At 29.9% G+C, this 57,671-nt stretch carries 50 protein-coding genes (2 of these 50 cut by a window edge); 20 read left to right on the top strand and 30 right to left on the bottom strand.

Translation table 11 applies throughout. From position 1 onward, the window contains the following. From H0I27_RS16260 to H0I27_RS16230, 7 genes are all read left to right on the top strand, one after another. On the top strand, positions 1-1,087 hold the 3' portion of the coding sequence (locus tag H0I27_RS16260) for a molybdopterin molybdotransferase MoeA (RefSeq protein ID WP_218731689.1). 158 nt of this gene lie to the left of the window's left edge; only the last 1,087 of its 1,245 coding nucleotides appear in the window; the start codon falls outside the window, past its left edge; it ends in the stop codon at positions 1,085-1,087. Positions 1,088-1,091: 4 nt separating this feature from the next. Continuing rightward, positions 1,092-1,610 carry a hypothetical protein gene (locus H0I27_RS16255; RefSeq protein WP_218731688.1) on the top strand — a complete coding sequence of 173 codons (519 nt, stop codon included), beginning with the start codon at positions 1,092-1,094 and terminating at the stop codon, positions 1,608-1,610. Positions 1,611-1,619: 9 nt separating this feature from the next. Continuing rightward, the gene (gene moaC / locus H0I27_RS16250) at positions 1,620-2,096 is read left to right on the top strand and encodes a cyclic pyranopterin monophosphate synthase MoaC (protein ID WP_218731687.1); all 477 of its coding nucleotides are present in this window, start codon (positions 1,620-1,622) and stop codon (positions 2,094-2,096) included. 137 nt (positions 2,097-2,233) lie between these two features. Next, the gene (locus H0I27_RS16245; RefSeq protein ID WP_218731686.1) at positions 2,234-3,337 is read left to right on the top strand and encodes an NTP transferase domain-containing protein; all 1,104 of its coding nucleotides are present in this window, start codon (positions 2,234-2,236) and stop codon (positions 3,335-3,337) included. Positions 3,338-3,380: 43 nt separating this feature from the next. Continuing rightward, positions 3,381-3,845, top strand: coding sequence for a hypothetical protein (locus H0I27_RS16240; protein ID WP_218731685.1), 465 nt, complete (start codon positions 3,381-3,383; stop codon positions 3,843-3,845). Positions 3,846-3,895: 50 nt separating this feature from the next. Continuing rightward, a complete protein-coding gene (locus tag H0I27_RS16235) occupies positions 3,896-5,305 on the top strand; it encodes a PAS domain-containing sensor histidine kinase (RefSeq protein ID WP_218733939.1) in 1,410 nt (469 codons plus the stop codon). A gap of 49 nt (positions 5,306-5,354) precedes the next feature. Next, on the top strand, positions 5,355-6,131 hold the full coding sequence (locus H0I27_RS16230; protein ID WP_218731684.1) for an enoyl-CoA hydratase/isomerase family protein: 777 nt from the start codon (positions 5,355-5,357) through the stop codon (positions 6,129-6,131). 91 nt (positions 6,132-6,222) lie between these two features. On the opposite strand, the gene H0I27_RS16225 is transcribed toward H0I27_RS16230, so the two are convergent. From H0I27_RS16225 to H0I27_RS16170, 12 genes are all read right to left on the bottom strand, one after another. After that, positions 6,223-7,668: a T9SS type A sorting domain-containing protein gene (locus tag H0I27_RS16225; protein WP_218731683.1), complete on the bottom strand. Its 1,446-nt coding sequence runs from the start codon at positions 7,666-7,668 to the stop codon at positions 6,223-6,225. Between the two features lie 28 nt (positions 7,669-7,696). Next, positions 7,697-8,842, bottom strand: a complete 1,146-nt coding sequence (locus tag H0I27_RS16220; protein WP_218731682.1) for a cytochrome-c peroxidase — start codon at positions 8,840-8,842, stop codon at positions 7,697-7,699. 5 nt (positions 8,843-8,847) lie between these two features. Beyond that, positions 8,848-10,323, bottom strand: a complete 1,476-nt coding sequence (locus H0I27_RS16215) for a hypothetical protein (protein WP_218731681.1) — start codon at positions 10,321-10,323, stop codon at positions 8,848-8,850. After that, positions 10,310-11,791, bottom strand: a complete 1,482-nt coding sequence (locus tag H0I27_RS16210; RefSeq protein WP_254712697.1) for a RagB/SusD family nutrient uptake outer membrane protein — start codon at positions 11,789-11,791, stop codon at positions 10,310-10,312. The genes H0I27_RS16215 and H0I27_RS16210 overlap by 14 nt, the downstream gene beginning before the upstream one ends. A gap of 4 nt (positions 11,792-11,795) precedes the next feature. Next, a complete protein-coding gene (locus H0I27_RS16205) occupies positions 11,796-15,140 on the bottom strand; it encodes a SusC/RagA family TonB-linked outer membrane protein (protein WP_218731679.1) in 3,345 nt (1,114 codons plus the stop codon). A gap of 1 nt (position 15,141) precedes the next feature. Then, on the bottom strand, positions 15,142-16,254 hold the full coding sequence (locus H0I27_RS16200; RefSeq protein WP_218731678.1) for a FecR family protein: 1,113 nt from the start codon (positions 16,252-16,254) through the stop codon (positions 15,142-15,144). 187 nt (positions 16,255-16,441) lie between these two features. After that, positions 16,442-17,050, bottom strand: a complete 609-nt coding sequence (locus tag H0I27_RS16195; protein ID WP_218731677.1) for an RNA polymerase sigma-70 factor — start codon at positions 17,048-17,050, stop codon at positions 16,442-16,444. A 292-nt stretch (positions 17,051-17,342) separates the two neighbouring features. After that, entirely contained in the window at positions 17,343-17,927 is a 585-nt protein-coding gene (locus tag H0I27_RS16190) for a hypothetical protein (RefSeq protein ID WP_218731676.1), read from the bottom strand. Between the two features lie 256 nt (positions 17,928-18,183). Then, positions 18,184-18,768: a hypothetical protein gene (locus tag H0I27_RS16185; protein WP_218731675.1), complete on the bottom strand. Its 585-nt coding sequence runs from the start codon at positions 18,766-18,768 to the stop codon at positions 18,184-18,186. A 255-nt stretch (positions 18,769-19,023) separates the two neighbouring features. After that, a complete protein-coding gene (locus H0I27_RS16180; RefSeq protein WP_218731674.1) occupies positions 19,024-19,602 on the bottom strand; it encodes a hypothetical protein in 579 nt (192 codons plus the stop codon). A gap of 269 nt (positions 19,603-19,871) precedes the next feature. Next, positions 19,872-20,450 carry a hypothetical protein gene (locus H0I27_RS16175; protein WP_218731673.1) on the bottom strand — a complete coding sequence of 193 codons (579 nt, stop codon included), beginning with the start codon at positions 20,448-20,450 and terminating at the stop codon, positions 19,872-19,874. Between the two features lie 267 nt (positions 20,451-20,717). After that, positions 20,718-21,284 carry a hypothetical protein gene (locus H0I27_RS16170; protein WP_218731672.1) on the bottom strand — a complete coding sequence of 189 codons (567 nt, stop codon included), beginning with the start codon at positions 21,282-21,284 and terminating at the stop codon, positions 20,718-20,720. Positions 21,285-21,492: 208 nt separating this feature from the next. Between H0I27_RS16170 and H0I27_RS16165 the strand changes: the two genes are divergently transcribed. Then, the gene (locus H0I27_RS16165; protein WP_165731806.1) at positions 21,493-22,365 is read left to right on the top strand and encodes an AraC family transcriptional regulator; all 873 of its coding nucleotides are present in this window, start codon (positions 21,493-21,495) and stop codon (positions 22,363-22,365) included. Between the two features lie 10 nt (positions 22,366-22,375). Here H0I27_RS16165 and H0I27_RS16160 read toward each other — a convergent pair whose 3' ends face one another. From H0I27_RS16160 to H0I27_RS16135, 6 genes are all read right to left on the bottom strand, one after another. After that, the gene (locus H0I27_RS16160; protein WP_218731671.1) at positions 22,376-23,035 is read right to left on the bottom strand and encodes an HD domain-containing protein; all 660 of its coding nucleotides are present in this window, start codon (positions 23,033-23,035) and stop codon (positions 22,376-22,378) included. A gap of 72 nt (positions 23,036-23,107) precedes the next feature. Then, the gene (locus H0I27_RS16155) at positions 23,108-23,950 is read right to left on the bottom strand and encodes a universal stress protein (protein WP_218731670.1); all 843 of its coding nucleotides are present in this window, start codon (positions 23,948-23,950) and stop codon (positions 23,108-23,110) included. A gap of 11 nt (positions 23,951-23,961) precedes the next feature. Continuing rightward, on the bottom strand, positions 23,962-25,050 hold the full coding sequence (locus H0I27_RS16150; RefSeq protein ID WP_218731669.1) for a hypothetical protein: 1,089 nt from the start codon (positions 25,048-25,050) through the stop codon (positions 23,962-23,964). Between the two features lie 85 nt (positions 25,051-25,135). Continuing rightward, on the bottom strand, positions 25,136-26,092 hold the full coding sequence (locus tag H0I27_RS16145; RefSeq protein WP_218731668.1) for a hypothetical protein: 957 nt from the start codon (positions 26,090-26,092) through the stop codon (positions 25,136-25,138). 102 nt (positions 26,093-26,194) lie between these two features. After that, positions 26,195-26,434, bottom strand: coding sequence for a hypothetical protein (locus tag H0I27_RS16140; RefSeq protein ID WP_218731667.1), 240 nt, complete (start codon positions 26,432-26,434; stop codon positions 26,195-26,197). A gap of 77 nt (positions 26,435-26,511) precedes the next feature. Continuing rightward, on the bottom strand, positions 26,512-26,922 hold the full coding sequence (locus tag H0I27_RS16135) for a BrxA/BrxB family bacilliredoxin (protein WP_165731812.1): 411 nt from the start codon (positions 26,920-26,922) through the stop codon (positions 26,512-26,514). Between the two features lie 354 nt (positions 26,923-27,276). Between H0I27_RS16135 and H0I27_RS16130 the strand changes: the two genes are divergently transcribed. The 6 genes from H0I27_RS16130 to H0I27_RS16105 all read left to right on the top strand — a co-directional run bounded on the left by H0I27_RS16130 (position 27,277) and on the right by H0I27_RS16105 (position 34,034). Further along, positions 27,277-28,041 (top strand): TerB family tellurite resistance protein, encoded by a 765-nt coding sequence (locus H0I27_RS16130; protein WP_218731666.1) that lies wholly within the window; start codon positions 27,277-27,279, stop codon positions 28,039-28,041. Positions 28,042-28,224: 183 nt separating this feature from the next. Beyond that, positions 28,225-31,632, top strand: coding sequence for an isoleucine--tRNA ligase (ileS, locus tag H0I27_RS16125; protein ID WP_218731665.1), 3,408 nt, complete (start codon positions 28,225-28,227; stop codon positions 31,630-31,632). Between the two features lie 5 nt (positions 31,633-31,637). Continuing rightward, entirely contained in the window at positions 31,638-32,015 is a 378-nt protein-coding gene (locus H0I27_RS16120; protein ID WP_165731815.1) for a TraR/DksA C4-type zinc finger protein, read from the top strand. Positions 32,016-32,160: 145 nt separating this feature from the next. Then, positions 32,161-32,739 carry a hypothetical protein gene (locus H0I27_RS16115; protein WP_218731664.1) on the top strand — a complete coding sequence of 193 codons (579 nt, stop codon included), beginning with the start codon at positions 32,161-32,163 and terminating at the stop codon, positions 32,737-32,739. A 43-nt stretch (positions 32,740-32,782) separates the two neighbouring features. Beyond that, positions 32,783-33,403, top strand: coding sequence for a lipoprotein signal peptidase (locus H0I27_RS16110; protein ID WP_218731663.1), 621 nt, complete (start codon positions 32,783-32,785; stop codon positions 33,401-33,403). A 31-nt stretch (positions 33,404-33,434) separates the two neighbouring features. After that, positions 33,435-34,034 (top strand): DUF4230 domain-containing protein, encoded by a 600-nt coding sequence (locus H0I27_RS16105; RefSeq protein ID WP_218731662.1) that lies wholly within the window; start codon positions 33,435-33,437, stop codon positions 34,032-34,034. A gap of 153 nt (positions 34,035-34,187) precedes the next feature. On the opposite strand, the gene H0I27_RS16100 is transcribed toward H0I27_RS16105, so the two are convergent. The 4 genes from H0I27_RS16100 to H0I27_RS16085 form a co-directional block, all read right to left on the bottom strand. Then, complete coding sequence (locus H0I27_RS16100) at positions 34,188-34,868, bottom strand: response regulator transcription factor (protein ID WP_218733938.1); 681 nt, start codon at positions 34,866-34,868, stop codon at positions 34,188-34,190. 10 nt (positions 34,869-34,878) lie between these two features. Next, positions 34,879-35,670 (bottom strand): sensor histidine kinase, encoded by a 792-nt coding sequence (locus H0I27_RS16095; RefSeq protein WP_218731661.1) that lies wholly within the window; start codon positions 35,668-35,670, stop codon positions 34,879-34,881. Between the two features lie 96 nt (positions 35,671-35,766). After that, a complete protein-coding gene (locus H0I27_RS16090; protein ID WP_218731660.1) occupies positions 35,767-36,435 on the bottom strand; it encodes a hypothetical protein in 669 nt (222 codons plus the stop codon). A 10-nt stretch (positions 36,436-36,445) separates the two neighbouring features. After that, entirely contained in the window at positions 36,446-36,808 is a 363-nt protein-coding gene (locus H0I27_RS16085; RefSeq protein ID WP_218731659.1) for a hypothetical protein, read from the bottom strand. Between the two features lie 169 nt (positions 36,809-36,977). Between H0I27_RS16085 and uvrC the strand changes: the two genes are divergently transcribed. Together uvrC and H0I27_RS16075 are read left to right on the top strand one after the other, a co-directional pair. Then, positions 36,978-38,774, top strand: coding sequence for an excinuclease ABC subunit UvrC (gene uvrC / locus H0I27_RS16080; RefSeq protein WP_218731658.1), 1,797 nt, complete (start codon positions 36,978-36,980; stop codon positions 38,772-38,774). Beyond that, positions 38,771-40,972, top strand: a complete 2,202-nt coding sequence (locus H0I27_RS16075; protein WP_218731657.1) for a patatin-like phospholipase family protein — start codon at positions 38,771-38,773, stop codon at positions 40,970-40,972. The genes uvrC and H0I27_RS16075 overlap by 4 nt, the downstream gene beginning before the upstream one ends. A gap of 366 nt (positions 40,973-41,338) precedes the next feature. On the opposite strand, the gene H0I27_RS16070 is transcribed toward H0I27_RS16075, so the two are convergent. Next, entirely contained in the window at positions 41,339-43,594 is a 2,256-nt protein-coding gene (locus H0I27_RS16070; RefSeq protein WP_218731656.1) for an inorganic phosphate transporter, read from the bottom strand. Positions 43,595-43,676: 82 nt separating this feature from the next. Then, the gene (locus tag H0I27_RS16065) at positions 43,677-44,885 is read right to left on the bottom strand and encodes a porin (protein WP_218731655.1); all 1,209 of its coding nucleotides are present in this window, start codon (positions 44,883-44,885) and stop codon (positions 43,677-43,679) included. 337 nt (positions 44,886-45,222) lie between these two features. Here H0I27_RS16065 and H0I27_RS16060 point away from each other — a divergent pair, with 337 nt between their 5' ends. Further along, the gene (locus H0I27_RS16060) at positions 45,223-47,928 is read left to right on the top strand and encodes a TonB-dependent receptor (RefSeq protein ID WP_218731654.1); all 2,706 of its coding nucleotides are present in this window, start codon (positions 45,223-45,225) and stop codon (positions 47,926-47,928) included. 120 nt (positions 47,929-48,048) lie between these two features. Further along, on the top strand, positions 48,049-49,218 hold the full coding sequence (locus H0I27_RS16055) for a hypothetical protein (RefSeq protein ID WP_218731653.1): 1,170 nt from the start codon (positions 48,049-48,051) through the stop codon (positions 49,216-49,218). A gap of 297 nt (positions 49,219-49,515) precedes the next feature. Here the strand turns inward: H0I27_RS16055 and H0I27_RS16050 are convergent, their stop codons facing one another. The 6 genes from H0I27_RS16050 to H0I27_RS16025 form a co-directional block, all read right to left on the bottom strand. Next, positions 49,516-50,019, bottom strand: a complete 504-nt coding sequence (locus H0I27_RS16050; RefSeq protein ID WP_165731828.1) for a DUF3575 domain-containing protein — start codon at positions 50,017-50,019, stop codon at positions 49,516-49,518. 63 nt (positions 50,020-50,082) lie between these two features. Continuing rightward, positions 50,083-50,646, bottom strand: coding sequence for a DUF3575 domain-containing protein (locus H0I27_RS16045; protein ID WP_218731652.1), 564 nt, complete (start codon positions 50,644-50,646; stop codon positions 50,083-50,085). A 52-nt stretch (positions 50,647-50,698) separates the two neighbouring features. Further along, the gene (locus tag H0I27_RS16040; RefSeq protein WP_218731651.1) at positions 50,699-54,076 is read right to left on the bottom strand and encodes a hypothetical protein; all 3,378 of its coding nucleotides are present in this window, start codon (positions 54,074-54,076) and stop codon (positions 50,699-50,701) included. Positions 54,077-54,132: 56 nt separating this feature from the next. Beyond that, positions 54,133-54,627, bottom strand: coding sequence for a methylated-DNA--[protein]-cysteine S-methyltransferase (locus H0I27_RS16035; protein WP_218731650.1), 495 nt, complete (start codon positions 54,625-54,627; stop codon positions 54,133-54,135). After that, complete coding sequence (locus H0I27_RS16030; RefSeq protein WP_218731649.1) at positions 54,624-55,334, bottom strand: hypothetical protein; 711 nt, start codon at positions 55,332-55,334, stop codon at positions 54,624-54,626. Before H0I27_RS16030 ends, H0I27_RS16035 begins: the two co-directional genes overlap by 4 nt. Further along, entirely contained in the window at positions 55,335-56,099 is a 765-nt protein-coding gene (locus tag H0I27_RS16025; protein ID WP_218731648.1) for a TatD family hydrolase, read from the bottom strand. It lies immediately after the preceding gene. A gap of 100 nt (positions 56,100-56,199) precedes the next feature. On the opposite strand from H0I27_RS16025, the gene H0I27_RS16020 reads away from it, so the two are divergent. Both H0I27_RS16020 and H0I27_RS16015 read left to right on the top strand, forming a co-directional pair. Then, positions 56,200-57,558, top strand: coding sequence for a DEAD/DEAH box helicase (locus H0I27_RS16020; RefSeq protein WP_218731647.1), 1,359 nt, complete (start codon positions 56,200-56,202; stop codon positions 57,556-57,558). After that, a protein-coding gene (locus H0I27_RS16015) for a Na(+)-translocating NADH-quinone reductase subunit F (protein WP_218731646.1) crosses the window boundary here: on the top strand, positions 57,558-57,671 show its beginning. The gene runs 252 nt beyond the window's last position; the window shows 114 of its 366 coding nt (coding positions 1-114); it begins with the start codon at positions 57,558-57,560; the stop codon falls past the right edge of the window. Before H0I27_RS16020 ends, H0I27_RS16015 begins: the two co-directional genes overlap by 1 nt.

The following is a 57,671-nucleotide window of genomic DNA, read 5'->3' as shown; positions in this document are numbered from 1 at the left end:
AATTGCAATTGATTATCCTGCATTTAAAAATGGACAAAGAGATTTTAAAATAGAAGGAATTCAAGCTGCGGGAAGTGAACAGATCTCGCTTAAAAATCCTGAAAACTGTATTGAAGTTATGACTGGAGCTGTTTTGCCTAACAATGCAAACACAGTTATTAGATATGAAGATGTAACGATAATAGATGAAATTGCAACCATAAATATTGATGTAATTAACGATGCTCAAAATGTTCATCCGAGAGGAAAAGATGGACAAAAAGGAGATGTATTAATTGAAGAAAATAAAATAATTTCTGCTGCAGAAATTGGTGTTTTAGCAACGGTTGGTAAATCAACAGTAAAAGTTGCAATACAACCTAAAGTAATGATTGTTTCTACGGGTGATGAATTGGTTGGTGTAGCTGAAATTCCGTTAGAACATCAAATTAGAAGGAGCAACGTATTTACGTTAGTGTCTTTGTTAGAACGTTTAAGTATTCCATCGGAAACAGCACATATTACGGATGATAAGCCAATTTTAAAATCGAAAATAGAAAGCTACTTGCAAGAATATGATGTGTTACTTTTTAGTGGCGCCGTAAGTAAAGGGAAGTATGATTTTTTACCAGAAGTTTTTGATGAATTAGGGGTAGAGAAATTGTTTCATAAAGTTACACAAAGACCTGGGAAGCCATTCTGGTTTGGAAGAAGATCTTTTCTTAAAGAAAATGATTTAAATTCTGATAATCATACAAATGATAAATACAAAAAGAACACAATTGTGTTCGGATTTCCTGGGAATCCAATTTCTACTTTTGTAAATTGCTTAGCCTATTTTTACCCTTGGTATTATAAATCTGTAGGCATAAAATTGGAAGAAGAAACGGCAATTTTAAATGCTGATGTTTCATTTAAACCTAACTTAACGTACTTTTTACAAGTAAAATTAAGTTCAAGGTTTGGACATTTAATTGCAACTCCAATTACAGGAAATGGTTCTGGAGATTTAGCTAGTTTGGTAAAAACAGATGCTTTTATTCAGTTATCAAGTGATAAAATAGAATTTAAAAAAGGAGAAGTTTTTCCGATAATTAGATATCGATAGTAAAATGAAATTTAAAGAGAAAAAGAGGAGTTTATTGAATTCATTATATGAAAGAAAATTTGATGGCAAAGATTATAATGCTTTTGAATTACTTAAAGAATTTGAAATCAGTAAAGAAGAAGCTTTTGAACTTGCCGAATCTTTGAAAAAAGATGACTTTGTTAAAGCTATTGCTACTAAAGATGGTGTTTATTTGAAAATTAATTCACGTGGTATAGAATTTATTGAAGAAAGTTTATCAGATGATAATGAATTTTTTACAAGTGAAGAGAAAATAGACATTACTAAAAGATTAGATGGGTTATCTGTCCAGCTTGATAGGTTAGAAAAGGGTCAAGAAATTATTTATGACGATTTATCTGATGAAATATCTGAACTCAAACCATTGCTTTCTATTTTAAATAAAAAGAATTGGAAACAAATCTTAAAAGGAAAACTTGTTGATATTGGATTGGGAAATTTAACAGAAGAGGTGGGTGAAATTCTAATTGATGTTTTTAAAGATAAAAAATTTTTACAATAAATTAATAATATGTCAGACTTTAGTCATTTAAACGAAAAAAATAACCCTAAAATGGTAAATGTTTCTGATAAGAAAATTACCAAAAGAACGGCAATTGCAAAAGCAACCATGTTTTTAGGAGAAGAAGTAATTGCTCACTTTACAAATGATGAGTTATTTACTAAAAAAGGACCTGTTTTTCAAACGGCAATTATTGCTGGAATTCAAGGTGTAAAAAAGACATCAGAATTAATACCAATGTGTCATCCGTTGTTGATTAACGGTGTAGATGTTGATATCAATATTATAGATTCAGAAAATATAGAAGTTTTTTGTGAAGTTACTATTACAGGGAAAACAGGAGTAGAAATGGAGGCTTTAACAGGCGCAAATATTACTTGTTTAACCATTTATGATATGTGTAAAAGTATTAGTCAAGAAATGGTGATTAAAGAAGTGAAGCTGTTGAAAAAAACCGGAGGAAAATCTGATATTAATAATAAATAACTTTCTATCATTCCGATCTTAGGAGAAATCACATAAAGTTACAAAATTTTGGAATTCTACATGATGAGATTTCTCAATCGCTTAAAAAAAAGCACGTTTCGAAATGACAATTGTTTTAGAAACAATAGAATAATAATATGAAAAAACACAGTAAACATACCAATTTAGAAAGAAGAGATAACGATAATTTTGCTCCGAATGAAATTGCAATTTTGGGCACAAATTGTGGGGTTATTTCAGATTTAGTTCATAAAGTCTCTCAAAATTTATCAGATTATAAATTGGCTTATTTTGATGCTTCTCATGCTAAGGAAGTCGTGAAAAATAACTTGTCAGAATATGTGTTTCATCACGAAGGAAATTTGCAAATAACCACATCTGGGAATATCAATAAATTTCAGCAGCGATTAGATTTTGCTAAGTTTGATTATGTTTTTATCAACGGAAATCATTATCAAGGAGCAAAACAAATTTTAATTTTAGATGAAGCAAAAGAAGCTTCTGTTTTAAAAAGATTAGATCAGTTAGATCGTATTCAGTTTATAGTTAAGTTGAGATCAGAAACTGAATATTTTAACTTTTTAGAAGAGAAATATCCGCAGATAAAAAATATCACTTGTTATACTATTCATGAAATCGATGCGATTTCTAATCATATTCATAATTTAATTCTAGAAAAAATTGCTCCTGTAAAAGGTTTGGTTTTGGTTGGTGGTAAAAGTACAAGAATGGGAACGGATAAATCTGAACTCGATTATTTTGGAAAACCACAGAAAAAAGTGGTAAAAGAATTGTTAGAAAATAATAAGTTAGAAACCTTTTATTCTGTTCAGAATTCATCAGAAAAAAAAGATGAAATTTCAGATAAATTTATCAATTTAGGTCCTTTTGGAGGGATTTGTTCTGCGTTTCAAAAAGACCCAAATGCAGCTTGGTTTGTGTTGGCAACAGATGTTCCTTTTGTAAATGAAGAAATTATTCAGTTAGTTTTAAAATACAGAAATCCGAGTAAGGCAGCAACGGCAATTAAGGGGAAAGGTAAAGATTTTCCGGAACCTTTAATTACTATTTATGAGCCGAAAGCATACGCTATTTTATTACAATATTTAGCGCAAGGATATTCTTGTCCGCGTAAAATGTTAATTAATTCTGATGTAGAAATTGTTGAAATTGATGATGATTATATTAGAAATATAAATACTCCAGAAGAGTTTAATGAAGCTAAAAAAGAGCTAAATTAGTTGTAAATTAGAATGTTTAAATTTATGTAATCTCACTTTTATTATGAAAACAAAATCTTATTTTTTTATTCTTCTTTTCGGAATACTTTTTGCTAGTTGTAAACCGGAACTTTCTACAAAAGAATTTATGGTAGATAATTGGGAAACTACTTACCTAAAAATAGAAATGTATACGGTTAATAATACAGATTCTTTGCAAGTTTACGAAGACAAATTTGATGATAATCCAGAATTAGTAGCACAATCTCAATATAATAATGATGGTACCTTTTCTGCTTGGTTTAAAAACACAAAAGGAGAGCAAATATCTAAAGCTATTGGAGAATGGGATGTAGTTGGAGATTCTTTAAAAGTAGCTTTTAACTATGGAGGAAAAGATAAGAAAGTAAGCTACTTTATTGAAAGAACTACAGAAGGTTTTATAGGGACAAGTAAGTATGATTGGGATGAGGATGGAAACTTTGATGACCTGTTAACCATGAAGACAAAGAGAATTAAATTAGATTAGATTTGGTGAGTTTTAAAAAAATATCCTTAAGAATACGTATCTTTTTATCAATGATTTTATTGGTGTTATTGGCATCTGTATTAATCTTGGTGGTTACTATTTATCAATATGATGAACAGACAAAAGACTACAATATTCAGCGTTTTGAACGTAAAGAAGCTACTACCAAAGAAATTATAGAATTAGAGCTTAAAAACAAAACAACCTACCCGGTAAATACTGAAAATTTAGCTAAAATATTTCAAGAACGTATTTTTGAAATATCATCTATTAATAAGTTAAATATCTCGTTTTACGACTTAAAGGGGAATTTACTAAAATCTTCTACGGCAAATGCTTTTGAAAAGGTAGATATAAAACCGCTTCCGATAAATGTTTTAAAAGAATTATCGCAAAATTCTAATCATAAAATATTAAAAACAAGTGTAGAAAATGGAACAGGTTATCAATCTTCGTACTCGTTTATACATGATCCGAAATTTAAAAGAATTGGTATTATTGAGCTACAGTTTACACAAGATAATTCTGAGATAGAACACGAATTGAGAGAGTTTATGTTGCGATTGGGTGTGGTTTATATATTAATGTTTCTAATTGCAATTGCAATAGCATATTTCTTATCAAGTTATATTACAAGGTCTATTAAATCGATTTCTGATAAAATGCAGCAGACACGTCTTAATAAACGGAATGAAAAGATTATTTTAGATAAGGCAAGTTCAGAAATAGAAATTTTGGTGGAAGCATACAATCATATGATTGATGAATTGGGAGAAAGTGCTGCTAAATTAGCTAAAAGTGAGCGAGAACAGGCGTGGCGTGAAATGGCAAAACAAGTAGCGCACGAAATTAAAAATCCTTTAACTCCAATGCGTTTAACAGTGCAAAGTTTTGAGAGAAGGTTTGATCCTACAGACGAAAAAGCAAAAGAGAAGTTAAAAGAATTTAGCCAGACTTTAATTCAGCAGATAGATGTTATGAGTTCTATAGCATCTGCTTTTTCCGATTTTGCTAAAATGCCAACTCAAAAGAAAGAACAATTAGATGTAATTAGTGTTGTAAAGTTTGCTCTAGATATTTTTTCGGAGCGTTATATTAAATACTATCCGCAAGAAAAAGAACTGCATGCTAATTTAGATAAAACTCAATTAATTAGAGTGATTACAAACTTAGTTAAAAATGCAATTCAGGCGGTAAATGTTGAGGAAAACCCTTTAATTGAAGTAAAAGTTTTTTCTGAAGATATAAATATAAAAATTACAGTTTCTGATAATGGAAAGGGAATCTCTGACGACCTAAAAGACTTAATTTTTGAACCTAAATTTACTACAAAATCAAGTGGAATGGGGTTAGGTTTAGGTATGATAAGAAATATTATTGAAGCTTATAAAGGAACTATTTCTTTTACTTCTAAAGAAGGATTAGGTACTGTGTTTACTGTGGTATTACCAAAAAGTTAATATAATCATTGCCTTGAATGTGAAGGATAGGTAACTAAATTTATAAAAAATGAAATTCGAGAATATTTTAATTGAGAAAAAAGATAGTTTGGCTAAAATTACTATCAACAGACCCAAAAAATTAAATGCTCTTAATAAGGCTACAATTATAGAACTGAATGAAGCTTTTGAAGAATTAGAAGATGATGCTAATATTAGGGTAATTATTTTAACGGGTAGCGGAGAGAAAGCTTTTGTTGCAGGAGCAGATATCTCTGAATTTGCAGATTTTTCTGTAGATGAAGGAACCAAATTATCTAAATTAGGGCACGATACTTTATTCGATTATGTAGAAAATTTGTCTACACCTGTTATTGCAGCCGTAAATGGTTTTGCTTTAGGTGGTGGATTAGAGTTGGCAATGTCTTGTCATTTTAGAATAGCATCTGATAATGCAAAAATGGGCTTACCAGAAGTTTCTTTAGGGGTTATTCCAGGTTATGGAGGTACACAACGTTTGCCGCAATTGGTTGGTAAAGGAAAGGCGATGGAAATGATTATGACAGCTGGTATGATATCTGCTGAAGAGGCAAAAGAATATGGCTTGGTAAACCACGTTACTCCTCCAGAGGAGTTATTGTCATTAGCCGAGAAAATAGCAAGTAAGATTATAAGAAATTCTTCGGAAGCAATAAGCGCTGCTATTAGAGCAGTTAATGCAGGTTTTGAAGATGGTGTTAATGGTTTTGATGTTGAAGTAGATGAATTTGGAGAATGTTTTGGAACAGATGATTTTATAGAAGGTACTGATGCATTTTTAAATAAAAGAAAACCAAATTTTAAGTAGCGGTTAAAATAAAATAGTAACTCCAATTTTGGTCAAATAAAAACCTCATAATCGCAAGACTATGAGGCTTTTTTTCTAGTTGTAAATTGATTTATTTTACAATTATTTTTTTAGAGATGGTGTTTAAGTTTGTTTGTACTTGTAATATGTATAAACCACTGTTTAAGTCTAAGTCAATTTTTTCAGAAGAAATAATACCTCCACTTACGCTTTTTCCTGAAATGTCATAAATAACATATGCAGATTTTAAAAGACTTTGTGGTACCATAATATATTCTGATGCTGGGTTAGGAAATACTTTAATTATTTCTGCAGTTACACTCTCTGTAGCTAACGTAGTAGGGTTTAAGCTGTAAAGTTCGTTCCCAGTATCTCCATTGTCACCTTCAAAATATAAGATATCGTTTAATACAGTAATTTCATCAATATCTTTAATAGTATTGTCTAGTTGTTCAATAGAAGTTCCATTCGTTCTAAATAAATATTGGTTGGTACTTGTAGCATCTTCACCACTGTAATATAAATACCCATTATAAGCAGCATAATTGGAAGGATCATGGTTTTTACCAGAAATATTACTGATGTTTTTTATAGTATTTGTTGTTGGGTTTAAAACATAAAGTTGATCATCATTAGTACCATCATCACCAGCAAAAAATAATTGATCATTCCATGCAAATAGATCTGCTATTCCTGCTAAGTTTGTAGCAGCTGCTACAGTTATTGTACCAGTTTCTGTACCGTCTGTTTGCCAAAGAGCATTGTCTGCTTCAAAATATAAAATGTCATTAACTATTGTAAAATTACTAATACTAGAATCTCCAGTTCCTGCATCTATATCTTTAACTAATGTAAAGGTATCTGTAGTTGGTGAATATTTATAAAGTTCGTTACCATAAGATGCATCTTGTGTAGAATAATTCATATAGATATAAAGCGCATCTTTATAAGCAACCATTTCAGCAAAAATAGATTCGAAACCATCTCCTACATCAGCAACTTGTACAGCGTCGTTTTCTCCATCCCATTGCACTAATTTATTTGCTGTTTCTGCACTTGTATTACCTGGTTGTCCTCCAACAGTAAAATAAGCCATTCCGTTTAGTTCTGTAAAACGTTGAGGTGCTTCTCCTGTAATAGTTGGCATAATATCTGCTTTTGTTGTACCAGCTTCTGTTCCGTCTGATGTCCAAAGTTCAGCACTACCGTCATTTGCTGTAAAGTAAAGTTTATTATTAAAGATGAAGTAAGCAAATGGATTTCCACTATCAGAACCTGGTTTAATATCTTTTAGAAAATTTGTACCGTCTGTTGTACCATCTGTTATCCAAAGTTCTTTTCCTAAATCTTCTCCACCGGGAGTATTAGAACCGTTAGAATCATCTGCAGAAAAAAATATTTTTCCATCTAAAACAGTAAGATATGCAGGATTAGAGCTAGAAGCTCCGTTATTATTAATTTCTTTTACAAGTGTAATTTGTGCGTTTAACGCAATTGCGCTGATAAGAGCAGTAAATAAGAGTAATTGTTTTTTCATAATTGTGAGTGTTTAAAATTGATTAATATTACTTAGGAAGGTTAGGTATTAAAGTTCTCCCTCTGCTAGAAGACAAGGTTTCCATGAAGGCAATTAAGGCTTCAATTTCATTTTTTTCTAGATTTAATTTTTTTAAGATAGGTGAGTTTGTAGGTATTAAAGAGTCTCGCCCTTTACCTAAGTATTTTTTCTGAACAACCGCAGGGTTTCCAAGGTTGTAAAATTGAACAACATCTAATAAACTAGGGAAGTGTCCATTATGCATCCAAGGACCAGTTCTGGCAACTTCTCTTAATGTTGGAGTTCTAATTTTTCCAATATCATCCATGTTTTTGGTAACGTTGTAGCGACCAAAATCTTCATCTTTGGTGCCAAACAAGGTTTGTCCGTCGTTGTGAAATTGGTTGTCTGAAAAATAAGGGGTGTTATGGCAATTGATACATCTTGCTTTTGTGCGGAATAAGTGTAAGCCTAAAACTTCTTGATTGTTAAGTTTGGTAGAATCTCCTTCAACAAACTTATCGAACTTTGTTTTGTAGCTGTTTACGGTGCGTTCAAAGGTTGCTATGGCATACTGAATACGTTGTAATGAAATGGTATCATTACCAAAAGCGGCTTTAAATAAAGGTTTGTATCCTTCTATTTTTGCTATTTTATCTACAGCAATATTCAGTTTTTCATTCATCTCTAAAGGATCTCCAATAGGAAATCTAGCCTGATCTTCTAAGCTAGAAGCACGACCATCCCAAAACAAACTGTGTGCAAAACCAACATTTAAAATAGTCATAGAGTTTCTTGCTCCTGTCTGGCGATCGTGACCAAAAGAACGGGTAGAATTATCAGTCCAAGCTAATTCTGGATTATGGCAAGAAGCACACGCTATTTGTCCGCTAACGGATAATCTTGGATCGAAAAAGAGTGTTTTTCCTAGCTTTGATTTCTCTTTACTAAAAGGGTTGTATTCTGGATGTTGCAACTTTGGTAAAGCTCCAATATCTTTAAAAGCTTTTTTGTCTACGGTACTATCTAAATTTGGAGTAGGCCATTTAGTATTGTCTCCATTGGAATAAATAGCTTTTAGGTTAGCAATATTGGTGTACTCTTCTTTATGTTCTGTTTTACAAGAACATATAATAATGCAAATAAATAGGGTTAAAATAAGGTTGTTTTTCATGGTTATTATAGTGTGTATTCAGTAACGCAATTGTTAGTAGTTAAATCTTCAGGAACCGTATAATTGGCTGTATTATATAAACGATATTCAGAAGTAATGGTACCTCCAAAAACTTCCTCATTTGTAAGGTTTAGTTTAAATTTTAGTTCAAAAATTCCATCACCAATTTCTTGGTAAGTACCTTCTCCAGAAATGGCAAAAGCATAGCTATTGCCATTTGTACCAGAGATTGTTAAAAATTGAGGGATTATTAAAATGGAGCCGTTAGTTGTACTTGTTCCGTTTTCTGGAAAAAATTCTATTGCCGGTGTTACGTTAAAACCAGGAGAGTTTACACGATCTGTACCTTCATTTGTAAAATATCTTTTTAGATTAAAAGAGTTTGTTGTAGTGCTTGAAATAGGACTGTCGAAACCTATTTGAAAGGCATGATGATAAATATCATCCGAAGTATCTGTAGTTCCTTTATCATCATAAAGTACCGCATTTGGGTTGGTTGCATCTACAACAATTGGGTAGGTAAATGCAAATGTAGATTGCCAAACACAAATACCATCTTCATTAAAATCGCTCCAATGTTCTAGGTAAGTTCTGTAAAAACTGTCTGATAAATTATAAAAATTTGCGGCAATATTTACGGAGTTGTCTCTAGCGGTTTTAATTGGTTTTACAATTTGTAAATTTTTGTTTCCGGTTGCATTGTAATTATCTGTATCATTTAATGTGATGATTGTTTGGTAAAGAACATCATCATTATTAATAGCTTCATTTAACGTTAAACGATACGTAATTGATGTTTTATTTTCGCCTAAATTTAAAGTAGTTAAAGTGTAATCAAATCCGTCTAAAAAACTAAAAATATCTAAATTTTCTATTTCTGAAGGAATATATCCGTTAGGGAAATTTACGGCAAAGTCAATTTGTTCACCTGGTGTACCTGTAATTTCAATTCTGTTCTCTAGAAATGTATAGGTGGTTGTAATAGGTTCTAAGTTAATAGTGAATTCCGTATTAGTTTCATTTGAATTTAAGTTGCCTAAATTTATAGAAGAATCTGATACCGATTCTAGATTTAGAACAATGCTTTCGTTACTAGACCAACGTTTGCCGAAGTTAATATAAATAGTATCGGTTAATTGATTGTTTTGAAATGAAACTTGATTTAATGGGCTTATGGTAAATAGATCTTCATTAGAGGAAGATGTAACGCTGTAATTTACGGTTACCTCATTTTCTAATGTGTAAGATGTTAAGGTTACAGGTACTTTTAAGGTGTTAATGCTTGTGTTTATATAATTAATACTTGGTATAATGGCGCTACTTACTTGTGGGTATTCGAGTGGTTCATTATTGCTGTTGGTTAAAAAATTAAACCGAACAAAACTTGGAACGTCATTAACTGTATTGTCATCATTTTTAGAGCATGAAAACAGTATCGCAAAAACAGTTGCTATGGCTAATATGGTTTTAGTATGTTTCATTTTGCTGTAAATTAGAGTTAAGTTCAATGTTACTATTTGGTATTGGAAGTATATATTTTCCTGAAGGATAATTTAAGTTACAAGTTTGCGATACGCAGTCTGCACCTCGTATTATATTTTGTTGAAATCTTGCTAAGTCGAATAAGTATTGAGTTTCAAAGCACATTTCTTTTCGGCGTTCTTGTAGAAGAATACCCTGTAAATCTGTCGTCTCTGTAAGTAGCGTGGCATTTGCTCTGCTTCGTAATATATTAATGTCGTCTTTACAAGCTTCTAGATTTTCAAGTCCTAATGAGGCTTCGGCTCTTATTAAATACATTTCACTTAATCTGATAGCTATAAAGCCTGGGTTATCTTGAAATTTTTTAGTAAAATAATATGGGCGGTCTTCTAGTTCACCACCAATTAAGGTTGGTAAATTAGCTTCAAGAAATAGCTGTCTACGTAAATCATTAGGTTCAAAAAGGTTTAATAAATCTTCCGAGGCTACATAATCCCCATAATCTGCTGTTGAGGTAAAACCATAGGAACTCGACAGTGAGCCTCCTACCGTACCACCATTGTCTCTCGGAATTGAAAACTCTAATAATACTTCAGAAATAGGTAAATCTGGTTTTTCCCATTCTGTTATATAATCATCCGAAGGTGTTAGTGTTTTTCCTGAATTGAAAATCACTTCATTTGCCAAATCGTAAGCATTTTGCCAATCGTATTGAGAAACGTAAACTCGAGCAAGTAAAGCTTGAGTACTTACTTTATTGAAATAAGAATATGTTGGTCCATCTAAAAGTAAAGTGTTGGAGTAGTTGTTTATTGCTGAAGTTAAATCGGCAATAATTAAAGTATAGGTTGTTGCTAATGTTTCTCTAGATGGGTAGGTGATGCCATTGGTTAAAGTGGTTTTATTATAAACAATGCCTAAATGACTAGCATCTGCAGTAAAACCATAATTTTGCGCATATATTTGAGATAATATAAAGTGAACATAAGCTCTAATGGTTAGGGCTTCGGCTCTTATTTGATTTTTTATATTATCATTAGAATCTGTTAGTGCATCCACATATTCTAGAATAAGGTTTGTTTGGTTTATAATATCGTAGCAGTCATCATAAAACCCGTCTAAATTACTGTCATCTGCTAAATCTGTAAAGTTGTAAACGTTTTCTATATTAAAAGGCACCGTAATTTGTCCAGTATTACTTCCGGTTTCTGTTGGTGTAAAGGTGATATTGCCAGATTGCATATCGGCGTAAGTAGCATAGCGCTCGCCTCTCACGTTGGATTCTAAATTATCGTAAGCACCATTTAGTGCGGTTACCACACCGTCCGTAGTATTTAATAATTCGGTAATAGAAGTTTGAGATCCTGGTTCTTGTTCTAAAAAACCACTGCAGTTATAAAAGGTTGCAATTAACACTGTTAAGAAGTATTTAGAAAGTTGTTTTAGTTGTTTTTTTTGTGTCATCATCACCTTAAAATTTTGCATTTACTCCTATTGAAATTGTTCTCGCTTGTGGGTAGGTAAATCTAAATTCATTAATACCATTTCTGCCATTTAAACTTTTTTCTTTGTACCAGTAAAGGACATTAGAAACATCTGTATATACAGATAAGCCATCTAAAAAACTTAGACTATTTTTAGGAAAGCTATAGTTTAAATTCACGTTACTTATTCTTAAAGACGTAGCGTCGTACAAGTATTTATCGTAGTTAGAAATGGTTGGGTTATTGCTGGTTACAATTGGGTTAAGAGCAACATCTCCTGGAGTTCTCCAATAATCGTACGCATTTACAGATAGATTTCTGTTTGAAGTAATATTGTATTTGGCAATAAGTTCATCTTCTGCTAAATAATCACCGCCTATTTGAAAGCTTCCTCGAATGGATAAGCTTATATTATTGTTGAAGGTAAACGTGTTATTGAACCCTCCGTAGGCATCGGGTTGATAATCACCTATTGGAACCCAATCGGCACTGGTAAACAAACTGTTGTAAGTTATGGCGTCGTAAATTTCGCCATCTTTTTTAAGTAAGTCACGCCCTGTAGCAGGATCGATACCTGCCCATTTAATACCCCAAATAGTAGAAGTGCTGTAGCCTACTTTTTGTGCTAAGGCAATTTCTGAAACTGAAAATTCATTACCCAATCCTTTCAGTTCTGTAACTTCACTTTGTAATGTAGAGATGTTAAACGAGGTAGTCCATTTAAAATTTTCTTTTTGAAACCATTTAAAATTTGTTGATAGCTCTAGGCCTTTGTTGTACATGCTTGCAGCATTAATTTGTATAGAGTTATATCCGGTTTCAGAAGGTATACTTCTACTTGTAATAAGATCTTGAATATCGTCGTAATAATATTCAAGCGTTAAACTCACCGTGTTTAAAAAGTTGAAGTTTAAACCCGCATTAAATTTTTTATTCTTTTCCCAACTCAATTCACCGTTAGGAGCAGCCGATGGGTAGGCGATATCTAAGTTATTATAACCATTATCATTAATGGTGTATAAGCCTTTAGAGCGATAAGATCCTATTCTAGAGTTTCCTGTAGTTCCGTAACTTAGTTTAAGTTTTAATAAATCAATCCAATTATTAGCTTCTAAAAAATTCTCGTTAGATAAAATCCAGCTTACCCCAGCGCCTCCTGTGTAGGCCACATTGGTGTCGTCTCCGAAAACAGAACTTTGGTCACGTCTAAAATTTGCTAGAATAAAATAGCGTTTTTTGTAATTGTAATTAAGTTGCGAAAAGAGTGAAACTTTAGAGTTGTTGCTAATATCCGAGCTGTAAGTTTGATTTCCTGTAGATTCATTCTCGGTTGTGGATGGGGCGTCATCCTGAAGGGCATCGGTAACCTCGTTTATAATGTTTGGGTTTACAAATCCTCGTCCGGAAGCATAATTAAAGTCTACATTTTCTTTTGTAAGTTCAATACCAAAGATACCGTCGAAAGCATTGTTTTCGTCTATTTGTTTATTGTAAAGTGCGCGTGTTTGCCAGTTCCACTTATTGGTGTGCCTATTATTTATTAAACGACGGCCATAGATTGGATACGACGTACCATTTAGTGTAAAACTACCATTAACTTGACCACTTTCATTTTCTCCCGAGAAATAGCGGTCTTGTTCTTTATCACTATATGAAAGACCAAATAAAGAGGAAATATTTAAGTCTTCTGTTATATGATAGGAAGCTTGTAGACTTCCTAAAATACTATAAGTGTTTGAAATGTTTTTGTTTTGGTCAATGGCTGCTAATGGATTTCCTAAGCCAGTAATCCCAACATTGGCATAAGAACCGTCTTCGTTATAAGGAGATAAGTTTGGTGCAAAAGCATAGCTGTAATATATGTTTGGAGCGTTTTTTGATACGAAGCTTGGACTTAGTGTTAAATTTAGGTCGAATTTCTTATGTTTATATCCTAAATTTATATTCGCATTTAGTTGTTTGTTGGTGTTTCCTTTTTGAGGCTCATCTATTTTTTTAAAAGATAAACTTGTGCGGTATGAAAAGGATTCTGAAGCTCCAGAAACACTAAAATTGTATTTATTATAAATTCCTGTACCATTTAATAAATTAAACCAATCGGTATCTACACCATTATAAGCTATAGGAGTGTAGCCTACTGTTGTGTTTTTTAAATACTCATTTCGCAGTTCGTTGTATTGAGATCCACTTAAGTATTTAATTTGATTAATTGCAGAGGAAACTCCTAATTGTGATGAGAAACCAAATTTTGCAGGTCCTTTTTTCCCTTGCTTGGTAGTAATTAAAATAACACCATTGGCCGCATCAGCTCCATAAATACTAACTGCAGCGGCATCTTTTAAGACAGTAAAACTTTCTATGTTTTCTGGAGAAATTTGAGATAAAGGGTTCGATAAATCTTCGGAAGAACTTCCGTTAGCGTCAAAAAAGTCATTATCTATCGCCATTTCTTCGGCCATAATAACACCATCAATAATAATAAGTGGTTGTGTAGAAGTACCGTATATAGCACCATTTAGAGGGGTTAAACTACCTTGACCTCGAATGTTAATACTTACTGGGCCGCCAATACCAGATGTGTTTTCTATATAAACACCCGCTATTTGTCCGTCTACCATTTTATCAATACTTTCAGAGGCCTGTTCTATAGCAATGTCTTTAGAATTTAAGGTTTCTATACTTCCAACAACTTCCTCTCTTAGTTTTTTTGTTCCATAAGAAGATGTAATGACAACCTCCTCTAAAGTATTTCTAGATTCTTCTAAATAAAAAGTAAATTGAGATTGGTCTGCTACTACAACGGTTTTTGTTTTCATACCTAAGTAAGAAACTTCTAAGACAATGTTTGCAATATCATTTCCCTTTAATAAATAAGTGAATTGACCATCCATATTTGTGATTGCTCCAATTCTAGAATCTTTAATTAAAATGCTAGCTCCTGGAAGTGGTAAATTGTCTTCTGCTGTATACACAATTCCTTTTATGATTCTTGTTGTTTTTTGAGGTTTAGCAGCTTGTTTTTCAATAAGTAAAATCTGCTTATTTTTAATTACATATGTCAGCGTTGTATCTTTTAATAATTTTGATAAAACTTCTTCTAAGCTGTTGTTGATTGCTACCAAACTAACTTTTTGATTCGTGTCTATTTTAGCGATATTATAAATAACGCGATAAGATGTTTGATCTTCGATTGTTTTTAGAACAGTACTTAGTGGTTGTTCTTTTATGTTGATAGAAATTGGTTTTGTTTGCGCAAAGGCATTTTGATAAAATAATATAATTCCTAAGGAGAGAATTAGTTTTTTTATATGGGGAGTAAAAATATGCTTCATATTAATTGCTACTAATTATTATTTGGTTGTCTTTAATAGTGTACTCAAAATAGGTATCGAATTTTAGTAAGTCTAAAATGTTTTCTATTGTTGAAGTTTTAAAGTTGATGGTTCCGCTAAATTCTTGAGATTCTAATAGCTTGTTATTATTAATGATTCTTACATTAAATGCACGCTCAAGTTTTTTAGATATTTCGCTGAAATGTGAAGCATCTAAAATATATTCTCCATAAACCCATGAAGTATAAAGATCTGTATTTACCTCTTCGATTTTAAATGGTATATTTTCGTTATTCCAGCTAGCTTTTTGATTAGGAATTAATAAAGAGTTGTAATTTTCATTAGACACATCTACAGAACCCTCTACTAAAACACAACTATAATTTGTAGTATTAGAATAAGCACTTATATTAAACTTGGTACCTAAAACTTTCACATCAACATCGGCTATGTTTACTATAAAAGGTCTAGTAGCGTCTTTTTCAACTTCAAAAAATGCTTCACCTTCTAAATAAACAAGTCTGTTACCAGCTGTACTAAATTGTTTAGGGTATTTAAACGTAGTACCAGAGTTTAAGTGTACTGTTGTTCCGTCTGAAAGTTTTACTTTAAAAGTTTTTCCTAAAGGGATATTTAGGGTATGATAAAGTGTAGGACTTGTAGTAGAAGTTTTTTTATAAATGATTTCGTCTTTATTATGTTCAGCGATAACTTGGCCAGAAGAATTTATAATATTCTCATGATCATATTTTATTTTAATGCTATTATCTTTGTCTTCAGTTTGTAAAACAATACTATTTTCTTCTATTAGGTTGTTGTTAACACTGCTTGTGTGATAGTAATATTTTCCAATGCTTATAAAAATTATTATTGCGGCAGCATATTTAAGCCATTTTTTATATGTAAATGTTTTTGTGCTTCTTATTTTCTTTTGGACTTCTTGCCAATCTTTTTTCTCTGTGTTTGCTGATACAGAAGTTAATACCCATGTTTTTTTTAAGGCAATAAATTCTTTTTTGTTAGCATTTGATGCTTCAATCCATTTAAAAATCAATTCAACTTCTTTTTCGGAAGCTTCGTTATTTAAATATTTTGTTATTAAATTCGAAATCATTTTAAAGTAATGTTGATTTAATGTTGGTGTTTCTTTCTTTTTGTTGCATATAAGTTAGTACACTTCAGTTTTAGATAACCCTATGATATAATATTATAGTTATTTAGATTAATTAAAAATAAAGACAAAAGTATTCTGTTTTTGTAATTAGAACTATGAATTACTAAAATGTTTTAAAGAATAGTGGCTATTGTTGGTTAGCAAGGATGATGCTAACTAGTATAAGTGGTAGGTAATCAGATAGTTTTACTCTTAAAATTTTTAAAGCTTTGGTCATATGCGCTTCTACTGTTTTTAGGGTAATATTTAATTCATCAGCAATCTCCTGATTTTTTTTGCTTTCAAATCTTTTTTTTAAGAAAATAACTCTTGTCTTCTCTGGTAAATCTTTTATAGAATCAGAAATCAAATTTTCTAACTCCATTAAGGTTAGGCTGTCAAAATTAATAGCATTTAATACATCAAGATCTAATGCACGTTCTTTATCGTTTAAAGTTTTACTTTTAAAACGTTCTTTTACTTTGTTGTGTCTAATTGTATTAAGGCATTTAGATTTAGCAAAGGTGTACAAAAAAGATTCAATACCGTTTATTTTTTCAATTTTAGCTCTATTAAGCCATAGGTTTAGAAAAGCTTCTTGTGTAATGCTTGAAGATTGTGATTTGTCATAAATGAATTGTATGCAAAACCCTAAAATATGACTATGGTGTTTATTAAAAAAATACTCAAAGGCCTTCTCGTTACCAAGTTGAAAATTTTTAAAATGCCGTATTTCGAGTTTACTATAATCTTTCATGGGGAATACCTAAATTAACCAATTTCGTTGAAATAGGTAATAAGAGAACAAAAATAAAATTTTTACCAAAATAATGGATATTTCAATTAAAATGTATCGATTTTTAAATTATTTTTTTCTTTTTGTACTTTCTTTTATTGGTAAAAAAAAAGTTCATGTTTTATAAATAGAATTACGGATGTTGTTGAGGTTTTATTTTTTATATCTATTTATTATAAAAAAAGCGAGTCTAAATTAGACTCGCTTTAAGCATCAAAGTATGGCAGTAGATTGATGATAAAATTAATTACTCTTATATTGTAAAATCTTTTTTGTATGTTCTGTTATTACAATTAATAATCACCTTATAAGCTCCTTTTTCAGTTTCAGACAATTTGTAAACTCTATTTAATACTTTTTCTCCAGTCACTTTATCAGAAAGGATAATTTTATTGTTGTAATATAAAGTTACATTTAAAGGAATGTTATCAAATTCAATTTTAGAAATTAAAACTAAATTTCCTTCTGTTCTAATTACTGGTTTAAAGATTATTTCATTTTCATTTTTATGAAAAGTAACAAAACCATCTTTTACCTCAAGCTTCTTAACAAGAATTTCGAAGTCTTTTTCTAGTTCTGTTGTGTATAAGCCATCTTCTAAATTCGTTAAATCGAAAGTTTTAGTATAGTTTCCAGAACTTTGTAATACCTGTTTATATATTGTTATTCCATATTCATTTTTTATTGTTAAAGCATCGCCTTTCTTTACGGCTTTGTACTCAACTTTAACTCTTTCAACAGCTACTGAATTTGTAGGTTTTGTGTTGTCGTTTGCGTAACTAATTAATGTTCCAAACATTAATGTTACTACTAAAATTGTTTTAATTACTGTTTTCATTTTTTTCTTATTTAAAGGTTAGTAACACTGCAAAGGTAAGATGGAAGTTAAGCTCCTAAAACATCATAATTGGTATATTTGTATGTTATTTTATCAGTTTAAGTTAGTGTTAATAAATTGTAAGGTTAAAATAGAATATATTTGTGTTAATTTTATTTTCTATAAAAAAGTGTTTTAAAATAAAAAGCGAGCCCTTTTGGACTCGCTTTTATCATCAAATTATAGCAGTAATTTAACGAAACAATTAACTAAATTTTTATAATGTAAAATCTTTAATGTAAGTTCTGTCGTCTGAGTTAATAACAACTTTGTATGCTCCTTCTTCCGTTTCAGATAATTTATAAACTCTATTTAAGATTTTTTCTCCTTCTACTTTATCAGAAAAAATAATGTCATTATTGTAGTATAAAGTTACATTTAAAGGTTGGTTGTCAAATTCAATTTTAGAAATCAAAATTAAATTTCCTTCTGTTCTAATTACTGGTTTAAAAATTACTTCCTTTTCTTTTTTATAGAAAGTTACAAAACCATCTTTAATTTCAAGTTTCTTAATAATAATTTCGAAGTCTTTTTCTAGTTCGGTAGTATATAAACCATCTTCTAAATTTGTTAAATCGAAATTCTTAGTAAAGTTTCCAGAACTTTGTAGTACTTGTTTATATATCGTTATTCCGTATTCATTTTTAATAGTTAAAGCATTCCCTTTTTTTACATCTTTAAATTCTACTTTAACTTTTTTAACGGCTACTGAATTAGTAGATTTCGTGTTGTCGTTTGCATAACTAATTAATGTTCCAAACATTAATGTTACTACTAAAATTGTTTTAATTATTGTTTTCATTATCTTCTTATTTAAAGGTTAGTAACGCTACAAATGTACAATGGTAGTTGAGTTTTAAAAACATCATAATTGCTGTATTTATGTGTTATTTTATCATGTTTGATTGATGTTAATTAATCGTTAAGTTAATATAGAGTATATTTATGTTAATTTTATTTTCTGTAAAAAAGTATTTCAAATAAAAAGCGAGTCCTATTGGACTCGCTTTTACCATCAAATTATAGCAGTAATTTGACGAAACAATTAACTAAATTTTTATATTGTAAAATCTTTTGTATAAGTTCTTTCATCAGAACTAACAACTACTTTATAAGCACCAACTTCCTTTTCAGATAATTTGTAAACTCTTTGTAAAAGTTTGTCTCCAGATATGGTTTCAGATAGTACAGCTTCATTATTATAATAAAGAGTAACTTTTAAAGGTTCATTGTTAAAATTAATTTTTGATATTAATAATAATTCACCTTCAGTTCTAATGATTGGTTTAAATATTTTTTCATCTTTATTATTTAAAAATGTAACCAATCCATTTTCAAGATTAAATTGTTTAATAACAATTTCGAAGTCTTTATTTAACTCAGCAGAGTAAATTCCATTTTCTAAAGCAGAAAAATCAAATGTTTTAGAATAGTCTCCAGAATTTTGAATTTCATTATTGTAAACAGTTAAACCGTTACTATTTTTAATAGTTAAAGTCTGACCTTTTTTTACATTATTAAATTCAACCTTAACAGTTTTCTTTGCTTCTTTATAATTGCTATTGTCTTTTTCGTTTGCGTTAGTTATTAATGTTCCGAACATTAAAGCAACTAATATAATTTTCTTTATTTTCATTTTATATATCATTTATATGATTAATAACACTGCAAATTTATGACAGAAGTTTTGTCTATAAAACATCGTAATTGGTGTTTTTGTGTGTTATATTAACAATCGTATTTCTGTATTGAATTTAGGTATGTTAATATTGAATATGTTTGTGTTAATTTTATACAATAAAGATTTTTAGTCTATATGTTTATAAACATAAAAAGCGAGTCCTTTTGGACTCGCTTTTACCATCAAACTATAGCAGTAATTTGACGAAACAATTAACTAAATTTTTATATTTTAAATTCTTTTGTATAAGTTCTTTGATCAGAATTAATAACTACTTTATAAGCACCAACTTCCTTTTCAGATAATTTGTAAACTCTTTTTAAAAGTTTGTCTCCAGATATGGATTCAGAAAGTACAGCTTCATCATTATAGTAAAGAGTAACTTTTAAAGGTTCATTGTTAAAATTAATTTTTGATATTAATAATAATTCACCTTCAGTTCTAATGATTGGTTTAAATATTTTTTCATCTTTATTATTTAAAAAAGTAACCAATCCATTTTCAACATAAAATTGTTTAATAACAATTTCGAAGTCTTTATTTAATTCAGCAGAGTAAATTCCGTTTTCTAAAGCAGAAAAATCAAAAGTTTTAGAATAGTCTCCAGAATTTTGAATTTCATTATTATAAACAGTTAAACCGTTACTATTTTTAATAGTTAAAGTCTGACCTTTTTTTACATTATTAAATTCAACCTTAACAGTTTTTTTTGCTTCTTTATAATTGGTATTGTCTTTTTCGTTTGCGTTAGTTATTAATGTTCCGAACATTAAAGCAACTAATATAATTTTCTTTATTTTCATTTTATATATCATTTATATGATTAATAACACTGCAAATTTATGATAGAAGTTTTGTTTAGAAAACATCATAATTGGTGTTTTTATATGTTATATTAACAAGTGTGTTTGTTTGGTAGATTTACACATGTTAATATAGTGTAGGTTTATGTTAATTTATGCAATAAAGGTTTTGTCTAGATGTTTTATAAACATAAAAAGCGAGTCCTTTTGGACTCGCTTTTACCATCAAACTATAGCAGTAATTTGACGAAACAATTAACTAAATTTTTATATTTTAAATTCTTTTGAATAAGTTCTTTCATCAGAACTAATAACTACTTTATAAACACCAGTTTCTTTTTGAGACAATTTGTAAACTCTTTTTAAAATTTTGTCCCCAGATAAGGTTTCAGAAAGTACAGCTTCATCATTATAGTAAAGAGAAACTTTTAAAGGTTCATTGTTAAAATTAATTTTTGATATTAATAATAATTCACCTTCAGTTCTAATGATTGGTTTAAATATTTTTTGATCTTTATTGTTTAAAAATGTTACCAATCCATTTTCAACATTAAATTGTTTAATAACAATTTCGAAGTCTTTATTTAACTCAGCAGAGTAAATTCCATTTTCTAAAGCAGAAAAATCAAATGTTTTAGAATAGTCTCCAGAATTTTGAATTTCATTATTGTAAACAGTTAAACCGTTACTATTTTTAATGGTTAAAGTCTGACCTTTTTTTACATTATTAAATTCAACCTTTACAGTTTTCTTTGCGTCTTCAGTATTGATGTTTTCGTTTGCATAACTAATTAATGTTCCGAACATTAAAGCAACTAATATAATTTTCTTCATTTTATTTGTCATTTATATGATTAATAACACTGCAAATTTATGGCAGCAATTCTGTTTAGAAAACATCTAAATTGGTGGGTTTATGTACTAGATTAACTGTTATTTTTATGTTAAAAGAAAGTAAAGATAATTTAGTCTATAATTTTGTTAATTTTATACAGCTTTTTAGTGTTAAGTGTCGTAAATTTGCCGTTAAATAGTACTATTTATGAACGTTAAACCTACTTTAGAGAAAATTAGTCCCGATTTTGGAAGCTCAATACTTGTAAAAAAACATACAGAGTTTTTGAAGCAAATAAAAGCATTCTGGCATTTTCACCCAGAAATCGAATTAGTTTATGTGAATAAGGGAAAGGGTAAAAGACATATTGGTAATCATTTGTCTTACTTTAATAATAGTCAGTTATTATTAATAGGATCTAATTTGCCACATAATGGTTTTACAGATAGACTAACAACCAATGGTTCTGAAACCTTGGTACAATTTAAACCAGACTTTTTAGGAAATGAGTTTTTTGAAGTTCCTGAAATGAAACCTATTAGTATTTTATTTGAAAAAGCCAAAAAAGGAATTCTTTTTGGTGTAAAAACAAAACAAAAATTAGGTCCAAAAATTGAAAAATTATCTGAAAAAGAAGGTTTTAAACAAGTGTTGATTTTGTTAGAAATTTTGCATACACTTTCTAAATCAGATGATTATACTTTATTGAATGCAGATGGTTATGCTTTTGAGACGCAACCACAAGACAGTAGTAAAATAGATGTAATCTTTAAACATATAAACGAAAACTTTAACCAACATATTAGTTTAGATGAAATTTCTGATCTTGTAAGTATGACGGTTCCTGCGTTTTGTAGGTTTTTTAAGAAAACAACAGGTAGAACGTTTACTAAATTGGTAAATGAATATAGAGTTGTACATGCAACTAAATTATTATCTGAAAGCCAAACGAGTATTACAGATATTTGTTTTGAATGTGGTTTTAATAACTTTTCTCACTTTAATAAATTGTTTAAAGAGTTTACAGGTAAATCTGCTTCAAAATATAGAAGTGAAATGATGAGTTTAATTCAGAATTAAGCTTTTCTAATTACTTCACTCCATTCCATTCATCATCAAATTGCTTCAGAAATAATTCCATAAAAGAATGTCTTTCTGCAGCAATTTGCTGTCCAGTAACAGTATTCATTTTATTTTTTAATAGCAATAATTTTTCGTAGAAATGATTGATTGTTGGAGCGGAAGAGTTTTTATACTCTTCTTTAGTCATATTTAGATTTGGTGGAATTTCTGGGTTATACAAAGCCCTGTTTTTAAATCCACCATAATTAAAACAACGCGCAATACCAATGGCTCCAATAGCATCTAATCTGTCTGCATCTTGCACAACTTCTAATTCTTTAGAAGTAAATTTTTTACCACTAGTTTCTAAAGAGTTTTTAAAAGATATGTGTTTTATTATATTTATAACATGCCCTATTATGTCTTTAGAAACGTTTTGTTCTTCTAAAAATTTTGTTGCTATTTTAGGACCAACAGATTCGTCTCCATCATAAAATTTAGGATCTGCAATATCATGCAATAGCGCACCTAAAGAAACTATAAAAGCATTTACATGTTCATCCTTAGAAATTAAAACTGCATTTTTATAGACACGTTCTATGTGAAACCAATCATGTCCGCCTTCGGCATCTTTTAAGGTTTCTTTTACAAATTTTATAGTATTTAGTATGATGTTGTCTTTATCCATGTTACAAAAGTAAAAAATCTCAGATTAACATGAACCTGAGATTTTAAATTTTAAACTAGATACTTGTATCTATTACTTTTTATAAATAGCCATTACAGGGATATCAATATGATTGATTAAATCTTCTGCTAAACTAAAGGTAAATAAACGTTGGTATAAGTTGCGTTCTTGATTTAATAAGCAAACCATGTCTATTTTATTTTCGGTACAATAATCTGTTAAAGATGTTTTTAAATGTAAAGTATCAATAGACACAAATTTGGTTTTTTTATGTTTTAAAGTTAAGTTCTGTCTAAAGTTATCCATTAATGGAGAAATAGATTCACCATGAGCTAAATCGAAATGTACAACGTGTAATTGAGCACTAAACTCTTTAACAACTTTGGTTATTTTCTCTAAAGGTTCAATTTCTTCATCTCTATAATCTACCAAGAACATAATATTGTCTAGAGAACCATCAAATTTTGCGTTTTCTGGAACTGCGATTACAGGTTTGTCTATTTCTTCTAAAATTTTAATGGTATTGGTTTCCATAAAAATATTAAAAAGGCTGCTATTTTTTCCTTTGCTAGTTCCCATTATAATGATGTCAATTTTGTCATCACGTTTGGCAACATATTTAAATAGAGAATCGGAAAAAACACCTTCATCAACAATGTATTTTACTTTTAAGTCTCCTTTTTTACTTGCTTTTATCAGCTTTTGAAAAGGCGGAAATTTATCTTTTTTATTTCTAAAATTATCAATGTCAATTTTTTCGTAAATAGATTGTGTTTTTTCATCTACCGATATGTCTTCATGATAGGCATGATATATAATTAAGGTAGCATCTAGCTTTTGTGCGTATTCCATTGCATACGCAAAGGCATTTAAAGAAATTTCTGAAAAGTCTGTTGGAAATAATATGTTTTTCATAATTTTTATTTTTAGAAAGATACTTCGAGATTTAATTCGTAAATATTATTTTCGTTTGATGTTTTGTTGTTATGTTCTGCATTTAGTACCAATCTTAGATATTTGTTTACAGTATAAGAAAGCCCTCCAATAAAACGTTTTGTATTCGCATCGTCTAAAGTTTCTAAATGAAAGGAGTCATATCTTGCCCAAAGAGCTAAAGGTGATTTTTTAATTTTATATTCTCCAAAAAAACTATATCCATCATTTTCAATTGCTTTACTAAAATCGTTTTCATCTACATATTCTCCTCTAAAATCACCTATACCGCTGTGCATTTGTCCTGTTAAAGTTAATTGTTTTCCTGTATAGGCAATAAACCCTAATACCTGATTAAATTGAGGATTGTACTCACTATTTCCTCTTCCAACATTAAAATAACCACTTATATGTAATTCTGGTAATTTATTGGCAAACGGTCTAACAGTTAAACGTCCCGAAAACACTTTATTATTGTTATTCTCTTCACCTGAATATCCTCCACCATTAAACAAACCTACTACATAACTTACGTATTTACCAGGCATAGCACCGTTTACTTCTTTTAGAAACTCCTTATCCATTGCAGGACCAATATTTCCTCCGTAGGTGATACCGAAATCAGCAGAATTAAAAATTCTATTTCTTTCAATAAACATATTGTCTTGTACTCTGTAGGTATTTATTTTTTGTTCAAAATCTAACCAAGGTGTATGTACCATACCAACTTCTACCCAGTTTCCTGTAAAAACATCACTATTAAAATTTGGTTTTGCTTTTACATATAAATATTTTAAACGCGTTTCTATATTTCCGGCATCGGGTCCATCTCTATCAACAGTTAAATCCATCGTATAACGTACCGAATAGGTTTTGTTTAGGTCTTTTTTTAAGGTGAAATAACTCCTTTTTAAAACAAAAGCACTCTGATGATCGTTTGTAATACCTATTTCGTCATCTGCCTGTGTTTGAGAAATACCATCTCTATAAGCGATAAACCAATTACCAGACATTTGAAGAAAATCTGCAATAGTGATTCCTTTTTCATCGGTATCTATTCCGTTTTTTTGGCTTTGTGCCATTGTTAAATTCGTAAAAGAAAGTAGACAAACTAATATAATGCAAGTTTTAAATTTAAAATACATTGGTTTTAATTTAGAATGATTGTTAAATTGAAGTTGCTATAAATTTTACACCATACACAAGTGCAATACTTACTATAAGGCCTATTAATACCTTAAATAAATCTACTCCTAAACTTTTAAACATATCTCTACGAGCTTCGTTTTTACGCAATACAAAGTTTAAGGCAATTTCTCTACCTGCTAAAATTCCTATAAACACCCAAGTTGTGCTCATTGGTACATTGTTTAGTTCTTTAAAGTAGAATAAAACAATACCATACGTAAAGTCTATTAATGTAGCAGATCTTATATCTACTGTATTTGTTTTAGAGCGAATGATGCTTTGTATTGCACCTCCTTTAGATTTTATAATGTAAGCCAAAAGACCTAAAATAATAACTAAAGAACCTATTAACTCCCAAACACTTAATTGTCTTGGTAAGTACACATAAATATTAGCAAAGTCTTGAATTAGCCATTGCGACCATAAAAAACCTGTAGATAACCATTGTAAGGCTGTCCAAATATTTCTTTGTTTTTCTGTAATTGGGTTTTCAATAAATTTCTTTTCAACCGATTTAGAGATAATTAGGTATAAAACAATAGATGCTGTTAGCGCAAGTAAATAACCAGAAACAGATTTTGTAACCATATCTTCTAAATTCTTTGCATTAAAAAATGTAAGAATTAAAAAAGAGGTACTTACCGGTATTCCAGTACGTGTTAACAGCATTAAAACAATAGGAGGTAGAATGTAGTACCAAGCAAATGGTTGTGGTAAAGGATATTTTGCCAACCTTCCGTAAGAAACATCCCCATTATGAGTAACGTAACCGTAGATTAATGTTACAGCAAGTATACCACCAGCAAAAAGCCATAGAACCCACCATTTTTTACGTTCGTTAGAACTTAAAAAGGTTCCTAATGTTTGTATGGTGTCATTTCCTACAACAGAATAAGCTGCTAAGAAAAACCCTAAATACATTACTGTTAATTCCATAGGTAAATTAAATTAGTTATAATTTAACTCAAAGGAATACTATTACAAAACAGTAAATGTTAAGTAATTATTATTATACTATAAAGTTTGGGGTAGTAGAAGTTATTTTCTTAAAGCCAGTTCCTTTTTTATGTTTTTGATATCAACATACATATAAATAGACATCGGTATAAAAAACAAAGGTAAAAAGGTATGAAAAGAAGTACCGTTTTCAATGGTAGAAAAAACAGCAAATACCACCATTAAAAGAATGACAACTATTTTAATAATAAAAAAGTTTTTTTGCTTTTTTAGTTTCGTTATAAGTTCTTCTTTGGTGTATGTAGAAAATTCTGAAGCCATAATAAGTAATGTTATTGAAAAAAAAATCCACCTATATTATTAAGTGGATTTTTTTTGTATAATATAATTTTAGAAGCCTAGCAAAACTCTTCGTAAGCCTGTGCTAAATTCTGTGCAATCATTTGTGCAGATCTTCCTTCAATATGATGGCGCTCTAACATGTGCACCAATTTACCATCTTTAAACAAAGCCATTGCTGGAGATGATGCTGGAAAAGGAATCATAAACTCACGTGCTTTTTGTGTAGATTCTTTTTCTACACCTGCAAAAACAGTTGTTAAGTTTGTTGGTGTTTTATCTGCTCCTAAAGAAGCAATAGCACCTGGTCTTGCCGTACCTGCAGCACAACCACAAACAGAGTTTACCACTACCAAAGTAGTTCCTTTTTTAGACATTGCGTTTTCAACGTCTTCACTTGTATATAATGCTTCAAAACCTGCGTTAATTAACTCATCGCGCATTGGTTTTACTAATTCTTCTGGATACATATTTTCTAATTTTAAAATGCAAAGATAGGTATAAGTTAAAGAAAAGTCAACTTTATAAAAATAGTTGTCTCAATAGAAATATCAATAAAATTGATGCCTTTTTATATCAATAGAAATGATTGTCTATTCTTTGGGCATGCCCATTTTTAAAACAAAGTTCCGTTTACACTGCACTTTTTTTAAAAATCGTCAGGCTTTCAGCACTCGCTTTTTTTGAGAAAAACAAAAAAGAGCTCAAACAAATGCTTCAATCCTTCATGCAAAGGAGTACTTGCCAATTACATAAAATTTAAAACCTTTTAAATTTCAACTAAATATCTTTGTAACTTTGTAGCTTCAAATAAAAAATAAATAATGGGAAGTTTTACAAAATGGTTAGGAGCAGGATTAGGATTTACTTTTGGAGGTCCAATAGGTGCAGCCATTGGTTTTGCAGTAGGTAGTTTTGTAGATGGTTTTTCTATAAAAGACCTTACACAAGAACAACTAGATTACGAAAGAACCAGACAATCTAGTGGTAGAAGTAGTGCTGCAGATACACAATCTGGAGATTTTGAAATGAGTTTATTGGTTTTAGCATCCATAGTTATAAAATCTGACGGAAAAGTAGATCAGCGAGAATTAGACTTTGTACGTTCTCAATTTGTTGGGATGTATGGTAAAGAAAGAGCTAACAATGCCTTTAAGCTTTTTAGCGGAATTATAAAAAAGGAAGTTTCTGCGCGTCAAGTTTGTATACAGATTAGACAAAATATGTCTCACGCATCTCGTTTACAATTATTACATTTCTTATTCGGTATTGCAAAAGCAGACGGCTTTGTAGCAGCGTCTGAAATAGAAGAAATTAGAAAGATGGCAGGTTATTTGTACATCAACCAAAACGATTTTGAGTCTATAAAAGCAATGTTTCATGATGCTTCAGAAAACGCTTATAAAATTTTAGATCTAGAAAAGACAGCTACAGATGCAGAAGTAAAAAGTGGTTATAGAAAAATGGTAAAAAAATACCATCCAGATAAATTACAAGGCTTAGGAGAAGAGCATTTAAAAGGTGCGAATGAAAAATTCCAAAGCATACAAGCTGCGTATGAAAAGATAAAAAACGAGAGAGGTATGTAGATATCATTTTAAGTTTTAAAGTAACAAAATTAAAGAGTTACAAAGTTGCAGCGTTTACGAAGTTTGGCATTTCGTTTCTTCTCAATTTTGTAACTTTTTTTATGCTTTGTAACTTCTTTAGAAACAAACTTAAAAATTAGAAGAATTTCAGTAAATTCGCAATCTTATTAGAAAAGACAGAAAATGAAAGCGAAATTTCCTGAGTATAAAGGACTTGACTTACCAAAAGTAGCAGAAGAAATCTTAAGCTATTGGCAAGAAAATAACATCTTCGAAAAGAGTGTATCTTCTAGAGAAAATGCAAAACCTTTTGTATTTTTTGAGGGCCCTCCTTCTGCAAACGGACTTCCTGGAGTTCACCATGTTTTAGCAAGAGCTATTAAAGATATTTTTCCACGTTATAAAACTATGAAAGGTTACCAAGTAAAGCGTAAAGCTGGTTGGGATACACATGGTTTACCTATAGAATTGGGTGTAGAAAAAGAATTAGGAATTACCAAAGAAGATATTGGAAAAACTATTTCTGTAGAAGATTATAATGCAGCTTGTAGAAAAGCAGTAATGCGTTATACCGATATTTGGAATGACTTAACCAATAAAATGGGGTATTGGGTAGATATGGAAGATCCATACATTACCTACGAACCTAAATATATGGAGTCTGTTTGGTGGTTGCTAAAAGAAATTTACAATAAAAAATTAATTTACAAAGGATATACAATTCAGCCTTATTCGCCAAAAGCGGGTACAGGTTTAAGTTCTCACGAATTAAATCAACCAGGAACATATCAAGATGTAACTGATACTACAATTGTTGCACAATTTAAAGCTGTAGAAAATACGCTTCCAGACTTTTTACAGAATGAAGGAACGGTTTATTTTATCGCTTGGACAACAACTCCTTGGACGTTGCCATCTAATACTGCATTAACAGTTGGACCTAAAATTGAATATGTTTTAGTAGAAACTTTTAATCAATATACCTTTGAACCAATCAAAGTAATTCTTGCTAAGAAATTAGTTGGAAAACAATTTGCAGGTAAAAATAATGTTGAAGTAGGAACTACAGAAGAATTATCAACATATAATTCTGGTGATAAAAAAATACCTTATCACGTTATAAAAGAATTTGTTGGTAAAGATTTAGTAAATATTAAATACGAACCAGTTTTAAATTACTGTTTGCCAAATGACAATCCAGAGGATGCTTTTAGAGTAATTTTAGGAGATTTTGTAACAACAGAAGACGGAACAGGAATTGTACATACAGCACCAACTTTCGGTCAAGATGATGCTTTGGTTGCAAAACAAGCGGTACCACCAATTCCGCCAATGTTGGTAAAAGATGAAAATGATAATTTAGTTCCTCTAGTAAATTTACAAGGTAAATTTAGACCAGAAATGGGCGAATTTGCAGGTAAATATGTAAAGAACGAATATTATCCTGATGGTGAAGCGCCAGAAAGATCTATTGATGTTGAGTTGGCTATTAAGTTAAAGACAGAAAATAAAGCCTTTAAGGTAGAAAAATACAAGCACAGTTATCCAAATTGTTGGAGAACTGATAAGCCAATTTTATATTATCCATTAGATTCTTGGTTTATTAAAGTAACTGATGTTAAAGATAGAATGCACGGTTTAAACAAAACCATTAACTGGAAACCTGAATCTACAGGAACTGGTCGTTTTGGAAACTGGTTGGCAAATGCAAACGATTGGAATTTATCTCGTTCTCGTTACTGGGGAATTCCATTACCAATCTGGAGAACAGAAGATGGTAAAGAAGAAATTTGTATTGGTTCTGTTAAAGAATTAAAAGAAGAAATGGCAAAGGCTGTATCAGCTGGCGTTTTAGCAAAAGATATTTTTGAAGATTTTGAGGTTGATAACAACTCAGAAGAAAACTATGCAAAAATAGATTTACATAAAAACATTGTGGATGAAATAGTATTAGTTTCTGCAAGTGGACAACTAATGAAACGTGAAAGCGATTTAATTGATGTGTGGTTCGATTCTGGTTCTATGCCGTATGCACAATGGCATTACCCTTTTGAAAACAAACAAAAAATTGATGGAAATGAATCTTTTCCTGCAGATTTTATTGCAGAAGGAGTAGATCAAACCAGAGGTTGGTTTTATACTTTACACGCAATTGCAACGATGGTTTTCGATTCTGTAGCGTATAAAAACGTTGTTTCTAACGGTTTAGTTTTAGATAAAAACGGACATAAAATGTCTAAACGTTTAGGAAATGCAACAGATCCTTTTACAACATTATCTACCTATGGTGCAGATGCAACACGTTGGTACATGATTGCAAATGCAAATCCTTGGGACAATTTAAAATTCGATTTAGACGGAATTGAAGAGGTAAAACGTAAATTCTTCGGAACTTTATATAATACCTATTCTTTCTTTACTTTATATACAAATTTAGATGGTTTTTCTTATGAAGAAGCAGATGTTCCTTTAGAAAAAAGACCAGAAATAGACCGTTGGGTTTTATCAGAATTACATACTTTAATTGCAAAAGTAGATAAGTTCTACGAAGAATACGAACCAACAAGAGCTGCTAGAGCAATAAGTGACTTTACACAAGATTACTTAAGTAACTGGTATGTGCGTTTAAGTAGAAGACGTTTTTGGAAAGGAGATTATCAAACAGATAAAATTTCTGCATATCAAACGTTGTACACTTGTATGAATACAATTGCAAAATTAGCGTCGCCAATTGCGCCGTTCTTTATGGACAGATTGTATCAAGATTTAAATTCTGTAACGGGTAAAGAAACATCAGAAAGTATTCACTTATCAGATTTCCCTGTATATGATGCAAGTTTTGTAGATAAGAGCTTAGAGCGTAAAATGGAAAATGCACAAATTATATCTTCTTTAGTTTTATCACTTAGAGCAAAAGAAAAGATTAAAGTGCGTCAACCATTACAAAAAATTATGATTCCTGTTGATAATGAACAACAGAAAGAAGAAATTTTAGCGGTTGCAAATCTTATCAAAAATGAAGTAAACATTAAAGAAATTCAGATTTTAGATGATGCTTCAGATATTTTAATCAAACAAATAAAACCTAATTTTAAAACTTTAGGGCCTAAGTTTGGAAAAGACATGCGTTTTATTGCTGCTGAGGTGCAAAAGTTTAACCAAGAAGATATTAACAAAATAGAAAAAGATAAAAACATTTCTCTTGAGGTTAATGGAAAAAATATTATTTTAGAACTCTCAGACGTAGAGATATCATCTAAAGACATAGAAGGGTGGTTAGTTGCAAATGAAGGGGCGTTAACAGTTGCTTTAGATGTTACCATAACAGAAGATTTGCGTAAAGAAGGAGTTGCCAGAGAATTGGTAAATAGAATCCAAAATGCACGTAAAGACACAGGTTTAGAAGTAACAGATAGAATAAAATTAACGGTTTTAAATTTCGAGAACTTACAAAAATCTATCACGGATAATAAAGACTACATAATGAGTGAAACATTAACTAAGGAATTGGTTTTTGTAGATGAGTTAAATAATGGTACAGAAATTGAATTTGATACCATAAAAAGTAGAATATTAATAGAAAAAATGTAAGATTTATGTCAGACGTAAAACAAAAATATTCAGCGGAAGACTTACAAGAGTTTAAAGCAATTATAGACAAGAAGATAGCAAGAGCAAATGAAGATTTAGCGTTGTTAAAAGCTGCTTATAAAAATGATTCAGATAACGGTACAAATGATACTTCACATTCATTTAAGTCTTTTGATGAAGGTTCTGAAGTGATGAACAAAGAAGCAAATGTTCAGCTAGCTATTAGACAAGAAAAGTTTATTAGAGACTTAAAAAATGCTTTGTTACGTATAGAAAACAAGACGTATGGTGTTTGTAGAGTAACAGGTAAATTAATACAGAAAGAACGTTTAAGAATAGTACCTCATGCTACTTTAAGCATAGAAGCTAAACGCAAACAATAATAAATTACTTATCATAATTAAAAAGCTTCTTTAGGGAAGCTTTTTTTGTTTTTATAACTTTACGATTATGTTTAATAGAAGGCATCTGAAAATAGTGTTTTTCTTTTTATTGATTTCTACCCACATTTTATCTCAAAAGAAAGTGGTGAAAAAGTTTGAAACTCAATTAAAAGAAATAGAAATTTCTACACATGGTTTAGATAGTTTTGTAATAGAAAATTCTGACTCTAACTTTATAGAAGTCTATTTAATTGCAGAAAATATAACAAAACAACATATTCTTTACAAGGAAGAGTTTAACACCTTAAAGATTCAATTTGAAATACCAGAAAGTTTACCAGAAGATAAGGTGTTTAGAAAATTTATAACAGAACGATTACAAAGAGCAAGTGTAGTTCTTAAAGTTCCAGGCAATAAAAAGATTACTGTTTTTGGAGATGAAATAAATATTGAATCTAAAAGCTATAAAGGAGATTTAAATATTTTTATTGAAAAAGGAATTTTAAAATTGCATACAATTATTGAGAATTTAGCAGTAAAAATGTATGCCGGAAATTTATATGCGAGTTCAAATAACACTAGTATTGATATTGTTTCTAATATGGGTAAAATAGTAATTAACGATGTTTTAGTTGAAAAAACATATCAGAAAAGAGTAGCAAAATCTATGAAAGAAATTCGTATAAACTCTGCAAAAGCTAATATTTTCTTAACAGCCGAATAAACGCAATATTATTGTTATTTTTGTGAACACAAATTAAAAACAGATGTCAAAAAAGAGTCTTGCTATTCTAATTATTTTTATCGCAATTATTTTAGATCAAGTAATTAAAATTTATGTTAAAACACATTTTATTTTAGGTGAAGAAGTGGTTGTTTTCGATTGGTTTAGAATCCATTTTACAGAAAACAATGGTATGGCAATGGGGTTTGAGTTTGGAGGCAAAGGAGGAAAACTCTTTTTAACCTTATTTAGATTGATTGCAGTATCTGGAATTATCTATTGGTTAATACAAAACATTAAAAAGAAGGTACACAATGCCGTAATTATAGCGATTGCTTTAATCTTTTCTGGAGCAGTTGGTAATATCATCGATTCTGTTTTTTACGGAATTATTTTTGATGGATCTAACCACAAAATAGCAACACTATTTGCAGATAAACCTTATGGAGAATTATTTCATGGTAGAGTGGTAGATATGTTTTATTTTCCTTTATGGCAAGGTGTTCTGCCAGATTGGATTCCTGTTATGGGTGGAGAAATGTTTACTTTTTTTCAATATATATTTAATCCTGCAGATGCTTTTATAAGTATTGGTGTGGCTTTGTTGTTTATTTTTAGCAAACAAGCTTTTCCTAAAGAAGAGAGAGTTTCTTTAAAAGAATAATCTTTTATATCTTTAAAGAAAGTTTAAGAATATGAATAGCTTTCTAAAATACCTGGCTGTTTTTCTTTTTGGTTTTTTTATCGCCAAATTTTGGTACGATAAAAAAGAGAGGAATCATAAACAAGAAGAAATACAAGTAGTCGTAACTTCTATTAAGAATTTGAGTAAGCTTGTTGTTTCTAAAGGAACTTTTTCTGAAGTTTATAATTACTCAGACTCTAAAAAATACTTTTACGATTATCTTTCTTTTGATAAAAAAGCTATCGTAACTGTAAATGCGACTGTAGAGGTTGGTTATGATTTATCTAAATTAGAAATTCAGATAGATTCTGTAGGTAAGAAAATTTACATCAATAAAATACCGAAAGAAGAGGTTGTAATTTCTCCTGATATAAAATATTTCGATTTACAACAAAGTCAGTTTAATACTTTTTCTAAGTACGATTTGAATAAAATTAACAAAACAAGTATCGAAAAGATTAAAGAAACTATTGAAGTTACAGATTTAAAAGAAAAAGCAAAAATAAGATTGTTAGAGGAGTTGTCTAAAATCTATCAACTTTCTGCAGTTTATAATTGGCAAGTTATAGACAATACCAATTCTGGATTTTTAAGTAATTTTAAAAATTAAGTTTAAAAAAGCCCTCAAAAATAAATTTGAGAGCTTTTACATTGTGTTTATGATCCTTTTTTATTAAAATCTATCCTTAGCTCTTTAGAGACTTGAAACTTGAGCCTTTAAAGCTGCATATTTACCATAGTTTATTATAAACTTAACCGTCTTTTAGATATTAAAATCTGGAGTAACTTCTATTAATTTCTTCTGAATACCGTAAATAACTAAACCTGCAACGTTTTTAGAATGCGTTTTAAGTAATAAGTTGTTTCTATGACCTTCTACGGTTCTGGGGCTAATAAAAAGTTTATCTGCAATTTCTGCAGTAGTACATTGGTCACAAATTAATTCTAAAACATCAATTTCTCTTTTAGAAAGTAATTTTTTATCTAAATCGATTTTTATGCGTTTTCCACTAGATGAATTAATATTTTCTTGAATAATTTTTAAAACTTTTTCATCATAATAAAAACCTTTATTAAATACTTCATTAATGGTGTGAATTACCATTTTAGGACTTGTGTTTTTAAGTAGGTAAGAAGAGGCGCCAACATCAATCATATTGGTTATAAAGGATTTTCCATCAAAACTAGTTAAAGCAATTATCTTAATGTTTGGGTGTGTCTTATGAATTTTTTTAGTAGCTTCTACACCATTTATTTCTGGCATTTTTAAATCCATTAAAATAATATCTGGAGTATGTTCTGTATAAGATAGAAAATCAATTAATTCTTTACCATTTTCTGCTTCATAAGTAATGCTAAAGTTATTTTCTCTTTCTAATAAAAATCGGATACCTTTTCTAAAAAGTTCTTCATCATCTGCAATTATGATATTAATTTTATTCATCATTTGGGGGTTATATTACAATTAAGATATTAAATCCTTTACCTACTTCACTTCCAATACTATATCGTCCATTTAATAAAGAAACCCTACTTTCTATATTTTTCATACCAAGGCCTTTTTTATTTTCTTTTTTATCAGAATTAAAACCAATACCGTTGTCTGTATAGCTAAAAATAAGGTTGTTGTCTTTATGAGAAATATTTAAAGTACTCTTTTTTGCCTTACCATGTCTTATAGAATTATTAATTAATTCTTGAGTAATTCTAAAGAGATGTAATTCATTTTGTGGGTTTAAATGTTGCTTAGTGTATTTTATATTGTAAATTATATTAATTTTTCTACTATTATTAAAAGAGTCTGCAAGTTCTTCTATGGCATCTTTAAGCCCGAATTCTTCTAAAATTGGTGGTAGTAAATTATGTGCAATTTTACGAGCACTTTCTAAGGTTTTATCTGTAGCTTCTAAAATACCATTGTTAACTATAAGGTATTCTTCTGGAGACAGATCTCCGTCTTTTAAAAGGTTTGCATTTAAGTTAATAACATTTAGTTTAGAACTAATATCATCATGTAAATCTTGTGCAATACGTTTGCGCTCTTCTTCTTGAGTTATGATGATAGATTGTATAATTTCTTTTTGATGTGTTACTTCTAAATTCTTTTTCTCTAGTTCTTTGTCTACAATTTTTTTTCTTGAGGAGAAGAAAAATAGTAAGAGCGCAACTCCCATAAATAGAAGTAATAAAACTCCTATTAAAGCGATAAGTATCACTTGGTTTTCTTGAATAAGGAGTTTTTTCATTTGGGGGGTTTAAATCAAAGAAAACGAAGTTACATAAAAATAATTTTATTTTCAAAATTGTCGTTTTATTACTTTGTAATAGAACTATCTATAAATTTAATCTGTATTTTTTGATGCAAATAGTTGGTTGTGTTCTTTACGAATTGGTTTTCTAAAGTTTTTATACCATTCTACAAAAATCATTATCTGAAAAATTAGGTATAAAATAGAATTAAACTGCCAAACATAAAACTTTAACTCCCTAGAACCTATATTTCCTAATGTGAAGATTAGTGTACTACACAACGTATAGACAAAGAAACCAGAGTTAAAATAAATGTATTTTCTATTTTTATTATCATCTATTTTTTTTAGAAAAAAGAAAAAGCTGTAAAATAATAACGGTATTGATGTGGTTGCAATTTCTAAAACACTCCATCTATTTAGATTTTCAGGAAAATTATAAAGATATATAATAAAAGATGCTGCTGTTATAAACGTTAAAAAAAAAATGAAGGGCTTATATTTTTTAAAATCAATAAGAGAGGAAAAGAATAGGCTTAAAAAAATAAACTGACCAATAAAAAAATAATGACTTAAAAAAAGGTTGTAATTGTTTAACGAATTTAAAATGTTAGATAAAAACTGAATAAAAAGACAAAGCAATAAATACATAATAAAGTATTTTAGTGCTTTGTATTTTTTATTATAGCTTATAATAAAAACTAGTGTATTTAAAGCTAATACAGTATAGCCAGCATTTATTACAAAATTATCAAAAGTCATATTAGGTAGCTTAATTTAAAGGACTTTCAGTGTCACATTTATCCGGACAAGGAGTCGTCAAATCATAAATAAAATCACTCTCAGGATCTAAATTTTCACCATCCTTAGAAGAAATCATATCTTTTCCTTCAGCATCTACACCCACAATAATTAATTTTTCTTCAAAAACAGTTTCTCCTTCAATTTTGCGTTTATGCACCCCTAAATAGGCTCTTACTGTTACGGCTCCCTCTGCAATTACTCCTTTTAAATCTTCTAAAGGAATGTTAAAAGCTCTGCAATCTCGGTGTGCATTATAGGTGCCTTCCATTTTGCGCCATCTTTTGGTCCATTTTTTAGCTGTTTTTAATGAAATAGTGTTTTTTTTTGCCATGATTAGTTTGTATCGGTAGTTAATAAATAATTTTAGTTAGGTTTTAAAAGTATAGAAAATAACTAAGATGCCCTATTAATACGTAATTTTAAATATAAAAAACAGTTTTCCTCTTTTTTTTAAACTTCTTTTTATATTCCGGATGTTTAAAAATGTGTAATTTCGTTCCATGCCTACACCCTTAGAACTACAAATTAAAACGTTACCAAATGAACCCGGAGTTTATCAGTATTTTGATAAAGAAGACGTTATTATTTATGTTGGTAAAGCTAAAAATTTAAAGAAAAGAGTGGCTTCTTATTTTAATAAGAATCATGAGAACGGCAAGACGAGAGTTTTAGTAAAAAAGATTGTTCGTATAAAGCATATTGTTGTAAATACAGAAACAGATGCCTTATTGTTAGAGAACAATTTAATTAAAAAATACAAACCGCGTTACAATGTTTTACTAAAGGATGATAAATCGTATCCTTGGCTTTGCATTAAAAAAGAACGTTTTCCTAGAGTTTTTATGACCCGAAGAGTTATAAAAGATGGTTCGGAATATTTTGGTCCGTATACTTCTATAAAAACGGTTAGGGTTCTGTTAGATTTAATTAAGGAGTTGTATCCGCTAAGAACCTGTAAATACGATTTAAGCCATCAAAATATAAATGAAGGAAAGTATAAAGTATGTTTAGAGTATCATTTAAAAAATTGTAAAGGTGCTTGCGAAGGCTTAGAAACCGAGAGTCATTACAATAATTCTATCGTAGAAATTAGAAATATTATTAAAGGTAACTTTAAAGAAAGCTTAGAGAAGTTTAACGAAATGATGTTAAATTTTGCTGAAAACATGGAGTTTGAAGAAGCACAGAAAATTAAAGAGAAACTTCATCTATTAAGCAATTATCAATCTAAAAGTACCATTATAAATCCGTCTATAAATAATGTAGATGTTTTTTCTATTATTTCTGATGAAACACATGGATATGCTAATTTCTTAAAAATTTCTAACGGATCTATTATTCAGTCTCACACTACAGAAATTAAGAAAAAGTTAGATGAAACGGATAAAGAGTTATTAGAATTGTTTATTGTTGAAATTAGACAACGTTTCGATTCTCAATCGCCAGAAATTTATGTACCTTTTAAAGTAGATTTAGGTGAAACATTAAAAGTTACCGTACCAAAATTAGGCGATAAAAAGCGTATTGTAGAATTGTCTGAAAGAAATGCAAAATATTATCGACAAGAACAATTTAAGCAGGTACAGATTGTAGATCCAGACAGACATGTAAAAAGAATTATGTCGCAAATGAAAAAAGATTTGCGTTTATCTGTAGAGCCACGTCATATAGAGTGTTTCGATAACTCTAACATTCAGGGAACAAATCCTGTTGCAGCTTGTGTAGTTTTTAAAGACGGAAAACCAAGTAAAAAAGATTACAGACATTACAATATTAAAACAGTTGATGGACCAGATGATTTTGCATCTATGGAAGAGGTTGTTTACAGAAGATACAAGCGTTTGTTAGAAGAAGAACAACCTTTGCCACAATTAATTATTGTGGATGGTGGAAAAGGACAATTATCATCTGGTTTAAAAGCGTTAGAAAGTTTAGGTTTAAGGGGCAAAATAGCCATTATAGGAATTGCAAAAAGATTAGAAGAAATTTATTATCCAGGAGATCCAATACCTTTATATTTAGATAAAAAATCTGAAACACTAAAGATTACGCAATATCTAAGAAACGAGGCACACAGATTCGGAATTACCTTTCACAGAAATAAACGAAGTAAAAGTGCTATAAAATCTGAGTTAGAACAAATACCAGATGTTGGTGAGCAAACCATTACAACCTTATTGCGTAAATTTAAGTCGGCAAAACGTGTTAAAGAAGCTACTTTAGAAGAACTAAAAGAAGTTATAGGAAACGCAAGAGCTATAAAAGTATATGAATATTTTCAACCTAAGAAAAAATGAAAAAACAAATATTAGCATTTTTATTGTTGCTTTCTATAACTCTAAATAGTCAAGAAAAGCAACCAAAAGTAGGTTTGGTTCTAAGTGGAGGAGGCGCAAAAGGTTTTGCTCATATTGGGGTTTTAAAAGAAATTGATAAAGCTGGTTTACAAATAGATTATATAGGTGGTACCAGTATGGGGGCAATTATTGGAGGTTTATATTCAATAGGATATTCTGGTGACCAGATAGAGCAGATTGTTTTAGAAACCGATTTTATGACACTTTTACAAGATAAGTTGCCTCGAAATTCTGAACCTTTTTTTGAAAAAGAATTTGGCGAAAAAACAGTAATTACTTTGCCTGTTAACAAAGGTTCCATAGGTTTTCCGGTGGCCGTTTCTAAAGGTCAGAATGTATTAAATTTTTTAACAGAATTATTATCATCAGTAGAACTTATTAATGATTTTAAAAAATTTCCTATTCCTTTCTTTTGTATTGCTACAGATGTAGAAAATGGGAGTCCTGTCTTATTAGAAAAGGGTTCTTTGCCTTTGGCTTTAAGGGCTAGTGGATCTTTCCCTACGTTATTAAATCCGGTTGTTGTAGATGATAAATTATTAGTAGATGGCGGGATAGCTAATAATTTTCCTATTAGTATCATGAAATCTAAAGGAGTTGATGTTGTGATAGGAGTTGATGTGGAAGGTAATTTATATGAAAAAGAGAATCTTAATTCTATTGTGGCTCTTTTAAATCAGATAGTTAGTTATCAGATGTATAAAACTACAGATATAGAAAAAGAAAAATTAGACGTTTATATTCATCCCGTTGTCAATGATTATAATGTGGTTAGTTTTGATGACAAACAAAATATTTTAGAAATAGGAATTAAAGAAGGAAAGAAATTTAGCAATGTTTTTAAAAAATTAGCAGAAAAGCAAGTACATAAAAGAGAACGTAAAAAGTTAAATTTTGATAAAGAGAAATTTTCAATTACGGATATTAATTTGTCTGGTAGTAATATCTATACAAGAGCATTTGTTTTAGGTAAAATAAAGATAAAAAAAGGAGATAGTTTAACAAGAAAGGAAATTACAAAAAGAATTCACCTCTTATCTGCTACAAAAAATTACGAACGAATAACGTATAATTTAATTAAAAAAGAAGATAATACGTATAACTTAAAATTGAATTTAAACGAATCAAGTGGGAGTGCTAATCTAAAATTAGGTGTCCATTATGATTATTTATATAAGTCTGGTCTTTTGGCAAATTATAATAAGAAACACTTTCTATTGAATAATGATATGCTTTCTTTGAACCTTGTTTTAGGAGATAATTTAAGGTATAATTTAGATTATTTTGTAGATAATGGATTTTATGTTAGTTATGGTTTTAGATCTAGGTACAATCATTTTAGAACAAACTCTAAGTTTAATTCCATTATATCTCAGTTTCCTACTGTTAGCAGTATTAATTTAAAATATACAGATATTACCAATCAATTTTTTCTGCAAACAACTTTTAATAGAAGATTTGCTCTAGGTTTAGGTGTAGAGTATAAATATGTAAAGGCAACTACAGAAACAATTGCTTCTGAAACTAATGAAGCTACTGTTTTTGATAATAGTAACTATTTTAATTCTTTTGGCTATTTAAAGTTAGATTCTTATGATAAAAAATATTTTCCTACAAAAGGATATTTTGCAGACTTAAACTTTAAGTGGTACATGGTTTCATCAGATCATAATGATGATTTCTCGCAATTTGCCCAAACAAAAGGAACTCTAGGTTTTGCTACTACTTTTTTAGATAAACTTACGCTACAAGTAACAAGTGAAGCTGGTTTTACATTAAACGATGTAGATTCTGATGTTTTTGATTTTTATTTGGGAGGATATAACCAGAACTATATTAACACTTTTGTGCCTTTCTACGGCTATGAGTTTGGGGAGCTTTCAGATAATACTTATATAAAAACCGAGTTTAATTTAAGATATGCTTTTGCTAGTAAACATTATGCAATATTTATAGCCAATTACGGACGTTTAGATGAAAATGTTTTTAAAAACATAGACCTTTTTACTGATGTTAAATCTGGTTACGCTGTTGGGTATAGTTTTAATTCTTTTGTTGGTCCTTTAGAAATAAAATATACTTGGTCTCCAGATAACAAAGAACAATATTGGTTGTTTAATTTAGGTTTTTGGTTTTAGAAATAAGGCTATAAATATTAGTAATACCCTTCTAAAATTAACTTTTATTACCTGTTAATATTATTATAATACTAGATTTATCTTTTGTAATTACTCCATTGTATACTAAACGAAATAGACATGGATATTAAACGTGTCTGGGTTTTAAAACCTCATAATAAAGAATTTCATTATGGAATAAGAAGTATAAGGCTTACTGTTATTTGTGTGTAGTTATGCTTTTAAACATCTTTAACTTATACGTTGATACTGTTTGCTTTCTATTCACTATACTTAAGAACAATTGTATTTAGAAAGCTATAAAGTAAATAGCAAAAAAAAACCATGAAGCACTCTTCATGGTTTTTTTTGTTACTTATAAATAGATTATAATTTTACTTGTTTTGTGCTTAAGTGAAACTCTTCATACGTTTCTAATAAGCTCATTAAAGCTTTAATTAAATCTTTTGTTTCTAACAATACACTAAAGTATAAAGTTGTGTTTTTAGGACTAGTTTCATCTGTTCTAATTCTTGCAACTTGTTTTTCAATAGAAGATCTTACGCTTTGTAACAACTCATTCTTTTCTATTAATAGGCTGTTTAAATTGTCTAATTCTCTATTTTCGAAAATAGCCGCTTCTTTAGTTAATAAAGCAGATAAAGCAACATCAATAGTTTTTAAATCTTTTATTTGACCTTTCTTTAAGTTTTTATGATTGTTATTTACATGTTTGTAGCTTGCTCTAGAAATATAACTAATAGATTGCGCTATGTCTTGTAAATAGCCTAAAACCATAATATAAAATCTACTTGCTTCTACAGAAGTTTCGTCTAAAGATTTAATAAAATAGAAAACGCCATCTTTTAAACCATCTATTTCATCATTAAGTTTGGCAACGTGTTTGTCTGTTTTACGTAATTTATTTAAATCGTGGTTTGCTAAATCATTTACCACATTGGTATATAATTTATTTACACGGTTTATAACTTCAGAAATATGATCTGCACTTTCTTCAATTACTCCATTAATAGTAATTAATTCTGCTCTTTCTATATATACTTGTTTTTTTACTTCTTTAGATCTTCTTCTGTGAATTAGACTGTTTCTTCCAATTAAGAATGCAACAAGCGCCAATAGAATAGGAATCATAACCATATCCCAACTAATTAAATATGCTACTAAAGCTGCAGCTAAAAAGGCTGTAATTGCGGTTAAAAACCATCCACCAACAACATTTATTACTCCGGCAACTCTATAAACTGCACTTTCACGTCCCCAAGCTCTATCTGCCAAAGAAGTACCCATAGCAACCATAAATGTTACATAAGTAGTAGACAATGGTAATTTCATAGAAGTTGCAATAGATATTAAGATACCAGCAACAATTAAGTTAACAGAAGCTCTTACTAAATCGAAAGCAGGTAACTCGTATGTTTTATCTTTCGGTAATTCTATTACCGGTTTTTGAAACTTAGAATCTACATAATTCAATGCCTTTTTCGGGAAAATTTTAGCAATTCCAAAATTAAGACCCATTGCAAATCTTACCACAACTCTAGATAAAGGGTTTGGCTGAAATTTTTCATGTCCTTCTCCCTGACGAGATAAATCGATACCTGTTTTTATTACATTTTGTGCTTTACTAGAAGTCCATAAAGTAACCACCATTATAGCTCCTGCAATTAATAATAACCAAATGTTAGAAGGTACTTTTTTTGCTAAAATACCCATAGAAAATGCATCTGCTTCAATACCAGAAATACTCCAAGACTGGTAAGAGTTCCATGCTGCAATTGGTACCCCTACAAAGTTTACCAAGTCATTTCCAGAGAAAGCCATTGCTAAAGAAAATGTACCAACTCCAATAATCAATTTTAAAATATTAACTTTAAAAAACTGAATTAAAATTTGAGAAATTATAGCCCAGATAACAAAACTTCCTAAAATAATAGCTAATGTGTTTCCTTCAATTAAATGTGCTATATCAGAATACCAAGGAGTTCCTTTCATTCCTTTTATAATGATAAAGTAGGTAATTGCAGTAATTGCAAATCCACCAAATAGCGCACTAATATAAGTAGCTCTCTTATTAAAGTTAAAAGTATAAATAAGTCTCGATACAAACTGTACAAGTGCACCTACAGAGAATGCGACGACAACGGATAATAGTATTCCATTAATAATTTCAAAAGCTTTTTCATGGTTAATATAGCTCCAAATATCTGAAATAGATTGTGCTTCGTTAGCAGATATTTTTATTAAAGAAATACAAACGGCAGCTCCTAAAAGTTCAAATACAATAGAAACGGTTGTAGATGTAGGCATCCCGAGCGTGTTAAAGATATCTAGTAATAAAATATCTGTAATCATTACGGCCATAAAAATGAACATAATATCTTGAAACATAAACATGTTAGGGTTAAAAATTCCTTTACGTGCAACTTCCATCATTCCACTAGAGGTAACGGCACCAAAAAACACCCCTAAACTTGCAATTATCATAATATTTCTTACAGATATTGCTTTTGAGCCTATGGCTGAATTTAAAAAGTTAACGGCGTCATTACTAACTCCTATAACTAAATCTACTATAGCTAAAATAGCTAGAGCTACTAACATTAAAATATATGGATCTCCCATTTTGTTTATTTAATTTTTTTGTTGTGCAAATTTACAAACATATAAAATTGCTAATGTTATGTTTATGTTATCTTAATCGATATTAAAAATGAATATCTACCTGTAGCCTAAAACGCAATTTGTTTGTGTTAAAGCCAATATCAGTATAGCTTAGGTCTGTTTGTACTTTTAATTTATGACCTGCAATGTATTTAGATACTCCTAAGGTATATTCATTTTCGGCTCCTTCACCGGTTATTTTTTTGTCTAAAGTTACGTTGGTGTATCGTGCAGATACCTCTATTGTTTTAGATACTAAATATCCTGTTTGTAAATTTAAACCATTACCAACCTGAACAGCATCACCAGTTAAGCTGCCATCAGAATTTTTAGCTAATGCATCGTCTGCGTTTCTATTTGCATATTCTGCCATAAAGGAAAAACCATTATGTTTATACATCGCATCAAAATAAAGTGTAGAAATATTTGTAGAGAAAAAACCAGTATCATTATACATATAAGAACCTTGGTTACTTCTTGTTTTAGAAGCGTTGTTGTTAAAGTCGTAAGCAAAAGCTAAAGACAGTCTAGGGTCTTTTTCAAATTTTAAATCACTACCTAAATAATCTCCTTTACTGGCAAAATCTCCAAATGGAAATAATTCTATTCTTGTAGTGTATTGATGACCTCCAATATTACCTGTTGTAATATTTCTACCTTCTCCTTGTGCAATGGAAACTGTTTCTTTAACAAGAAATCGATCTGTAAGGTTAAAATGGTGTTTTAATTGAATTCCCATATCTCTGTCTATATTAAAATTACTATTTAATATAGATCTGTTTACCATTTGCATATTGGCAGACGAGATTAAGCGTTCTCTGTTTCCAGGAAGCTTTGTTTGTCCAAACCATAATACAAAATTTCCAGAAAAATTCCATTTTAAAACAGCGTCTAAAATATATCTAGGTGCATCGTGTGTAAACTCAGAAGCACCAGCTTGATCTCTGTTAGATAAACCTAATTCTACTTTATATTTTAGTTTTGGAGAAAAAGCAAAACCATCAAACTTTAGGCGAGATCTTCTAATTAACATAGAAGATTCTGGGTTAGATAGCCCACTACTTGCATCCCATTTAGAAATTGCTAGTGTTTGAAATCTTAATCCAACCTTCATTGTAAAGGTACTGTCTTTACCAACTAAGTTAAAGAGGCCATTTCCAAATTTAGGTGCGTTTGTTTCTTGTGCTTGTATACTTAAAAAAGTACACATAATAATGATAACTACTACTTTACGTAGTGCTGGGGATTGCATAATTATTAGTTTTTGTCGATGCAAAGAACTGTTAGCAATGTTAAATTAAAGTTAATTTAGTATTAAGTAAACAAAAAAACTGCCTTGGTGAGAGGCAGTAGATCATAAATTGTAGTCGACAAAAACTAATTTAATTTATGGTAATCTTTATTTCTAAAGAATAGTTCAAATATCTCACCAAAAATTAAAATGAATGTTTTTTCAAAATTAAAAAAATGTTAACGATTTATACTCGCTTAACATTTAGTTAATGTTTTTGTGATGCAAGCATAATTTAAAGCTAACATAGAATTTACAAATGCGATGGACTTTTGCGGCAGTAAATTATACGAAAAAAATGAAAAAATTTTTATTTATTACTTTTTTAGCTTTTAGCCAATTATTATTAGCACAAAGTACAGGTACATTAAAGGGTATATTATCTGATGGGGAAACAAACAACGAACCATTGCCTTTTGCAAACGTTCTTATTAAAGGAACCGCAATGGGTACAACTACCGATTTTGATGGAAATTATACTTTAAACGTACCAGCAGGGAGTCATACTGTTGTTTTTAGTTTTTTAGGATATAAAACAATTGAAAAGCCAATTACAATTGTTGCAGGAGAAACTGTAACTATTAATCAAATATTATCTGCAGAAGAAGGCGTTTCTTTAGATGAGATCGTTGTAAAGTCTTCTACTAGTAAAGAAAAACTAAGCGCTTTAATTTTAGATCAAAAGAAAGCAGTTTCTATAAAGACTACAATTGGGGCACAAGAATTAGCAACCAAAGGTGTTTCTGATGCAGAAGGAGCGGTAACAAAAACGGCAGGAGTTTCTAAAGGTTCTAAAAATGTAATTGTAAGAGGTTTAGGAGATAGATATAATTCTACAACTTTAAACGGATTGCCTTTGCCTTCTGAAGACCCAGAATACAAAAACATTTCTTTAGACTTTTTTGATACTAGCATTATTAAAAATATTGGTGTAAATAAAGTTTTTACAGCAGATCTTAGTGGAGATGTTGGTGGAGCAAACATAGATATCGTTTCTAAAGAATTGGTTAAAAAGAGTCTATTAAGTGTAAGCGCTTCTTTGGGTGCAAATACACAAACTGTGTCTAAAAATTTTTTAACTATAGATGGTACAAATAGATTTGGAACTCAGAGTACAGGGATTCCTGTAAATGATTTAACAAAGTATTCTTTTAATAATTCTTGGAAACCTCAAAACCAAGATTTTCAGTTAAATAATAGTATTTCTTTTGCAGGTGGAAAGAAATTTGATATTGGAGAAGATTCTTTTAGCTTTTTTATTGTTGGTGGTTTTGATGGAAGTTATAATTATGTTGATGGTAATATAAAACAAACAACAAGTTCTGGAGATGTTTTTCAAGATCAAGATTTTCAAAAATATGAATATAATGTGTCGCAAATCTTAATGGCAAACTTAAAGTATAAGTTTGAAGAAGGGCATAGTATTGCATACAACCACTTGTTTATTCATAACAACAAACAATCTATTGGAGATTATTTAGGGTCTAACAACCCAGAACAAGACGGAGATTTAGAATACCAAAGAAGACAACAAACTAATAATAATGAGTTGTATGTAAACCAACTTATTGGAAACATAGAATTGTCTGATAGATTAAATCTTGAGGCAAAAGGTTCTTTAAATTTTATTAGAGGTAGTGAGCCAGATAGAAGAACTAATAAGTATCTTTTTAGAGATGATTTTTATAGTCCTCAAACAAGTTCTGCCGGAGAAAATGAACGTTACTTTGCAAAGTTAGAAGAAAATGATTATGCTGCTAAGGGAAAATTTTCTTATAAATTAAAAGAAGATGACGAAGATATTAGTGTTTTAGAATTTGGTGGAGATTACAGATATACAGAACGTTTATTCTCTTCAACAATTTTTAATCATGATTTTTCTAGTAGAGTAGAAATAGATTTAGAAGATCCAGATGCTATTTTTAATCAATCTTCTATAGATAATAATATTTTCGATTTAGAAACAGGTAGAGGTGGTTCTAGTAATCCTTCTGCGTTTTTACCATTTACTTACAGAGGTAAAAGACAAATATTTGGTGCATTTGGTAACTTAGTATATCAACTTGGTGATAATTTAATAGCTTCTGCAGGAGCAAGATTCGAAAAAATTCAACAAAGAGTTACTTATAATACTAACATTGCACAATCTGGTGTAGACGGTGCATCAAATTTAGATAATACGTACGTTTTACCAAGTTTTAATATAAAATATAATTTTAACGATAATAGTATTTTTAGAATTGCAGGTAGTCAATCTTATACATTTCCTCAGTTTAAAGAAACTGCACCATTTAAATATCAAGACATCAGTTTTTCATCTCAAGGTAACCCAGATTTAAAACCATCTGATGATTATAATTTTGATGCAAAATACGAATACTACTTTTCATCATCAGAATTAGTAACGGTAACAGGTTTTTATAAAAACATACAAAACTCTATTGCAAGAACAGAAATTCCTTCTGGTGGTAATACATTAACGTATTTAAATGTTGGTAATGCTTCTGTATATGGTTTAGAAATAGAAGCAAGAAAAAACTTATATGAAATAGAAGATAAAGATTTAAAAATTGTAGGTGGTTTAAATACTTCAATTTTAGTTTCTAATGTAGATTTAGATAAAAGCTCTATAGCTCAGTTTACAAATGCAACGAGTGATTTAGAGGGAGCAACACCGTTTTTATTAAATGCAGATATTTCTATCAATAAAAAATATAACGACAACACTTTTATGTCTTCTGTAGTCTTTAATTATTTTAGTGAAAGAGTATACTCTATTGGTACAAGAGGTTTTGAAAATGTTTTAGAAAAAGGAATACCAACTTTAGATTTGGTTTCTTCTTATAACTTTAATAACAATTATAGTATAAAATTAAAAGCAACAAATATATTAAACCCAGATTATCAGTTAACTAGAGCTGGTTTTGATGGAGGTGAAAATATTGTGTTAAGAAATTATAAAAAAGGTGTTAACCTAAGTTTAGGATTTGCTTACAATTTCTAAAGAAACCCTTGTTTTAATAACAATTCTTTAAGATTTAGATAAAACAAAATAGACATTGTAAGTGCAACTTTGCAGAAGTTAATAAAACTAAACAATTTAAATAAATTAATAAAAACAAAAATGAAAAAATCAATTTTATCAATCGTTGCAATTGCATCTTTAGTATTAAGTAGTTGTTCTTTAAGTGATGATGATGCTGCAGTAATTGTTGGGGGAGAAGTAACTGCACAAAACTTAGCAGGAAATTTAACGTCTGATTTAACTTTAAGTTCTGGTGTTGCTCATAACTTAACAGGAGCACTTTTAGTAAAATCTGGCGCAACTTTAACAATAGAAGCTGGTACAACAGTTAATGCTTTAGCAGGTGGTACAGATGTTTATATTTTGGTAGAAAAAGGAGGTAAAATAATAGCAGATGGTACTGCAGAGAACCCTATTAAATTTACATCTAGTGCAATTATTCCAAATGCAGGAGATTGGGGTGGAATTATCTTAAACGGTAATGCTCCTTTAAGTAGACAATCTGGGGCAGATAGTAATGCTGCAACAGAAGTTAAAAATTCAATTTTATTTGGAGGTTCTGATGTTGATGATAACTCAGGAGTTTTAGATTATGTAATCATGGAGTATACTGGTGCAAGAATTGATGATGAAGCAGAACATAATGGTTTAACTTTAAACGGAGTTGGTGCTGGTACATCAATTTCTAACATTGCTATTTTTAATGGTGATGATGATGGTATAGAATTTTTTGGAGGTACTGTAAATGTATCTAACATTTTAGTTGTAAACGCAAAAGATGATATGTTCGATTTTTCTCAAGGTTATGTTGGTACTTGTACAAACTTATACGGAGTTAGAGAAAATGGTTATACTGCTGTAACTTCTGATCCAAGAGGAATTGAAGCTGATGGTAACTTAGATGGAAACTCTCCTTCTGATATTAACGAATCTAATTTTACTATCAATGGTGTTACAATTATTAATAATGCAGACGGTGTAGAAATGTCTGATGGTATTAAAATTAGAAGAGATGCTACTGCAACTATTACAAATGCATATTTAGCTTTAGGAGCTGGAGCATTATTTGGAGATGTTGTAGATTTACAAGATAGTAAATCTGATTCTACAGAGTCTACTACTATAACTGGTATTGCAAACACTGCAAACGGTTTAGATATTACAGATGTAAAAAACACTACTGTTGGTGGAGCTAGTATTACTTTAACAGCTGGTACAACTGGTGGAGCAGATAATTCTGTATTTTCTTGGACTGGTTATAACTTCTAAGAAGATATAATAAATAATTTACTTTAATAAAAAGCAGGCTTTTAAGCCTGCTTTTTTTATGTTTTATAGTTTTACATGTAAGAAGAAATAATGAGTGCTTTATTTACAGTTTGTTTTTGCTTAAAAGAGTGAGTAAACTATTTTTTTGTAATGATTATATATTATTGTTAAAGTATATAAGACTCTTTTAAGGGTCTAAAATTAAGTGCATAGTTCGTTTAAATAGAGTACAATGCTATATGTAACAAAAAAAACGCACTCTAGAGTGCGTTTTATAAATTATAAGAGATGTTTAAATTAGAATCTCCAACCAATATTAACACCTAATCTAGGTACTAAAGTAGGTGAGTCAGATCCAAATAAGTTTCTACCAACACCAGCGTGTACATCAATAGTTAAACCACTTCCTGTAATATACTTTGTACCAACAGCAACACCTAAGGCACCATCTGTATATTTGTTATCGTAAACTCCAGGGTTGTTTTCTTCATCAGATTCTTCTTTTCCAGAATTGATTCCTAAAAAAGCTTCACCAAAAAAGTTCCATTCTTCGTTTGTAGAAAAATAATTACGGTAATAAGGTGTAATCATAGTGTTTTCATTGTATCTAAAACTATCATCTTGATTGGCTAAGTTAAATAAAGCAGAAATACCAAAAGAAGAACTTTCAGAGATGTAGTTCTCATAAGAAAACTCTAAACTTTTTATAACCAATGCATCTCCAATGTCTAATTTAATTTCTTGTTGTGCGTAGCTTAAAGTACTCGCTAAAAGTCCGAAAGCTAAAAGTAATTTTTTCATGTTTTTTGTTTTTTTGTATTTAATGATTTTTATAGAGTGCAAATCTAATAAATAAGATTGGTTTTAGAATCTATATCCTAAAGAGATTCCACCTCTACCTACAGCCTCTAAAGAGCTATTATCTCCACCTAAATTGCGTCCTAACCCTAAATATATTTCTGTTGTAAAGCCTTTTTTAGAAATAAATTTTCCTCCAACAGAAATACCAACAGCAAATTCCGTTTTAGTATCTCCATTATAAGAACTATTATAATTTCCATAACCATCAATATAATAGTCGTAATTATTGTTTTCATAAGAATGCAACATTCCAAAACCTTCTACAAAAAAACCTCTTGCAAATTTACTTGAGAAGTATCTTCTATAAAAAGGCGTTAAAGAAAATTTTCGATACTCATCTACATCTTCATTTTTGTCAAACCCAACTAGAACTCCAACTCCAAAAGAAGATTCATCATTAATTAAATACTCATAAGAAACATCTATCCATTCAAAAGCTAGCGCACCTAATACATTTAATTTTACTTCGTGTTTTTTATTGATGTCTTGTGGATGTTGTTCTTCTTTTTCTTGAGCAATAGAAATTGCTGAAGTAAACAATAGAAGAAATAATGTAATTTTTTTCATAATAGTTTTTTTTGGTTGATGTAACAAACGTATTAAAAAAGTACCCAAGTTTCTAAAAAATAGCTCTTAATTGCACACTTCCGGTATGGATTGTTTTTGTGCTTTCACTCTTTCTACCCAAATAAGATAAATTCAGATTTAAAAAAGTATTTAATTTTTGATTGAATAAAAGATTCCAAGTGTAATTTTTTCCATCTTGTAAACCTTCTAACATTTGGTAGGCAACGGGCGAGTTCGTATCTCCTGTAAAGTCATTCAAAAACACGTTTGCGTTGGCAGAAATTTGATTCTTTTTACTGTTGATGTAGAAATATTCAATTCCGAATTTTTGTTGCTTCAAATGTTCAAAATCTGCGAGTTGGTTCTCTTTGTTTTTAAAGTGATAAAAAGCCGTTAAACGATTGCTATCATTGTATAAAAAACTAATTTTTGGTTGAAATTCGATGGCATTAATTGTATAGTTTCTATTGTTAAAATTGGCTGTTGCTAAATCGTTTTCAGCGGTTTTACCCATTAACTCAAGCAACCAAAAAGTTGCAAATTTATGTGCAAAATCTAGCTGATGTAACTCAATGTTGTTTTCTTGGTTTCCTATAAAGTATTGTTGCTTATTTCTGTTTTTTCCGTAGGTGTAGGTTGTGCTATATTTTTGAAGATTTCTATTGAAATAAAGACTATTTCTAAGACTGAAATTTAAACCAATCAGTTTACTTTCATCAAAATCAAAAGGATTAAAATTAAAAGAATTTCCTATTCTTTGCTGTTCATTTTCTACACTTAAAAAACTCTGATTGTAAAAATTAGAAAGCAATTTTTTAATCCCATTTTTAGCTGTCCAAATTCTTGGATTTAATGTTATAGACTGTGTAAATTTTGCACGTTGCGTAGCAATAAATTGTAAGTTTGGTTTTGGTAAACGCAAATATTCTGCTTGGTCTTGAAATTCTGCAACTTCAAATTCATCAAAATCCTTAACGCCGTCGCTGTTATAATCTATCCAAGTATAATAGCCTAAACCAGGTTCTGTTTTTACGTAAATATATTCTTGTTGGGCAACGTTACCCGATGAGGTTTCATAAACGGTTCCTAAATTGATAAAACTATTAAATAATTCCTGATTAAAAACAACTTTAGAATTTAACGATTTTTCATTGTCTGTAAACTTGTTTTCTGTAAGTCTGTAATTGGCAAAAACACTTAAATTGGTTTGTTTGTTCTGAATGATTTTACTGTTGATGTAAAACGTTTTTCTATTGTTGATTTCTGTAAAACTATTCGATTTTATACTGTCGTTATTTCTGTAATTAAACCCCATTTTAGCAAACACATTGGTAGAGTCTCCAATACCAAAATAAGTTTCATATTCTTTAAATTTATGACTTGTATTGATAAATTCTTGTGAAGTAATATCTTTTCTACTATTGGTTTCAAAATTAATAAATGCACCCAACCATTTTTTATTAAAATCGTGTTCTGCTTTCGCTTTTGCTGTAAAAAAGGAGTTATCTTCTGTGGTTGAGGTATTTTTTAAAAAACTACCATTTACATAAAAAGAAGTGTTTTTTAACTTTATTTTAGATTGTAGTTCATGTTTGTTACCAGAAAAAATATCTTTATATGTTAAGTTGTTGTATCGATATAAAATAAAATCTTCCTTTTTATTTTGTAAACTAAATTCCGATTGAAAATAACTTTTAGTAGCGTCGTTGGTTAAAATATTCCAATCTCTATTAAACTCGACAGATTCCCAACGTTGAGCGGTTTTAAAATTATTTTGTACAAATTCATGGCTTACATTACTTTGTAGTTTCCATTCTTTATCAATTAAAGTTTGCTGCCAATTTACCTTTGTTGCAATGGCTTTATTTTGGGCATCATCTATGGTAGAAAACAAATTGGCGTCATTATTACTAAGTGCAACTTCTGTATTAATAATCGTTTTTTCTGAAGGATTGTATGAAGATTGTACAATAAACAACTGAGATTTTGTTGGTGGAGTTAAACGGATGATAGGATTGTAATTTCCTTGATTTGTGCCCACAAACAAAAAAATATTACCGATTGCGGTGGTTTCATCTAAAACATAATCTCCTAAATTGTTACCAACATTAGAAAAAGTTACCGTGTACAATTCATCTGTAGCGTTGTTGGAGTATTCAAAAATTTCTTCACTTCCATTAAGTACCTTTTTATACAAGATTTTATTATCATTAAAAGCATCTTCATAGGCACTTTCTGCAATCATTAAATCTGTATTGTTACCTGCACTTTCTAAGATTTGCTTTTGTTCTGTAGTTAAATTTTGCTGAATGGGTTGGTTTTTAGCGTCATTCTCCGAATAAAAATAACCAGCGATGCTAAATTTTTCACCTTCATAGGAAGCTTCATCATATGTTATAAAACGCGTATAGTTTCTTTCTGAATACTGAAAATCAATCTGAATTCTCATATCATTGGTGATTGGATAAGTAGTGTTGAACTCTATTTCTCCAAGATTATAATCGATGGTATAATCGTTTTCTTCTCCACGTTTAATCTGAATTCCGTTGATAAATACCTTCTCGCTACCTTCAATAATTAAAATAGCAGTTTCATTATTGGCTCCTAAAATTTTATAAGGACCTTGGTTGCCTTCTACACTTGTAATGTTATACGAGCTAAATCGTCCTCTTACAACTGCACCAGAAGCAGCAACTTTAAAATTTTCGTTTAGCTGGGCTTCTACCAATAAACCAGAAACTTGTTTGGTAAAAGGTAAGAAGTAACTTTTGGTGTTTTGTAATGAAATATCACCCGCTTTTACGCGCCAATTATCGGTAAACATTTCAATAAAAATACGATCGAAATCAGTAATATCTTGAGAATACCCATTTTCTTGAATGGGAATATTGGTGTCAAAAATATTTGCTTTTAAGGTAACGTCTTTAGAGAGTTTACCTGATATTTCTAAATCTAAAGCAGAGTTTGTAACTGCATTTTGGTTGTTTCCAGAAGTAATTCCCCTAGTGATAAATCCTTTGGTTTGTAAACCATCAAATAATTTTATGTCCGATACTTTTTTATTGGTGGTTAAACTGTATAATTTACCCGTATTTGTGCCATTTGGTAGGATAAATTTATCATCAAAAGGTGTGTAAACTTTGGTAATAAAATCTGGAAGCCTAAAATATTCAACCGTAATTTCTGTGTGTTTTGTTGAATCGATAATTAAAACGGCATTGCTAAAATCGATGGTATATTCAGAAAATGGAATTTCCTTTGAAAAAGCATTGACTACTTTAAATTTCTGCGGATTTAAAGCCACAGAATCTAATTGAATGGTATCTTTTTTAATCAAATATTTTTGCACTCTAAAATCTTTAGATACAGTTTGAGATTGGATTGAGAATCCAATAAAAAGTAAAAAGAAGAAGAGAACTCTTTGAATCATAAAAAACTATATGTTCTAAACGTAAAAATATGTTTTTTAATGTTTGAAAATAAAAATTAAAATAATGATTGTTGCTTTACAGGGTTTTCATGCGCTAATAACCATTTTTTACGCCAAATTCCGCCAGCATATCCTGTTAAAGAACCATCTGAACCAATAACTCTATGACACGGAATGATAATCCAAATTGGGTTTTTACCATTTGCAGAGGCAACCGCTCTAATGGCTTTTACATCTCCCAAAGATTTGCTTTGTTCTAAATAAGTTCTCGTTTTATTAAATGGAATATTCAATAATTCATTCCAAACTTTTTTCTGAAAATCGGTTCCTTGCGGATTTAATTTTAAATCGAAATCAATTCTTTTTCCAGAAAAATATTGGTCTAATTGAGTGACACATTCTTGCAAACAATCAGGTGTTTTCATACTTGTCTCTTCGAGCGCAGTAGAGAAATCTTCATCTAAAACCGAAACCGATTGAATTCCGTTTTCATCACCTACAATTTTTGCGGTTCCCAATGGTGTTTTGTAATATGTGGTTTGTAAACTCAATTAAAGTTGTATTTTTTTCTTAATTCTTTAACTTCTTCATCAGAGGAATAATTCATCATTAGTAAACCTTCAACAGTTTTTATCTTTTTGTTCTTAATTTGTTCTGCAATATAATTTCTTGCTGCTGCTGTTTTCTTAAACTTATCAGTAAAAATAGCAATTAACTGTTTCGGATTTGCTCTTGTAAACTTGTTTTTTACAATTTGTGCAGATAAAAAGTCAGAAATTAAATGCGTCTCTCTTAAGCTACAAATTTGAATTTGTTTTTCTATTTTTTTATCATCCGTAGAGATTTCTACAAAATTATTAACACCTATGCTGTACATTGGTTTAATGCTAGAATGTGTGTTTTTTGCTTTCCCTTCATAGTCATCAACAGATAGTTTAATAGAAATAACATCAGTAAAATTTATTTTTTCTTTATCAATAATAAATTCATCCGAAGTTATTTTTAGGTACCCTGTATAATTTATCAAAATATCTTCTTTAGAAAACATTGTAAAAAATACAGAAGCAATAAAGGTTATAAAAGAAATAACAGCTACTGGGTAAAAAATAGTTTCTATAAAATCAAATTCTAAATATACTTTGTTGATTGAAATAATTACACAAGCAAACATTCCAATTGTTAGTCCTAAATAAGTATATGTTTTAGGATGTTCAAAATTGAAGAATTTTTCTTCTGTTGTAATTGTATCAAATACCATTTATATACCAAAAACATCTTTAGAATTCTGAGTTGTAATGGCAGCAATTTCATCAAAAGAAAGTCCGTAAATATCTACCAATTTATCAACAACGTTGGTTAAATAAGCACTTTCATTTCTTTTTCCTCTGTATGGAGTTGGCGCTAAATAAGGCGCATCTGTTTCTAAAACAATGTGCTTTATATCAATTTCATTCAAAAATTTATCAATCTTACCATTTTTAAAAGTAGCAACACCACCAATTCCTAATTTCATATTGTAAGAAATAGCTTGTTTTGCTTGTTCTAAAGTCCCAGTAAAACAGTGAAAAATCCCTCTTAAATCATCACTTTTTTCAGATTCTAATACTTCAAAAACTTCATCAAAAGCATTTCTACAGTGAATGTTAATCGGCATTTTTTTCTCTTTTGCCCACTGAATTTGTGTTCTAAAAGCATCTTGCTGTTCTGTTAAAAAGGTTTTATCCCAATATAAATCCATTCCGATTTCGCCAATAGCGTAAAATTTCTTTTCATCAATCCATTTTTTAACATGCGCTAGTTCTTCTAAATAGTTTTCTTTAACAGAAGTAGGGTGTAAGCCCATCATTAAAAAAACATCATTTGGATAGTCTTTTTCTAATTGAAACATTTTATCTGTATATGTAGAATCTATCGCAGGAATAAAAAAACGAGTAACACCGGCGTATTTAGCGCGTTGCATCATTTCTGATTGATCTTCTTTAAACTGACTAGAATATAAATGGGTGTGTGTATCTGTAATCATGTTGTGTAAAATTTCAGCTGCAAAACTACAAATTATTCTTAGTGAAAAGGGCTATTGTTTAGCGTTTTATAAAACGTACCTTTGCAGAAAAATATTAAGAATGACTTTTCAAGATTTAGGAATCTCTAATCAATTACAATATGCTATTGACGATTTGGGTTATGTAACTCCAACGCCAATACAAGAACAAGCATTTTCTGTTGTAAGATCGGGGAAAGATGTAGTGGGAATTGCGCAAACAGGTACCGGAAAAACCTTTGCGTATATGATGCCTATTTTGCAAGAATTAAAGTTTTCTAAGCAAAAACATCCTCGAGTTTTGGTTTTGGTACCAACGCGTGAGCTTGTTTTACAAGTGGTTGAACAGATAGAACAACTATCTAAATATATTAATACGCGTGTTTTAGGTGTGTATGGTGGTGCAAACATTAATACCCAAAAACAAGCTATTTTACAAGGACAAGATATTATTGTGGCAACTCCTGGTCGTTTATATGACTTGGCGTTGAGCAATGCTTTAAAGCTAAAATCTATTCAGAAATTAGTAATTGATGAGGTAGATGTAATGTTAGATCTAGGGTTTCGTTTTCAGTTGATGAATATCTTTGACGTGATTCCAGAAAGAAGACAAAACGTATTATTTTCTGCTACGATGACGGAAGATGTAGATTTGTTAATTTACGATTTCTTTAAAAATCCAGAGAAAATATCTGTTGCAGTAAGTGGAACACCTTTAGATAATATAGAGCAAGTTTCTTATAACATTCCTAACTTTTTTACCAAAGTTAATTTGTTACATGAGCTTTTAGCAGATAAAGAAACGTATAATAAAGTATTGATTTTTGTTGGTTTTAAAAGAACTGCAGATTTGTTATTTAAGCACTTACAAGAAGCGTTTAATGATGAAATGTGTGTGATTCACTCTAATAAAACGCAGAATTATAGAATTCGTTCTATAAAACAGTTTGACGAAGGTAAAAACCGAATTTTACTAGCTACCGATGTAATGGCGCGTGGTTTAGATTTTGACAACGTTTCTCATGTTATCAATTTTGATACACCAGAATTTCCTGAAAACTATATGCACAGAATTGGTAGAACTGGTCGTGCAGAAAGAGCAGGAAAAACGATTCTTTTTTCTACTCCAAGCGAGCAAGAAACAAAAAAAGGTATTGAAGAATTAATGAATTATGAAATTCCGGTTTTAGACTTACCAGAACACGTTGAAATTTCTAAATTATTAACAGAAGATGAACGTCCGAAAGAAGATCAAGGGATTTCTAAGAACAGAACTTCTTTAGAATATGTTCCAGGACCTGCGTTTCACGAAAAGAGTGAGAAAAATAGCCAAGTAAATTTAGGTGGTTCTTACAGACGAGAAATTGCTGCAAAATATAAGAAGCCTAAAACAAGAGGAGATAAAAACTACAACAAGCATAACAAGAAAAAGAAAAAATAATGCAGATTTTAACAGCACAAGAATTGCATAATTTGGCAATGAACATTGTTGGTAAGAAGCTTACAAAAATGGGGTATGAGTTTCAGGCTATAAACAGTCAGTTAAAAAGACAT

It is taken from the genome of Polaribacter sp. HaHaR_3_91 (assembly GCF_019278525.1).
Classification (GTDB): Bacteria; Bacteroidota; Bacteroidia; order Flavobacteriales; family Flavobacteriaceae; genus Polaribacter.
The sequence above is the reverse complement of the archived record's forward strand: the minus strand, read 5'-3'. Positions and strand labels throughout refer to the sequence as shown.

Excerpts from the sequence above, each read along its gene's own strand:
- H0I27_RS16055 (WP_218731653.1), top strand. The coding sequence starts at position 48,049 with ATGAAAAAATCAATTTTATCAATCGTTGCAATTGCATCTTTAGTATTA.
- uvrC (WP_218731658.1), top strand. The coding sequence starts at position 36,978 with ATGCCTACACCCTTAGAACTACAAATTAAAACGTTACCAAATGAACCC.
- H0I27_RS16060 (WP_218731654.1), top strand. The coding sequence starts at position 45,223 with ATGAAAAAATTTTTATTTATTACTTTTTTAGCTTTTAGCCAATTATTA.
- moaC (WP_218731687.1), top strand. The coding sequence starts at position 1,620 with ATGTCAGACTTTAGTCATTTAAACGAAAAAAATAACCCTAAAATGGTA.
- H0I27_RS16240 (WP_218731685.1), top strand. The coding sequence starts at position 3,381 with ATGAAAACAAAATCTTATTTTTTTATTCTTCTTTTCGGAATACTTTTT.
- H0I27_RS16205 (WP_218731679.1), bottom strand. The coding sequence starts at position 15,140 with ATGAAGCATATTTTTACTCCCCATATAAAAAAACTAATTCTCTCCTTA.
- H0I27_RS16195 (WP_218731677.1), bottom strand. The coding sequence starts at position 17,050 with ATGAAAGATTATAGTAAACTCGAAATACGGCATTTTAAAAATTTTCAA.
- H0I27_RS16210 (WP_254712697.1), bottom strand. The coding sequence starts at position 11,791 with ATGATGACACAAAAAAAACAACTAAAACAACTTTCTAAATACTTCTTA.
- H0I27_RS16220 (WP_218731682.1), bottom strand. The coding sequence starts at position 8,842 with ATGAAAAACAACCTTATTTTAACCCTATTTATTTGCATTATTATATGT.
- H0I27_RS16245 (WP_218731686.1), top strand. The coding sequence starts at position 2,234 with ATGAAAAAACACAGTAAACATACCAATTTAGAAAGAAGAGATAACGAT.
- H0I27_RS16120 (WP_165731815.1), top strand. The coding sequence starts at position 31,638 with ATGTCAGACGTAAAACAAAAATATTCAGCGGAAGACTTACAAGAGTTT.
- H0I27_RS16065 (WP_218731655.1), bottom strand. The coding sequence starts at position 44,885 with ATGCAATCCCCAGCACTACGTAAAGTAGTAGTTATCATTATTATGTGT.
- H0I27_RS16235 (WP_218733939.1), top strand. The coding sequence starts at position 3,896 with ATGATTTTATTGGTGTTATTGGCATCTGTATTAATCTTGGTGGTTACT.
- H0I27_RS16185 (WP_218731675.1), bottom strand. The coding sequence starts at position 18,768 with ATGAAAACAATAATTAAAACAATTTTAGTAGTAACATTAATGTTTGGA.
- H0I27_RS16165 (WP_165731806.1), top strand. The coding sequence starts at position 21,493 with ATGAACGTTAAACCTACTTTAGAGAAAATTAGTCCCGATTTTGGAAGC.
- H0I27_RS16070 (WP_218731656.1), bottom strand. The coding sequence starts at position 43,594 with ATGGGAGATCCATATATTTTAATGTTAGTAGCTCTAGCTATTTTAGCT.
- H0I27_RS16020 (WP_218731647.1), top strand. The coding sequence starts at position 56,200 with ATGACTTTTCAAGATTTAGGAATCTCTAATCAATTACAATATGCTATT.
- H0I27_RS16180 (WP_218731674.1), bottom strand. The coding sequence starts at position 19,602 with ATGAAAATAAAGAAAATTATATTAGTTGCTTTAATGTTCGGAACATTA.
- H0I27_RS16255 (WP_218731688.1), top strand. The coding sequence starts at position 1,092 with ATGAAATTTAAAGAGAAAAAGAGGAGTTTATTGAATTCATTATATGAA.
- H0I27_RS16170 (WP_218731672.1), bottom strand. The coding sequence starts at position 21,284 with ATGAAGAAAATTATATTAGTTGCTTTAATGTTCGGAACATTAATTAGT.
- H0I27_RS16225 (WP_218731683.1), bottom strand. The coding sequence starts at position 7,668 with ATGAAAAAACAATTACTCTTATTTACTGCTCTTATCAGCGCAATTGCG.
- ileS (WP_218731665.1), top strand. The coding sequence starts at position 28,225 with ATGAAAGCGAAATTTCCTGAGTATAAAGGACTTGACTTACCAAAAGTA.
- H0I27_RS16085 (WP_218731659.1), bottom strand. The coding sequence starts at position 36,808 with ATGGCAAAAAAAAACACTATTTCATTAAAAACAGCTAAAAAATGGACC.
- H0I27_RS16110 (WP_218731663.1), top strand. The coding sequence starts at position 32,783 with ATGTCAAAAAAGAGTCTTGCTATTCTAATTATTTTTATCGCAATTATT.
- H0I27_RS16140 (WP_218731667.1), bottom strand. The coding sequence starts at position 26,434 with ATGGCTTCAGAATTTTCTACATACACCAAAGAAGAACTTATAACGAAA.
- H0I27_RS16030 (WP_218731649.1), bottom strand. The coding sequence starts at position 55,334 with ATGGTATTTGATACAATTACAACAGAAGAAAAATTCTTCAATTTTGAA.
- H0I27_RS16230 (WP_218731684.1), top strand. The coding sequence starts at position 5,355 with ATGAAATTCGAGAATATTTTAATTGAGAAAAAAGATAGTTTGGCTAAA.
- H0I27_RS16150 (WP_218731669.1), bottom strand. The coding sequence starts at position 25,050 with ATGGCACAAAGCCAAAAAAACGGAATAGATACCGATGAAAAAGGAATC.
- H0I27_RS16025 (WP_218731648.1), bottom strand. The coding sequence starts at position 56,099 with ATGATTACAGATACACACACCCATTTATATTCTAGTCAGTTTAAAGAA.
- H0I27_RS16100 (WP_218733938.1), bottom strand. The coding sequence starts at position 34,868 with ATGAATAAAATTAATATCATAATTGCAGATGATGAAGAACTTTTTAGA.
- H0I27_RS16040 (WP_218731651.1), bottom strand. The coding sequence starts at position 54,076 with ATGATTCAAAGAGTTCTCTTCTTCTTTTTACTTTTTATTGGATTCTCA.
- H0I27_RS16105 (WP_218731662.1), top strand. The coding sequence starts at position 33,435 with ATGAATAGCTTTCTAAAATACCTGGCTGTTTTTCTTTTTGGTTTTTTT.
- H0I27_RS16145 (WP_218731668.1), bottom strand. The coding sequence starts at position 26,092 with ATGGAATTAACAGTAATGTATTTAGGGTTTTTCTTAGCAGCTTATTCT.
- H0I27_RS16200 (WP_218731678.1), bottom strand. The coding sequence starts at position 16,254 with ATGATTTCGAATTTAATAACAAAATATTTAAATAACGAAGCTTCCGAA.
- H0I27_RS16135 (WP_165731812.1), bottom strand. The coding sequence starts at position 26,922 with ATGTATCCAGAAGAATTAGTAAAACCAATGCGCGATGAGTTAATTAAC.
- H0I27_RS16175 (WP_218731673.1), bottom strand. The coding sequence starts at position 20,450 with ATGAAAATAAAGAAAATTATATTAGTTGCTTTAATGTTCGGAACATTA.
- H0I27_RS16090 (WP_218731660.1), bottom strand. The coding sequence starts at position 36,435 with ATGACTTTTGATAATTTTGTAATAAATGCTGGCTATACTGTATTAGCT.
- H0I27_RS16190 (WP_218731676.1), bottom strand. The coding sequence starts at position 17,927 with ATGAAAACAGTAATTAAAACAATTTTAGTAGTAACATTAATGTTTGGA.
- H0I27_RS16095 (WP_218731661.1), bottom strand. The coding sequence starts at position 35,670 with ATGAAAAAACTCCTTATTCAAGAAAACCAAGTGATACTTATCGCTTTA.
- H0I27_RS16075 (WP_218731657.1), top strand. The coding sequence starts at position 38,771 with ATGAAAAAACAAATATTAGCATTTTTATTGTTGCTTTCTATAACTCTA.
- H0I27_RS16045 (WP_218731652.1), bottom strand. The coding sequence starts at position 50,646 with ATGAAAAAAATTACATTATTTCTTCTATTGTTTACTTCAGCAATTTCT.
- H0I27_RS16155 (WP_218731670.1), bottom strand. The coding sequence starts at position 23,950 with ATGAAAAACATATTATTTCCAACAGACTTTTCAGAAATTTCTTTAAAT.
- H0I27_RS16130 (WP_218731666.1), top strand. The coding sequence starts at position 27,277 with ATGGGAAGTTTTACAAAATGGTTAGGAGCAGGATTAGGATTTACTTTT.
- H0I27_RS16160 (WP_218731671.1), bottom strand. The coding sequence starts at position 23,035 with ATGGATAAAGACAACATCATACTAAATACTATAAAATTTGTAAAAGAA.
- H0I27_RS16050 (WP_165731828.1), bottom strand. The coding sequence starts at position 50,019 with ATGAAAAAATTACTTTTAGCTTTCGGACTTTTAGCGAGTACTTTAAGC.
- H0I27_RS16215 (WP_218731681.1), bottom strand. The coding sequence starts at position 10,323 with ATGAAACATACTAAAACCATATTAGCCATAGCAACTGTTTTTGCGATA.